Origin of the sequence: Dietzia sp. 179-F 9C3 NHS (assembly GCF_045369825.1) — a bacterium.
In the GTDB taxonomy this organism is placed as follows: domain Bacteria; phylum Actinomycetota; class Actinomycetes; order Mycobacteriales; family Mycobacteriaceae; genus Dietzia.
This window is the reverse complement of record NZ_JBIQES010000004.1, coordinates 185,640-241,460: the sequence shown is the minus strand read 5'-3', so window position 1 is coordinate 241,460 and position 55,821 is coordinate 185,640. Positions and strand designations below refer to the sequence as shown.

At 71.7% G+C, this 55,821-nt stretch carries 55 protein-coding genes and 3 tRNA genes (2 of these 58 running past the window's edge); 21 read left to right on the top strand and 37 right to left on the bottom strand.

Features of this window, described 5'->3' with window-relative positions; translation table 11 throughout:
• Together ACH0BZ_RS07395 and ACH0BZ_RS07390 are read left to right on the top strand one after the other, a co-directional pair.
• Nucleotides 1-477: the 3' portion of a hypothetical protein gene (locus ACH0BZ_RS07395; RefSeq protein ID WP_406897384.1), read on the top strand. It extends 153 nt beyond the left edge of the window; only the last 477 of its 630 coding nucleotides appear in the window; the start codon falls outside the window, past its left edge; it ends in the stop codon at nt 475-477.
• Between the two features lie 50 nt (nt 478-527).
• Nucleotides 528-1,094, top strand: coding sequence for a PGPGW domain-containing protein (locus ACH0BZ_RS07390; protein WP_406897382.1), 567 nt, complete (start codon nt 528-530; stop codon nt 1,092-1,094).
• Here the strand turns inward: ACH0BZ_RS07390 and ACH0BZ_RS07385 are convergent.
• A complete protein-coding gene (locus ACH0BZ_RS07385) occupies nt 1,081-3,492 on the bottom strand; it encodes a glycoside hydrolase family 65 protein (RefSeq protein WP_406897380.1) in 2,412 nt (803 codons plus the stop codon). The genes ACH0BZ_RS07390 and ACH0BZ_RS07385 overlap by 14 nt on opposite strands.
• A 283-nt stretch (nt 3,493-3,775) precedes the next feature.
• Here ACH0BZ_RS07385 and ACH0BZ_RS07380 point away from each other — a divergent pair, with 283 nt between their 5' ends.
• Nucleotides 3,776-4,234: a hypothetical protein gene (locus ACH0BZ_RS07380; protein ID WP_406897379.1), complete on the top strand. Its 459-nt coding sequence runs from the start codon at nt 3,776-3,778 to the stop codon at nt 4,232-4,234.
• Here ACH0BZ_RS07380 and ACH0BZ_RS07375 read toward each other — a convergent pair.
• Nucleotides 4,189-5,172 carry an ADP-ribosylglycohydrolase family protein gene (locus ACH0BZ_RS07375; RefSeq protein ID WP_406897378.1) on the bottom strand — a complete coding sequence of 328 codons (984 nt, stop codon included), beginning with the start codon at nt 5,170-5,172 and terminating at the stop codon, nt 4,189-4,191. The genes ACH0BZ_RS07380 and ACH0BZ_RS07375 overlap by 46 nt on opposite strands.
• Before the next feature lie 271 nt (nt 5,173-5,443).
• Here ACH0BZ_RS07375 and ACH0BZ_RS07370 point away from each other — a divergent pair, with 271 nt between their 5' ends.
• Nucleotides 5,444-6,280: a tyrosine-type recombinase/integrase gene (locus tag ACH0BZ_RS07370; RefSeq protein ID WP_406897377.1), complete on the top strand. Its 837-nt coding sequence runs from the start codon at nt 5,444-5,446 to the stop codon at nt 6,278-6,280.
• Here ACH0BZ_RS07370 and ACH0BZ_RS07365 read toward each other — a convergent pair.
• From ACH0BZ_RS07365 to ACH0BZ_RS07265, 21 genes are all read right to left on the bottom strand, one after another.
• Nucleotides 6,277-6,699 (bottom strand): hypothetical protein, encoded by a 423-nt coding sequence (locus ACH0BZ_RS07365; protein WP_406897376.1) that lies wholly within the window; start codon nt 6,697-6,699, stop codon nt 6,277-6,279. The two genes, ACH0BZ_RS07370 and ACH0BZ_RS07365, sit on opposite strands and share 4 nt — an antisense overlap.
• Nucleotides 6,700-6,711: 12 nt before the next feature.
• Nucleotides 6,712-7,002 carry a hypothetical protein gene (locus ACH0BZ_RS07360; protein ID WP_406897374.1) on the bottom strand — a complete coding sequence of 97 codons (291 nt, stop codon included), beginning with the start codon at nt 7,000-7,002 and terminating at the stop codon, nt 6,712-6,714.
• 4 nt (nt 7,003-7,006) lie between these two features.
• Complete coding sequence (locus ACH0BZ_RS07355; RefSeq protein ID WP_406897372.1) at nt 7,007-8,413, bottom strand: hypothetical protein; 1,407 nt, start codon at nt 8,411-8,413, stop codon at nt 7,007-7,009.
• A complete protein-coding gene (locus tag ACH0BZ_RS07350) occupies nt 8,410-10,422 on the bottom strand; it encodes a hypothetical protein (RefSeq protein WP_406897371.1) in 2,013 nt (670 codons plus the stop codon). The genes ACH0BZ_RS07355 and ACH0BZ_RS07350 overlap by 4 nt, the downstream gene beginning before the upstream one ends.
• A gap of 153 nt (nt 10,423-10,575) precedes the next feature.
• On the bottom strand, nt 10,576-10,857 hold the full coding sequence (locus ACH0BZ_RS07345; protein WP_406897370.1) for a hypothetical protein: 282 nt from the start codon (nt 10,855-10,857) through the stop codon (nt 10,576-10,578).
• A gap of 21 nt (nt 10,858-10,878) precedes the next feature.
• Nucleotides 10,879-11,256 carry an HK97 gp10 family phage protein gene (locus tag ACH0BZ_RS07340; RefSeq protein WP_406897368.1) on the bottom strand — a complete coding sequence of 126 codons (378 nt, stop codon included), beginning with the start codon at nt 11,254-11,256 and terminating at the stop codon, nt 10,879-10,881.
• A 4-nt stretch (nt 11,257-11,260) separates the two neighbouring features.
• Nucleotides 11,261-11,680, bottom strand: a complete 420-nt coding sequence (locus tag ACH0BZ_RS07335) for a hypothetical protein (RefSeq protein WP_406897367.1) — start codon at nt 11,678-11,680, stop codon at nt 11,261-11,263.
• Nucleotides 11,681-11,692: 12 nt separating this feature from the next.
• The gene (locus ACH0BZ_RS07330; protein WP_406897365.1) at nt 11,693-12,043 is read right to left on the bottom strand and encodes a hypothetical protein; all 351 of its coding nucleotides are present in this window, start codon (nt 12,041-12,043) and stop codon (nt 11,693-11,695) included.
• The gene (locus ACH0BZ_RS07325; RefSeq protein ID WP_406897364.1) at nt 12,040-12,387 is read right to left on the bottom strand and encodes a hypothetical protein; all 348 of its coding nucleotides are present in this window, start codon (nt 12,385-12,387) and stop codon (nt 12,040-12,042) included. The genes ACH0BZ_RS07330 and ACH0BZ_RS07325 overlap by 4 nt, the downstream gene beginning before the upstream one ends.
• Nucleotides 12,388-12,389: 2 nt before the next feature.
• Nucleotides 12,390-14,018, bottom strand: a complete 1,629-nt coding sequence (locus tag ACH0BZ_RS07320; protein ID WP_406897363.1) for a hypothetical protein — start codon at nt 14,016-14,018, stop codon at nt 12,390-12,392.
• The gene (locus ACH0BZ_RS07315) at nt 14,015-14,320 is read right to left on the bottom strand and encodes a hypothetical protein (protein ID WP_406897362.1); all 306 of its coding nucleotides are present in this window, start codon (nt 14,318-14,320) and stop codon (nt 14,015-14,017) included. The genes ACH0BZ_RS07320 and ACH0BZ_RS07315 overlap by 4 nt, the downstream gene beginning before the upstream one ends.
• A 197-nt stretch (nt 14,321-14,517) precedes the next feature.
• Complete coding sequence (locus ACH0BZ_RS07310) at nt 14,518-15,243, bottom strand: N-acetylmuramoyl-L-alanine amidase (RefSeq protein ID WP_406897361.1); 726 nt, start codon at nt 15,241-15,243, stop codon at nt 14,518-14,520.
• A complete protein-coding gene (locus ACH0BZ_RS07305; protein WP_406897360.1) occupies nt 15,240-16,346 on the bottom strand; it encodes a phage portal protein in 1,107 nt (368 codons plus the stop codon). Before ACH0BZ_RS07305 ends, ACH0BZ_RS07310 begins: the two co-directional genes overlap by 4 nt.
• Nucleotides 16,347-16,553: 207 nt before the next feature.
• A complete protein-coding gene (locus ACH0BZ_RS07300; RefSeq protein ID WP_406897359.1) occupies nt 16,554-17,978 on the bottom strand; it encodes a terminase large subunit domain-containing protein in 1,425 nt (474 codons plus the stop codon).
• Nucleotides 17,920-18,300: a hypothetical protein gene (locus ACH0BZ_RS07295; protein ID WP_406897357.1), complete on the bottom strand. Its 381-nt coding sequence runs from the start codon at nt 18,298-18,300 to the stop codon at nt 17,920-17,922. Before ACH0BZ_RS07295 ends, ACH0BZ_RS07300 begins: the two co-directional genes overlap by 59 nt.
• 147 nt (nt 18,301-18,447) lie before the next feature.
• Complete coding sequence (locus ACH0BZ_RS07290) at nt 18,448-18,726, bottom strand: HNH endonuclease (protein ID WP_406897355.1); 279 nt, start codon at nt 18,724-18,726, stop codon at nt 18,448-18,450.
• Nucleotides 18,723-19,034 carry a WhiB family transcriptional regulator gene (locus tag ACH0BZ_RS07285; protein ID WP_406897353.1) on the bottom strand — a complete coding sequence of 104 codons (312 nt, stop codon included), beginning with the start codon at nt 19,032-19,034 and terminating at the stop codon, nt 18,723-18,725. The genes ACH0BZ_RS07290 and ACH0BZ_RS07285 overlap by 4 nt, the downstream gene beginning before the upstream one ends.
• Complete coding sequence (locus tag ACH0BZ_RS07280; protein WP_406897352.1) at nt 19,031-19,267, bottom strand: hypothetical protein; 237 nt, start codon at nt 19,265-19,267, stop codon at nt 19,031-19,033. Before ACH0BZ_RS07280 ends, ACH0BZ_RS07285 begins: the two co-directional genes overlap by 4 nt.
• Nucleotides 19,264-19,467 (bottom strand): hypothetical protein, encoded by a 204-nt coding sequence (locus ACH0BZ_RS07275; protein ID WP_406897351.1) that lies wholly within the window; start codon nt 19,465-19,467, stop codon nt 19,264-19,266. Before ACH0BZ_RS07275 ends, ACH0BZ_RS07280 begins: the two co-directional genes overlap by 4 nt.
• Before the next feature lie 554 nt (nt 19,468-20,021).
• Nucleotides 20,022-20,195: a hypothetical protein gene (locus tag ACH0BZ_RS07270; protein WP_406897350.1), complete on the bottom strand. Its 174-nt coding sequence runs from the start codon at nt 20,193-20,195 to the stop codon at nt 20,022-20,024.
• Nucleotides 20,192-20,371, bottom strand: coding sequence for a helix-turn-helix domain-containing protein (locus ACH0BZ_RS07265; protein WP_406897349.1), 180 nt, complete (start codon nt 20,369-20,371; stop codon nt 20,192-20,194). The genes ACH0BZ_RS07270 and ACH0BZ_RS07265 overlap by 4 nt, the downstream gene beginning before the upstream one ends.
• A gap of 88 nt (nt 20,372-20,459) precedes the next feature.
• On the opposite strand from ACH0BZ_RS07265, the gene ACH0BZ_RS07260 reads away from it, so the two are divergent.
• A complete protein-coding gene (locus tag ACH0BZ_RS07260) occupies nt 20,460-20,780 on the top strand; it encodes a helix-turn-helix domain-containing protein (RefSeq protein ID WP_406897348.1) in 321 nt (106 codons plus the stop codon).
• On the opposite strand, the gene ACH0BZ_RS07255 is transcribed toward ACH0BZ_RS07260, so the two are convergent.
• Nucleotides 20,746-20,818: transfer RNA gene (locus tag ACH0BZ_RS07255), tRNA-Arg, on the bottom strand. The genes ACH0BZ_RS07260 and ACH0BZ_RS07255 overlap by 35 nt on opposite strands.
• Before the next feature lie 48 nt (nt 20,819-20,866).
• Nucleotides 20,867-20,958, bottom strand: a tRNA-Ser gene (locus tag ACH0BZ_RS07250).
• 115 nt (nt 20,959-21,073) lie between these two features.
• Here ACH0BZ_RS07250 and ACH0BZ_RS07245 point away from each other — a divergent pair.
• Entirely contained in the window at nt 21,074-22,132 is a 1,059-nt protein-coding gene (locus tag ACH0BZ_RS07245; protein WP_406897347.1) for a pyridoxal phosphate-dependent aminotransferase, read from the top strand.
• Nucleotides 22,133-22,169: 37 nt separating this feature from the next.
• Nucleotides 22,170-24,038 carry a bifunctional metallophosphatase/5'-nucleotidase gene (locus tag ACH0BZ_RS07240; protein ID WP_406897346.1) on the top strand — a complete coding sequence of 623 codons (1,869 nt, stop codon included), beginning with the start codon at nt 22,170-22,172 and terminating at the stop codon, nt 24,036-24,038.
• A gap of 26 nt (nt 24,039-24,064) precedes the next feature.
• Here the strand turns inward: ACH0BZ_RS07240 and ACH0BZ_RS07235 are convergent.
• Nucleotides 24,065-24,150 (bottom strand) — tRNA-Ser (locus tag ACH0BZ_RS07235).
• Between the two features lie 140 nt (nt 24,151-24,290).
• Here ACH0BZ_RS07235 and ACH0BZ_RS07230 point away from each other — a divergent pair.
• The 3 genes from ACH0BZ_RS07230 to ACH0BZ_RS07220 all read left to right on the top strand — a co-directional run bounded on the left by ACH0BZ_RS07230 (nt 24,291) and on the right by ACH0BZ_RS07220 (nt 27,301).
• Nucleotides 24,291-24,590 (top strand): hypothetical protein, encoded by a 300-nt coding sequence (locus ACH0BZ_RS07230; RefSeq protein WP_406897345.1) that lies wholly within the window; start codon nt 24,291-24,293, stop codon nt 24,588-24,590.
• Nucleotides 24,591-24,799: 209 nt separating this feature from the next.
• The gene (locus ACH0BZ_RS07225; RefSeq protein WP_406897343.1) at nt 24,800-25,897 is read left to right on the top strand and encodes a type I restriction enzyme HsdR N-terminal domain-containing protein; all 1,098 of its coding nucleotides are present in this window, start codon (nt 24,800-24,802) and stop codon (nt 25,895-25,897) included.
• Between the two features lie 363 nt (nt 25,898-26,260).
• Nucleotides 26,261-27,301, top strand: a complete 1,041-nt coding sequence (locus tag ACH0BZ_RS07220) for an NAD(P)H-quinone oxidoreductase (protein WP_406897341.1) — start codon at nt 26,261-26,263, stop codon at nt 27,299-27,301.
• Here the strand turns inward: ACH0BZ_RS07220 and ACH0BZ_RS07215 are convergent.
• The 4 genes from ACH0BZ_RS07215 to ACH0BZ_RS07200 all read right to left on the bottom strand — a co-directional run bounded on the left by ACH0BZ_RS07215 (nt 27,288) and on the right by ACH0BZ_RS07200 (nt 30,373).
• Entirely contained in the window at nt 27,288-27,413 is a 126-nt protein-coding gene (locus ACH0BZ_RS07215; protein WP_406897340.1) for a hypothetical protein, read from the bottom strand. The genes ACH0BZ_RS07220 and ACH0BZ_RS07215 overlap by 14 nt on opposite strands.
• A gap of 193 nt (nt 27,414-27,606) precedes the next feature.
• Nucleotides 27,607-28,842, bottom strand: a complete 1,236-nt coding sequence (locus ACH0BZ_RS07210) for a polysaccharide pyruvyl transferase family protein (RefSeq protein WP_406897338.1) — start codon at nt 28,840-28,842, stop codon at nt 27,607-27,609.
• Nucleotides 28,839-29,414 (bottom strand): PadR family transcriptional regulator, encoded by a 576-nt coding sequence (locus tag ACH0BZ_RS07205; protein WP_406897336.1) that lies wholly within the window; start codon nt 29,412-29,414, stop codon nt 28,839-28,841. Before ACH0BZ_RS07205 ends, ACH0BZ_RS07210 begins: the two co-directional genes overlap by 4 nt.
• Complete coding sequence (locus tag ACH0BZ_RS07200; RefSeq protein ID WP_406897335.1) at nt 29,405-30,373, bottom strand: NAD(P)H-dependent flavin oxidoreductase; 969 nt, start codon at nt 30,371-30,373, stop codon at nt 29,405-29,407. The genes ACH0BZ_RS07205 and ACH0BZ_RS07200 overlap by 10 nt, the downstream gene beginning before the upstream one ends.
• Nucleotides 30,374-30,580: 207 nt before the next feature.
• Here ACH0BZ_RS07200 and ACH0BZ_RS07195 point away from each other — a divergent pair, with 207 nt between their 5' ends.
• From ACH0BZ_RS07195 to ACH0BZ_RS07180, 4 genes are all read left to right on the top strand, one after another.
• Nucleotides 30,581-31,414 carry an ABC transporter permease gene (locus ACH0BZ_RS07195; protein WP_406897407.1) on the top strand — a complete coding sequence of 278 codons (834 nt, stop codon included), beginning with the start codon at nt 30,581-30,583 and terminating at the stop codon, nt 31,412-31,414.
• A 44-nt stretch (nt 31,415-31,458) separates the two neighbouring features.
• Complete coding sequence (locus tag ACH0BZ_RS07190) at nt 31,459-32,247, top strand: ABC transporter ATP-binding protein (protein WP_406897405.1); 789 nt, start codon at nt 31,459-31,461, stop codon at nt 32,245-32,247.
• A 67-nt stretch (nt 32,248-32,314) separates the two neighbouring features.
• Nucleotides 32,315-33,229, top strand: coding sequence for a glycosyltransferase (locus ACH0BZ_RS07185; protein WP_406897404.1), 915 nt, complete (start codon nt 32,315-32,317; stop codon nt 33,227-33,229).
• Nucleotides 33,230-33,269: 40 nt separating this feature from the next.
• Nucleotides 33,270-33,875: a TIGR03086 family metal-binding protein gene (locus ACH0BZ_RS07180; RefSeq protein ID WP_406897334.1), complete on the top strand. Its 606-nt coding sequence runs from the start codon at nt 33,270-33,272 to the stop codon at nt 33,873-33,875.
• Between the two features lie 441 nt (nt 33,876-34,316).
• On the opposite strand, the gene ACH0BZ_RS07175 is transcribed toward ACH0BZ_RS07180, so the two are convergent.
• From ACH0BZ_RS07175 to ACH0BZ_RS07155, 5 genes are all read right to left on the bottom strand, one after another.
• On the bottom strand, nt 34,317-35,309 hold the full coding sequence (locus ACH0BZ_RS07175) for a hypothetical protein (protein WP_406897332.1): 993 nt from the start codon (nt 35,307-35,309) through the stop codon (nt 34,317-34,319).
• 130 nt (nt 35,310-35,439) lie between these two features.
• Nucleotides 35,440-37,311 carry a glycosyltransferase gene (locus ACH0BZ_RS07170; RefSeq protein ID WP_406897331.1) on the bottom strand — a complete coding sequence of 624 codons (1,872 nt, stop codon included), beginning with the start codon at nt 37,309-37,311 and terminating at the stop codon, nt 35,440-35,442.
• Between the two features lie 77 nt (nt 37,312-37,388).
• Nucleotides 37,389-37,817: a GtrA family protein gene (locus ACH0BZ_RS07165; protein WP_406897329.1), complete on the bottom strand. Its 429-nt coding sequence runs from the start codon at nt 37,815-37,817 to the stop codon at nt 37,389-37,391.
• Between the two features lie 99 nt (nt 37,818-37,916).
• Nucleotides 37,917-38,441 carry a GtrA family protein gene (locus tag ACH0BZ_RS07160; RefSeq protein WP_406897328.1) on the bottom strand — a complete coding sequence of 175 codons (525 nt, stop codon included), beginning with the start codon at nt 38,439-38,441 and terminating at the stop codon, nt 37,917-37,919.
• A 62-nt stretch (nt 38,442-38,503) separates the two neighbouring features.
• Nucleotides 38,504-39,697: an alpha/beta hydrolase gene (locus ACH0BZ_RS07155; RefSeq protein ID WP_406897327.1), complete on the bottom strand. Its 1,194-nt coding sequence runs from the start codon at nt 39,695-39,697 to the stop codon at nt 38,504-38,506.
• Between the two features lie 369 nt (nt 39,698-40,066).
• Here ACH0BZ_RS07155 and ACH0BZ_RS07150 point away from each other — a divergent pair, with 369 nt between their 5' ends.
• The 7 genes from ACH0BZ_RS07150 (at nt 40,067) to ACH0BZ_RS07120 (ending at nt 52,919) form a co-directional block, all read left to right on the top strand.
• A complete protein-coding gene (locus tag ACH0BZ_RS07150; protein WP_406897326.1) occupies nt 40,067-40,255 on the top strand; it encodes a hypothetical protein in 189 nt (62 codons plus the stop codon).
• A gap of 283 nt (nt 40,256-40,538) precedes the next feature.
• A complete protein-coding gene (locus tag ACH0BZ_RS07145; protein WP_406897325.1) occupies nt 40,539-41,954 on the top strand; it encodes a lipase family protein in 1,416 nt (471 codons plus the stop codon).
• Nucleotides 41,955-42,025: 71 nt separating this feature from the next.
• Nucleotides 42,026-43,384, top strand: coding sequence for an FAD-binding protein (locus tag ACH0BZ_RS07140; RefSeq protein ID WP_406897402.1), 1,359 nt, complete (start codon nt 42,026-42,028; stop codon nt 43,382-43,384).
• Nucleotides 43,385-43,427: 43 nt separating this feature from the next.
• Nucleotides 43,428-44,198: a decaprenylphospho-beta-D-erythro-pentofuranosid-2-ulose 2-reductase gene (locus tag ACH0BZ_RS07135; protein ID WP_406897324.1), complete on the top strand. Its 771-nt coding sequence runs from the start codon at nt 43,428-43,430 to the stop codon at nt 44,196-44,198.
• Between the two features lie 7 nt (nt 44,199-44,205).
• Nucleotides 44,206-46,176, top strand: coding sequence for an arabinofuranosyltransferase (locus tag ACH0BZ_RS07130; RefSeq protein ID WP_406897323.1), 1,971 nt, complete (start codon nt 44,206-44,208; stop codon nt 46,174-46,176).
• A 13-nt stretch (nt 46,177-46,189) separates the two neighbouring features.
• Complete coding sequence (locus ACH0BZ_RS07125) at nt 46,190-49,540, top strand: arabinosyltransferase domain-containing protein (RefSeq protein WP_406897322.1); 3,351 nt, start codon at nt 46,190-46,192, stop codon at nt 49,538-49,540.
• A 22-nt stretch (nt 49,541-49,562) separates the two neighbouring features.
• Nucleotides 49,563-52,919, top strand: coding sequence for an arabinosyltransferase domain-containing protein (locus ACH0BZ_RS07120; protein ID WP_406897321.1), 3,357 nt, complete (start codon nt 49,563-49,565; stop codon nt 52,917-52,919).
• A gap of 20 nt (nt 52,920-52,939) precedes the next feature.
• Here the strand turns inward: ACH0BZ_RS07120 and ACH0BZ_RS07115 are convergent, their stop codons facing one another.
• Both ACH0BZ_RS07115 and pks13 read right to left on the bottom strand, forming a co-directional pair.
• Entirely contained in the window at nt 52,940-54,493 is a 1,554-nt protein-coding gene (locus tag ACH0BZ_RS07115; protein WP_406897320.1) for an acyl-CoA carboxylase subunit beta, read from the bottom strand.
• Nucleotides 54,490-55,821, bottom strand: the 3' portion of a protein-coding gene (pks13, locus tag ACH0BZ_RS07110) for a polyketide synthase Pks13 (RefSeq protein ID WP_406897319.1). Its footprint extends 3,663 nt past the window's final position; the window shows 1,332 of its 4,995 coding nt (coding positions 3,664-4,995); its start codon lies off the right edge, out of view; the stop codon is at nt 54,490-54,492. Before pks13 ends, ACH0BZ_RS07115 begins: the two co-directional genes overlap by 4 nt.

Here is a 55,821-nt window from a genome sequence, read left to right as displayed (position 1 = left end):
TCCCTCGTGCGCCCCGGCGACGGCCGGGCCCTGCTCACCGGCTGGCACCACGAGTTCTCCCTCACCGAGGGCAGTGGCCGGGCCGGCGAGGCGGGCACCGACCTCGTGGGCGACGCCCCGGGCTGGTGGCGCCGCGGCGTCGAGCACGCCCGCGCCCGCGACGCCTACCTCGGCTTCCTCTACGGCTGGGACGGATCCACGTGGTGGCGGCTCGACCAGCCCACCGACGACGGGTTCGACCCGGAGATCTTCCCCGTCACCCCGCACGCGCTGCGGGAGATCATCGACGAGCTGGCCGACGACACGCTCCTCGAGGCCCCCGACCCGGAGGCCGTGGACGCGCTCCTCGCCGCCGGGGCCGGGCTCACCGCCGACCACCTGGCCGCCGTACTGCGCTCCGCGGACGGCTGGCCCGAGGTCGACACCGCGGCCGGGGTGCGGGCCGCCCGCGCCTACCGCACCCCCGTGTCCGCCTGAGGCCCGGGTAGGGGCTCCCCGAGCGCGCCGGTTTCTGCCACCATGGTCCCGTGGGAAGACTCGGCGCCGCCGCCGCCAAACGCCTCGCCCTGGAGATCCTGGGCTGGACGTTGGTCGTGCTCGGGATCGCCGCCCTCTTCCTCCCGGGCCCCGGCCTGCTGACGCTCTTCGCCGGCATGGTGCTGCTCTCCCAGCAGTACCCGTGGTTCGAGAAGCGGGTGGACCCCGTCAAGCGTCTCGCCATGGAGGGCGCGTCCAAGGGCGTGCAGACGTGGCCGCGCGTCACCGGCTCGCTCCTGGGCATCGCCGGTCTCGCCGGGGCGGGCGTCCTGTGGGGCGAGCACCCGCCGTCGCCCGCGTGGTGGCCCTTCGACCCCGAGTGGTGGTTCCCCGGGGGCTGGGGCACCGGCGTCAGTTTCCTCCTCTCGGCGGCAATCGGCCTGGGCCTGCTCATCTACTCGATCAACCGCTTCCACGGCCGGCCGTACGACCACGCGCTCGAGCAGCGGCGGGAGCGTGTCCGGCACGCGCGGATCCGCCTCGAGAAGGAGGAACGCCGGCTCGCGCAGGAGCAGCACGGGCCGGCGTCCGGGCAGCCGGGGCTCACGCCAGGCTGAACGTCTCCGTGGCCCCCACCTCGAGCATCCGCTCCTCGCCGCGCACCCGGATCCGCACCGGGCCGGCGTCGATCACGCCGTCGCGGTGCTCCACCGCCACGTGGTCCCGCATCACGGTCACCCGCAGCGGCGAGCGCAGGTAGGTCATGCTGTAGCTCACGCCGTCGATGCCGCTCGGCAGGTTGGGGTCGAACTGCAGGGCCCCGTCGCACACGCGCATCCCGGCGTAGAATCGCTGCAGCAGGTCCACGGTGCCGGACATGACGCCCATGTGGATACCCTCGCGGGTCGTGCCGCCCTGGATGTCGTTGACGTCGCTGCCCAGCGCCACCTTGAACCGCTCCCACGAGCTGTCGGGGTCGAAGCGGGCGAAGACGCCGGCGTGGGTGATGAACGACAGGGTCGACCCGTGCGAGGTGCGGTGGTCGTAGTACTCGACGTTGCGCTTCGCGGCGTCGGCGGGGAACTCGTAGCCGAGCCGGTCGAACACCTCGCGGAGCTCGTCGTCCGGGAAGAGGAAGAACAGCATCACGACGTCGGCCTGCTTGGCCAGCTTGTAGCGGTCCGGGGTGTCGCCCTCGGCCTTGAGGATGCGGTCGAGTCGCTGGATGTTGCCGTACCGGGCGCGGTAGGCGTCCCAGTCCAGCTCCTCGAGGTCCTCGTAGCCCTCGAACTGGCTGATGATCCCGTCGGAGTGGAACGGGATGTACATCTTGCGGCTCATGTCCCTCCACCGCGCGATCTCCTCGTCGCGCAGCTCGAGCCTGGCCCGCACGGCGTTGGCGCGCGGCGCCGGGAGCAGGTCGAGCAGGTTCGCCGCGATGTCGCACATCCACGCCACGAACACGTTGGTGTACGCGTTGTTGTGGAGGCCGCCCTCGTCGGAGTCCGGGTACTTCTCGTGGTACTCGTCCGGGCCCATGACGCCGTGGATGACGTACCGGCCCCGCTCCTCGTCGAAGTGCGCGATCGACGCCCAGAACCGCGCGATGCCCAGCATGAGCTCGGCGCCCCGGTACTCGAGGAACATCGTGTCCTCGGTGACGGTGAGGTACTGCCAGATGTTGTAGAAGATCGCGGCGCTCACGTGCCGCTGATTGTGCGAGAGGTCCTCGTGCCACTGGCCCGAGACCGGGTTGAGGTGCAGCGTCTGCGTCTGCTCCGTGCCCAGCGAGCCACTCTGCCAGGGGAACATGAAGCCGTCGTAGCCCTCCGCCCGCGCGGCCGCCCGCGCCTCCGACAGCCGGCGGTAGCGGTACATGAGCAGGCCGCGGGTGACGTCCGGCATGCGGAACGTGAGGAACGGGTAGACGAACATCTCGTCCCAGAACACGTGACCGCGGTAGGCCTCGCCGTTGATCCCGCGGGCGGGGACACCCGCGTCGAGGTCCGCCGTGTTGTGCGAGCACACCTGGAGGATGTGGCTGATGTGCACGCGGATGAGGTGCTGCGCCTCCGCGTCGCCGTACACCTCGACGTCACAGGCCTGCCACAGGCGCTTCCACGACGCGGCGTTGTGCTCGAGCGCCGAGTCGAACATCCGCGCCCGGGCCACCGACCGGTGGGCCCGGACGAGGGTGTCTCCGGTCGCCGGGTCGCGCGAGGTGAAGATCGTGACGGCCTTCTCGATGCTGGTCGGCTCGCCCTGCGTGAGGTCCAGGTGCAGGGTCTGCTGGATGTAGTCGTCGTCCCGGTAGTCGTCGCGGAAGACGTCCGTGTGGCGGCCGCCCTGGAAGACCAGGGTCCGCGCGGCGACGCTGATGAACACCTCGGACTGGCGCGTGCGGGTCTTGAGGCCGATCACCTCGGGCTCGAACATCTCCGTGCGCTCGGTGCGCAGGTGGTGCTGGGCCAGGGCGCGGTAGCGGGGCACGCCGTCGTTCTTCACCCCGCCGTCGATCGCCGTGACGACCTCGGCCCGGCCCGACCAGTTGACCGGGGTGATGGTCCACTCGAGGTAGGCGTGGTGCAGGCTCGCCATGGAGACGAAGCGGCGGCTGAGCAGCTCGGTCTCGCGGCCGGTCTTGTCGCGGAACCGTAGGCGCCGGGTGAGCACCGCCGTCTGCAGGTCCAGCTCGTGGTGGTAGTCGAGCAGCTCGATCTCCGACATCCGGAGGACCTCGGCGCCGTCGATCCGCAGCTTCATGGGCAGCCAGTTGGGGAGGTTCACCAGGTCCTCGTTGTGGACCGGGACGCCGCCCATCATGGTGGCGGCGCTGTTGAAGACGCCGTGGATGTACGTGCCCGGGTAGTGGACGCCGTCGGCCTCCTCCCACTCGGCCGCGCCGCGGGTGCACATGTAACCGTTGCCGGTCGAGGTGAGGGTCTCGCGCAACCCTTCGTCGTCGGGGTCGAACCCCGTGTAGGCGAGTGTGGTGTCGGCGGTCTGCTCGGTCATGTCGTCCTTCTCGGATCCGGTGGCTGGGCGTCTCGCACCTCCGACACTATCCATCCGGGACGACCTCGTCCGCGTCCCGCGTGGTCCGGCCGGCCGCCACCAGGAAGACGCGACGTCGCCCCGGCCGATATGGCCCCGATCACAACAGGAACCGTCCGAATTCGTTACATCGGCCAAACCCGGAGTTCACATTCGCGGAGTATGATCTGGGTCACAGTCAGGGCGGTCCCGGTCCGCGCCGCGGGCCCCGCCGTCGGCTGGTGTGACGGAAGAGGGGTGTGCCATGACCGTCCAGCTCATCGAGATCACCGATGACGTCGCCGATCGGTTCCACGTCCTCACCGAGCCCGCGCCGTGCCAGATCGGGGACGCGCGGATGATCATCGTGGACCTGCTCGGCACCGAGCCCTCGTGGCCACTGGCGGTGCTGGTGGACCACGTGTGCACGGCCTACGCGCCGGACGGCGAGCGGCTTCAGGTGGACCTGCGGTGCCGGGAGGGCCTGGCCGACGACGACCTGCGTGACGAACCCGCGCTCCGGCGGGTGCGGTGGGTCCGCGCCACCCGGCAGGCGCTGCGCGAGCTCACCGACGCCGGCGAGGTGCGGTGGAGCCTGCCCTCGGACGATCCCGACGAGGTGGACCACCCCGAGGTCGAGGTGCTCATGTCCGGCCGCGAGCCGCGCGCGTTCCGGATCTACGTGGGTGAGCCGCTGCCCGACGGGTCGGTGTCGCTGGCGTAGGTCACCAGCTCGTCGCCGGTCAGCCCCGGGTAGCCGTGGCAGATCCGCCGCCACTCACCCGGGACCGCCGCGGCGCCCCAGCGTGCGCCGAGCAGCGCGCCGGCGATCGCGGCGACCGTGTCCGTGTCCATCCCGATACCGACCGCGGTGGCCAGCGCGGCCGGCAGGTGCCCGCCGGGGTCGCCGCCCGGTACGGGCGTGTGGTGGATGGACGACCACGCGGCCTGGAACGCCTCCACCACCCAGCCGTTGGCCGTGAACCGCTCGGGGGGCCCCTCCTCTGCGGCGTCGATGACGCCCGCCCAGTACGTGCGCGCCCCGGACTCGAGCAACTCCAGCCCGCCGCGGAGGTCGAACTCCGCGTGCCGGACGGCGTGGTCGATCGCCAGGCACCACAGGGCGCAGGCCTGGCCGGCGACCGGGTCGAAGTGGGTCAGCGCGCTCACCGCGTGGGCGGCTTCGGCGATGGCGGGCCGGTCACCGAGGTGCGCTAGCGCCACGGGTGCCGTCCGCATGAGCGAGCCGTTGCCGGCGGAGCGGCCCCCGCTGCGCTCGTGGTGCCGGGCGGTGGCCTCGGCGAGCCGCGCCGGCGTGGGTTCGGGGCCCGCGTCCCGCAGCACCGCCCGCGTCTGCACGCCGACGTCCGGCGGCCCCGAGTCCAGCCAGGCGCGGAAGTTCCGGGCGATCGCTGTGAGCGCCGCCTCCGAGCGCAGGTCGGCCCCGGTCGCGGCGACCTCGGCAACGCACCACGTCATGGCCGTGTCGTCGGTCCACTCCCCCGGCGCGAAGTCCCCGAGACCGCCGCCGATCATCCGCGGCCCCTCCGGGCCCAGTGGCGCGCTGCCGAACTCGTAGCCGGCTCCGAGCGCGTCCCCCACGGCCGCGCCGAGAAGCGCCCCCGCGGCGCGGTCGTGCCACCTCGACGTCGTTCCCGTCATCTCCCCGCCTCCCTGATCTCGCGCTGCCGCGCCCGCCTCGCCGCCGCTGCACGTACGGTGCGCACACGAGTACACCCCGCCACCGGAGTCTCGGCCGGTGGCGGGGTGTACTGCGTTCTGTGCGCCCGAAGGGACTCGAACCCCTAACCTCTTGTTCCGGCCGGTCGGACCGGCCGACCAGCGGCGCGGGCCGCGTGGTACGCCTGCCGGTTAGTGAGCCTAGAGTGGCCCCCGTGATTCCCCGCCGGGTGGGATAGGTAAGGCTTACCTCATGGCCACGGTTCCTGTTCCGGCCGCGTGGGTGGCGGCCGTCGAGTTGTTTCTTCTCGCGCTCACGGCGGGCGGATCGCCGGCGACCACCAGGGCGACGCGCCGGGCGCACTTGCATCGCATGGGCCGACTTCTCGGCGGGTCCCCGTGGGAAGTCGAGCCGGCGCGACTGGTCGAGGTGTGCGGCCGACAGGACTGGGCCGTCGAGACACGGCGCGCGGTGCGCTCGACGCTGCGGGCGTTCTATGCCTGGGGCGTGGCGGCCGGCCACGTCGAGGCCAGCCCCGCCGAGGCGCTGCCGAGGGTGCGGCCGGCCACGCCTCGGCCCCGGCCGGCGTCGGAGGCGGCTTATCAGGCGGCCCTGTCGGCGGCGCGGTCGCCGCGTGATCGGCTCATGCTCAGACTTGCGGCCGAGGCCGGTCTACGTCGCGCCGAGGTCGCCGGCCTACACACCCGGGACGTGGTCGAGGACCTCGACGGGTACAGCCTGCACGTGGTCGGTAAAGGCGGGCGGGCGCGGGTGGTGCCGCTGTCGCGGTCGCTCGCGCTGGACGTGCGCGCGTTCGCCCATGACGGCGGCGGGCGCGGGTTCCTGTTCCCCGGCGCGGCCGGCGGTCACCTGTCGCCGAGGTGGGTCGGTAAGGTCGTCCGGGACCTGTTACCGGACGGGGTGACGATGCACCAACTACGGCACCGGTTCGCCACCCGGGCGTATGCCCATGACCGGGACACGTTCGTGGTCCAGGCGCTACTCGGCCACGCCTCGGCGGACACCACGCGCCGGTATGTGGCGGTTCCGGCGGCCGGTCTGCGGGCCACCGTCGAGGCCGTCGCCTAGGCCTTGACGATCGACCATTCACCGATGCACGTGGCAGAGAGTGCCCACGCCTTGAACAGGATCACGGCCCCGGCGTCGAGGTGACCGGACCAGGTCGCCTCGGAGACGGGGCTGGTACGCGGACCGCTGGCCAGGCGCCCTCCCGGCTGTTCGATGATTGCCTCTAGCTTTCCGCTGCCGGTTGCGGTTCGGGTGACGGTGTGCGTGATCGTGAACGTTCCCGACTCGGTGATGGTGTGCGTGTCCAGTTCGGCATATGAGAATCCGGGGGCCAGCGGTCCCCACGTCCCGGTCGCGGGGTAGTCCGACGGGGCGGTGGTCGGCCAGACCTTAGTGGCGGTGCCGTCGGCGTCGGTGATGTAGACCGCGCTCGCGGCCTGGGCGCCGATATAGACGGCGGTGGCGTCGGACAGGTTCACGGGGGTGTCTCCTTACGGGACGATGACGTAAAGCGTGTTCGGGGCGGGGGTGCCGGGCAGGGCGGTGACGGCCTGCATGGCGGTGATTCCGCCGGCGTTGGCGACGGCGCCGACCTCGGCGGCGGTCAGGGTGACGGCGCCGGTGGCGCCGTTGACGGAGGTGACCACCTGGGCGCCACTGCCGCCGGAGGCGATCGCGGCCTCGGTGGCCTCGGCCAGGGCGCGGACCGTGTTGGCGCCGTCGGCGATCGGGTCACCGGGCACCGGGTAGGGCAGGCCGTACAGAGAAGTCGATCCGGGCATGGGGTTACTCCTGGGGTGGTGCGACGGGCAGGGACCACGTTCCGGCGCCGAGGTCGGCCCATGTGATTGACGGGATGAAGTAGCGGCCGGCAGATGGATCGGCGCCCCACCGTAGATCGGTCGCCGGTAGGTGATTCCACCGGGTTTTGAATCCGACGGCCTGGGCGCCACGGGTGCGCCGTAGTTTCAGTTTGTGGCGCCACCTGCCCCGCGTGAACTGTAGGTCGCCCCCCTGTATGACGTGGGTGAGACTGAACCCGGTGGCACGGGTCCAGGGGCTACCGGTGAGGGCTATCGGTTGCGGTTCCTCCCATGTGCGGAGGATCGCGGCGGCCTGCGTCCACGAGGCGAACCCCCGGTCGGGCGTGGTGCTCACCTCGACGGGCGGGTGGTGCGGTCCCCGGCCCTCGGCCATGCCTCGCCGCTGTAGTTCGTCGGCGACCTCGGAGGCGGGGCCGACACCGGCCAGCCATGTCCGGTATTCGACAACGCGCGCGGGGTCGCCGGCGCCGGCGGCCGGATCGGATCGGATCGTCTCGACGTTGGTGTTCTGTTCGCCGTACCGGACCGACCACTGGTTGACCTGGTCGGTTGCTTGCGAGTCCATGTCGGCGGCGGTGGTTCGGGCCACTTGGCATCCGTCCAGGGTGGTCCCGGTCCACACCTGCCCGTCAAGGGTCTGGTTAGTGTCGATCGCGCGGATGGTGGTGGCGCCGTCGCCGAGGTCCATGAGGACGGCAGAAGTTCCGGCGGCGGGAACGGTCTGAATCAGATGAATCCCGGGGCCGTCCGGGACGAACTGGTGGTGATCGCCGGTAGTGGCGGCCATAGCGGCCAGGAACCCGTCCTGGTCGCCGGTGTAGGTGCTGGCATACAGCGGCATGGTGTCGAAATTGGACCACGTGCGCCAGGTCAACCCGATACCGGCCTGCGTCGTGCGGTACCGGACCGATGCCAGGCGGGCGCTATAGGTCTGGGCGGCCATGTTCAATGTCATCGGCCGGGTGCGTAATAGTATGCGCTGGTCGGTGGCGATGAGGTGGAGCATCCATCCGGTGACGTGACCGCGCGATGTTTCCATCGTCCGCTCGGTCACACTGATGTTGGTGATGAATCCCAGGAACAGGGTGGTCCGACCGGTGGGCGGGTTGATTTCCACAGAGAACCGTTTGCGGTATATCGACCCGTCCCGGATATACGGGATGACCACGCCGCCGGGGTCGAACAGGGTAGCCGAGGCCACGGCCGGCGGCGGTGTCTCCCATATACTGCTGCGTCCCCACCGGATCAGCACCGAGTCCAGCATCGTCCCCCGGTCGCCGTCGAGAACGGGCCGGCCGAGGTGGTCCACGGCGTCACAAGTCTGGGCGATCCCATCGATACGGATGGTGGGGGTAGGGTTGATCGTCACCGACGTCCCCCCTGCGCGCCGACCAGACCGCGCGTTCGGTCGGTGTACTCGATGACGTCCCTAATCTGGTCGGCGACGGCGACCGGGTCGAGGGCGCCGTTCACGGTGACGTTGTAGGTCACCGGCGAGGTCTGGGCGCGGCCGGCGGTGGACGGCGAGATGGTGCCGAGCCAGGTCGGGCCGGCGGCGGCGAACAGTACACCGGGCGGGGTGGCGGCGGCGCCGGTGAACTCGGGGTCGGCGGCGCCGGCGGACAGTCGACCGAACAGGCCACCGTCGAACACGTTGTCCCACGACGCGGCGGCCCGTGCCCACTCGATCATCCGCTGTAAGGCGCGGATCGCGGTCTGGACCGCGCGGGTCACGGCCTCGATCCACGACAGGGCCACGTCCATCCCGCCAGCGATCGCGTCGCCGGCCAGGGCGCCAGCGCGGCCGAGTAGGCCGGCCGGCTGTTCGGCCAGACCGAACGCGGAGGCCACCCCGCCGATGACGCCGCGGACCGCGCCGAGGTAGGCGGTCACGGTCTCGGCGGCGATCAGGGCGACCCGGCCCCACACCTCGGCGGCGGCGGCGGCGCGGTTGAATAGGTCGATGATCGGCCCGCCGGTGATGTTCGCGCGGTCGAGTTGGTCGGCGAGGGCGGCCACGGCCCACGCGGCCGAGTTCGCCGACGACGTCCAGGCGGCGCCCCACTCGGGCACGGTCGAGGTCTGGTTCTTGATGTGTTCGCCGACGGCGGCGGCGTTCCAGGCCAACCATCCGAGGTCGCCGGCGGCGCCGGTGAACACGCCGTCCCACGCGGTGCGGGCGGTGTCGGCGGCCTCGGTGGACTTGTCGCGGACGTCGTCCAAGTCGCCGCCGATCGACCCGGCGGCCAGCCCGAAGGCGATAGACGCGGCGCCAGCGGCGCCGGCCAGGGCGCCGGAGATGATCGCGGCCTCGATGCCGGCGGCCGTGGCCAGGCCGGCCAGCGAGGTGCCGGAGGCGGTCGCGGAGGTCGCCCACGCGGCGCTAGTCCCGGTCGCGGCGGTGGCGTGCGCGGTGGCGACGGTGCCGGCCGACGCGGCGGCGGTGGCGGCCTGCCCGAACCCGAACAGGGCGCCGAGGGTTTTCACCCCTGCGGAGACAGTTTTATAGAGTGCGATGCCCCACGAGATCGTCTTGATGGTGCCGATGATGCCACCGGCGACGATCAGCCATTTCTCGACGGCCTCCTTGTTCTCGGTGACCCACCGGGCCGCGTCGGCGAGGTGTTCGGCCAGGTCTGCCAACAACGGCAACAGGGCCATGCCGAGTTCGGCCTTAGCGTTCTCCCACTCGGCGGTCAATATCGCATACGATCCCGATGCGGTCTCGGCCTCGCGCGCGAACTGTCCCGACGAGTCGGCGGACTGTTCCATAATCATCGACCAGATCGCCTGTTGTTCGGCGGACTTCAGGGCGGCGCCCTCCAGGTCGCCGAGCCCCTGGGCGGCTAATCTGGCGTTGACGTCCGACTTGCGGATCGCTATCCCGTACTTCTCGATGGGGTCGAACTCGCCACGGAACGCGGCCGACAGGGCGTCAACGGCGTCGGCGGTCGACCCGCCGAACGTGGCGGCCAGGTCGGCGGCGCGGCCGATCAGGTCATCGGTCTTTCCGGCGAGTTCGTCCATCGGAACGCCGAGGTTCTTGAACTGGGCGCCGATCCGGGCCGCAAACTCGTTGTACTGTGTTTCGGACAGGCCGACCGACCGGGCCGACTGGTCGGCGAACTCGGCGACGTTGCTGGCATAGTCCTTGAACACGGACTCGACACCGCCGACGGCCTGTTCAGCCTGGGCGGCCGACTTGGCGGCCATGACACCGAGGCCGACGAGCGCGGCGCCGCCGGCGGTGGCGGCCCGGTCCACTGTCCCCCACGCTTTTTCGATCGCCTCGGTTTTCTTGGAAACCTTGTCGAACTCGGTGTTAGCCTTGCGTGCGTCGGAGATGATGTCGATTTTGAGGATCGCGGTCCGGGCCACGGGGTCACCGTCCTCTCATGTGGTCGGCCCGCTCGATTAACAGGGCCTGCATCGTCTCGATCATCTGCCAGTCATAGAACTCGGCCGGGGCGACGCCGGCCAGCGTGTGCGGTGCCATGCCCCATGACAGGGCGATCCCGGCGAGCGTGCGTTCTACGCTGCCGGCGGGGTAGGGTCCTCGGTCTCGGTGATGGTCTCGACCTCGGTGATCCGGGTGATGAGGTCCAGCATCGTCGTGTCGTCGGTGCGGTCGAGGACACCGGTGCGGATCAGGGCGCGGGTGGCGCCGTACGTCGAGAAAGCGATGTAGTCGTCACCGATCGCCTCGACGCCGAGGGTGGGGCGTGCCCACGTGAGGTAGCCGAACTGGTCAACGGGGCGCACGGTCACCGCGTGCTTCTCGCCGTTGTCAAGTGTCACGTTCAGGTCGGTCATGGTGATGTGTCTCCTGGTGGGTTAGGCGCCGGCGACCTGGTCTAGGGTGCGGTCTACGGCGGTCAGGTAGATCGCCGACCACGCCGGTTCGGTGGCCTGGGCGGCGTCGGTGAGGAACGGCTGGGCGGTGATATTGCGGGCCGGCCAGCCCCAGTGAATCGGCCCGCCGTACGGGACCGACTTGTAGCCGGCGCGGACGACGGCCCGGGTCTTGGTGCCCGATGGTCGGATGGTGCCGGCCAGGGTCCCCGATACGCGCGGGGCGGTGGCGCGCGCGCGGTCGGCTACGAGTTTCGCGGCGGCGGCGTGCGCGTCGGTCAGGGCTTGAAGGTCGGCGCCGGCCTGCCGGAGCGTGCGCCGGAGGCGGGCGCCGCCGTCGACCTTGACGGCCTGGGCCACGGGACTACTCGCCGGCCGACGCGGTCGACCAGGACGGGGTCGGGGTGCCGACGATGGTCCACTCGACGTCGTGGGTGTTGCGCTTCTTGACCTCGCCGCCGATCGGCAGGGGGCGGACGGTGACGTTTCCGGACACCGATGCGCCGTTGGTGGTGTTCGGGGTGTAGACGAACGGCACCGTCTTCCCCATGTTCTCCCACGAGTAGGCGGTCAGGCCGGAGGCCTTCAGGTCGTCCTGTAGGAACGTCGCCGACAGGGTGAAGGTGGTGGACTCCTCCCCGCCGACGGTGTCCCCACAGAGAACGTTGATGGGGTCCTCGGCGGTGGTGTTCGGGGTGATGGTCATGGACGTGGCCTGACAGGCGACGTCCTCCCCGCCGACGGTCAGGGTTCCGGGGCCGATGGTGATGAACGATGCGGGCATGGTGTGCCTTCCTCAGCAGTAGGTGACGGTGGTGGTGTAGCGGTACGCCGGCAAGGGTCCACCGGTGGACAGGGTCACGGCCTGGTCCAGGGCGACCGTCGTGCCGGGGTCGGGGCCGGCGGCGGTCATGGCCTTGTCCAACATTTCGGTCAGGTGGTCGTGGGCGGGGCGGGTGCCGGTGTCGGGGGCGATCAAGTACAGGTCGACCTCGATGCTGGACCCGCCGAGGGTGTCGCCGGGGTCGAGGGTGCGCGGCGACACCCATGCGCACGGGGGCCGGAGGTTGCGCGGTTCCAGGTCGGCGTCGACGCCGGCCTCATACAGGCGGGCGACCAGGGCGGTCAGGGCGTCTAGGTGGTTCATCCGATCCTCGGTGGGGTGTAGGTGCCGAGTCCTAGCAACATGGCGACGTCGGGGTCGTTGCGCTGGACGTAGACCGGGCCGAGGTCGCCGGCGGCCTCGACGCCCGCGGGGCTGTTGCGGCGCCGGATCAGGCGGCCGGCCAGCATGACCAGCCCGCGCGTCACCGATGCCGGATACCCGCCGGCCGGCGGGTCGCCGCGCCACCCGACGATTAGGGCGTTGACGGCGTCGCAGACCTGGGCGAGGGTGGCGGCCGATTCCTCCAGCGGGCCGAGCCACGCCTGCACAGCGGCGGGGGTCGCCAGGCCGAGGGCGTCGGGGTCGGTGGGCGCGGGGCTGGTCATGGTCAGGCGCCGAACTTGACGTTGACGAGTCCCTTGTCGGACGTGAGCAACTCGGAGTGATAGCCGAACACGGCGCCGTCGCGGCCACCGTGGGAAACATGCTCAGCCAGCACTCGGATCGGTACCGATCCGAGTTCGGAGAACTGGACGGCCTGCCGGGCGCCGACGGTGACCGCGCCGGGGGCGACGAACTCGGAGGCGACCCACCGGGTCGGGTCGATGCCGAGGACGTTGAGGAACTCGGGCGAGTCCAGTTGCGAGAAGTCCAGCAGGCTCAGCATGTCCTCGGGGTTGACCAGGACGAACGAGGCGGCGGTTCCCCGGGTGTCGATCTTGATACGCTGGGCGCCGATCGCGGCGGCGCGGAGCATGTCGGGGGCCGGGGTGGCGGATGAGCCGATACCGGTGACCTCGCGGGCGTTGCTGGTGATGAAGTCGGCCACGATTTCGTCGGTGACCCGCTTGTACGATTCGCCGAGTTTACGGAACCAGGCGTCGATGATCGCGGTCTGTCCAAAGTCCCAGTGAATCCGGTCGATGTCGGCGCCGAACGCGAGTCGCTTGGCCTCGGCGGTGACCTTCTCGAAGGCGACCGACCCGGTCGGAATCTCAGCCTTATCGCCGGCGTATTCGGCGATTTCGGGCGTGGTGGTCCACTTCCATCCGACGACGGTCGGGCTGGTGAGTTGAGTCTGGGTGACCAGCGGGACCACGGTGCGCTCATAGTCGGAGCCGTCCCACAGTTCGCCGAGCCACTTGGCGTTCTGGGTGTCCATCGTGGCGGTCTGGGTAATGTCGGCCAGGGCGGCGAACACGGTCTGATCGGTGCGGCCCGATCGGGCGGCGATCAGGGTGTCCACGACGCCGGCGAACGACAGGGCGGCCGGACGGGCGGCCATGTGCGTCAGGCCGGCCGGAGCGGCGGCGGGCCGGCGCGAGGCGGCCACGGCGGCCGGCGTGGCCTCGGCGGCCGGCGTGGCCTCGGCGGCGGCGTCGACCTCGGCCAGGCCGTCGGCGCCGAACGAGGCCTCGACGGCGGCGCGGGCGTCGTCGGCGTCACGGCCGGCGGCGATCAGGGAGCGGTACAGGGAAAGAGCATCCATAGCGGGGGTTCCTTCTGTGCGGGTGGTGCGGGCGGTGGCGTGGACTTCGATGACGCGGGCGTCATCGAAGGCGGGGACGTCGACCAGGGCGACGGCGTCCAGGTAGGCGTCGGTGATGGTGTGACCGGAGAACTGGACCTCGGACAACTCGACCGATACGGCGTCCCGGGTGCGTTCGAGGGCGTGGGACAGGGCACGGTCGGCCAGGTCCCCCGATCCGATTTTGAAGGTGCAGACCAGGCCGGCGTCGGTGTGTTCGGCGGCGACCAGGTGGCCTACAGATGTAGCACCCGGCTTGTTGCGGTGGTCGGTGAGTAGTTTGACGCGGGCCAGGTCCTCGGGCAGGCGCGGCGATCCCGGGGTGACGTCATAGTTACCCTGGGTGAGCCGTCCTCGACGGCCGTAGGGCAGGGCGAGGACGGTCAGTGTTCGGGACCGGGCCGAGGCCTCGATATCGGCGGTGTCCCCGGCGGTGGTGACGGTGACCGTGTCGCCGGCGACGGCCGGCGCGGTCGCCAGGACGGTCACCCCTTGCGGTGCTTTCCCCCTGCCGTCGGGTCGGCGGCCAGCCACGGGAGCCACTCGGCCAGCCACGCCTCGGCGCGCGGGTTCGCCGCGATCCGGGTGAGGGCGGCCGTCACGGCTAGGGACCCGGCGACCCACGGAATCGTCCGGTCGAGGTTCAACTCGCCGACGATCACGGGCCATAGTGGCACCAGCCCCCACGCGGCGGCGATCGTGGTTCGGAGCGTGGTCCGCCACGGCCGTTGTGTCTGCGTGGGCTGGTCGTCGGCCGGCGGGGTGGCGGGTAGGTGTAGGGGGTTGCTCATGCGAGTTCCTAGAGCGTTCGGCGGCGGTGACGATATCGGCGGCCCACACCGCGACGGCCAGGAACACGGCCGAGGCGCCGAGGACGACGCCGGCGACCAGGGCGAGGGCGGCGGTCATCGTCGGGCCTCGCGGTGTTCTGCGGAGACGACGCCGACCATGCTGGTGATGGTGGCGGCGATCACGAGAAGTGAGAACATCACTGGTCTGTCCTTTCCTCGATGCGGGCCAGTCGGGCGCCGAGGTCGGCCAGATAGTCGACCGGTGTCATGTGGTCGAGTTGCGGCCAGCCGGGGAACTCGCCGGGGTTCGGGGACCCGGTTAGCTGTTCGGTGAGGTCGTCCAGTTGGTGCGACTGCCGGGGGGTGAGTCCCATGTCGGTGTCCTCGGGGTCGGGGTCGGTGGTCAGGTGCTGGTACCAGTCAACGGCGGCGGCCATGAGGGCGGCGTGGTACTTGCCCCCCGGCGCCAGGTGGTAGGGGCACGAGGTGGCGGCGTAGTCGCGGTGAAACGTCACGTTACGGCCGGCGACCGGGGCGCCGAGGCCGTAGACTCGGCAGATCGCGCCGACCAGGCGGCCGGCCTCGGTCACGGCCGTGTCGGTGATCGGCCAGTCGGCAAGCTCGCCGCCGGAGTTAGACACCTCGACGCCGATAGAGCGACGGTTCACCACCTGATCGGCGGCGTGCCACGCGGTGTCCCGGTCCCACACCAACTGTCCGATGCGGCCGCCGGATTCGACCTGGTAGTGGGCCGACGCAGCGCGGGAGTATTGCCACAGTTCCCACACCGATTCCACGGTGTTGATGCCGGCGTTGTGGTGGACCACTACCTCGGAGATGGACGCGCCGGCGCGGCCGGCGGTGTAGCGGTGCGCGCCGACGAGTTTGACCACGTCGGCGTCGAGGGTCGCCCATGACTTCATCGGTCCACCTTCAGGTCCAGGGCGCCGCCGTCGGCGGGCGGCGGGGTGTGATCGTCGGGGGTCGATACGGTCGTCCCGACCGGGGTGACGTACCCGCCGAGGTCGAAGCGGACAGAGACGCCGGCGGCGACGACGTCGTCCATGCCCAGGCGCGCGGTCACCGCCGACATGAACGGGGCCAGGCCGTAGTCCAGGAACTCGGCGTTCCGGGACTGGACGGTCTGGTACGTCAGGGACGACGACGGGCCGGTGGCGTCGATCATGGCGGCCGGGATACCGATCGCGCGGGCGACGTCGACGGCGGCGGCGTTGCGGCCCTCGATCAACAGGTGTTCGGACGCGGCGCCGTGCTCGCGGAGTTCGATCGCGTGGTTGGTGTAGGCCACACCGCCGTTCTTGCCCCGGCGGGCCGCGGCCCACCGGGCGATCATGCGGTCGATTTCCTCATCCGACATGGGCGCGGTCGAGGTCTGGTGAAGTTCCAGGTTGGCCATTGGTGTCTCGGCGGCCGTGTCGGCGGCGCGGGCCAGGCGGTCGGCGTGACGCACGGCCCGGTCACCGTAGGAGAGCAGCCCTTCATCGAGGCCGGGGAACAGTAGGACGGTGTCGGGGTCGGCCGGGTCGCCGTCGAGCAGTATGTGACCGTCGGCGTCGAACGTCCACCGGGCGCGTGGGATACGTTCGGCGGCGGACACCTTGCCCGTGTCGGCGTACCGGCGCACGGCCCACAGTGACCAGCCGTAGAACAACAGGTCATCTATGGTCCAGAGTAGGCGGTGGTACGGCGACAGGGTCCCGTCGGAGCGGGTCAGGAACGGCGGCTGTTCGGCCAGCGGCTCGCCGTCCCGGTCGATGGCCACCAGTGGGAATCGCGGGATCGTGGTACAGATCAGGCGGCGGGAGCGGGCGACGGCCGGCACTTTCATGGCGGCCTCGCGGGTCATCGGCAGGCGGTCGGCGTCGAACAGATCGCCGGCGACGATCGGCTGTAGGTGGTTGGGCCTAGACCACGGCGAGGCCAGGGACACCGGCGCCGGCGTGGTCGTCGTCGCCAGCAGGTCGGGCAGGCGTGCCGCCGTGCGTAAGGTCTGGAAGATTCCCACGGACACCACTATCCGGGGACCGTCGACGTTTTCCGGCCACGGCGGCGGCGGCGCGTGCCTTGCTCGCGGCGTGGACGTCGCCGTGGGTGCGGGTCAGGTGGCCGGCGGCGACGGTCCACGCGGCCGGCCGGGTGGCGCAGAGTTCGCGCCAGGACGGGCACGCGGAGCATGTGACCACCAGCGAGTGAGCGGTGGTGTCGATGTCGATCATGCGAACCTCATTTCGGGGGCGGCCTGGGCGGCCGGTCGGTGGGCCAGGGCGTAGACCGCGTTAGATGCGGCTTCGAGGACGGCGATCGGGCCGGGTGACCCGCGTCGACTGAAGGCGAGGCCGTCGCCGATCCGGCGCATGGTGACGATGTCCAGGGCGGCGTCGAGGGCGGGGTGGTGCACGATGCCCACCAGCGGGTCGGGGTGCCCGTTCTGGTCGGTGTGCCGGAGGCGGTCGAGTAGGTCGGTGTCGGCGGTGGTGCGGTCGCGGCCGGCGAACGGCATGAGGTCCACCTCGGCCCGGTCGAGGGCGTCGTGGAGGGTCGAGGACGGGCCGGTCGGGTCGATGACCAGGCCGTGCGCCGACCAGCGGCCGACCAGTTCGGTCAGGCGGGGGGCGGCCCACGCGGTGCCGGGCCGGTGTTCGATCACCTCGACAACAGGCCGGCCGTCGACCTCGGCGGCGGCGACGATCGCGGTTTCGGTGCGGTCGAGGTCCACGGCGGCGCCGAACGCCAGCGGCACGGCGTGCCGGTCGAACTCGCCGGGGTGGTCGGCGGCGGCCAGGGCGGCCGGATCGACCAGCCGTTCACGGGCGCCGGTGGCGCGGTTTCCGTAGGCGCGGGCGAACTGGGCCGCAGTCATGCCGGTCTGGGCGCGGGCCAGGGCGGCCCGGTCCATCGTGTGCCCGTAGGCCGGATGCCAGGCGGCGACCGTGTCGAGGTCGTCGGGGTCGGCGTCGTCGGGTATCCCGTAGTCGATCAGGGCGACGCCGTCGCCGGCCCGGCCCCGGGCGACGTAGTTGTGGAACCATGCCGATTCGGCGGTCCCCCGGGTCGAGACGATGAGTGTCTGCGCGCCGGGCCGGGTCGCCTGCGTCGGAATGATCGCCTGTACCAGGAAGTCCCCCTCGTACTCGGTGAACGCCCACGCCTCATCGAGGACGACGAGGTCGGACTGTTCACCGTGTAGGGCGTCCTCGGTCGGCGGGAACGGGCGCACGGCCGACCCGTTGGCGAAGATCAGCCCCTCGGAGCCGTTGGTGCGCTTGACGGTCACCAGGGACCGGAGCGGCGAGGCTTGCACGGCGTCGACCAGCTCTAGCCACCGTTTACGGGCGTCTTGCCCGGTCTGGGCGGTGTACCAGATTTTACGGCGCGGCCCGGTCAGGGCGCGGTGGACCATGACGGCGCCGGCCATCGTGGTTTTCCCCGACTGCCTCGGGACCGACACGGCGACCGTCGCATGGGCATACAGGTTGCGGCCGTCTACGGCGCCGATCAGGTCGGCCGCCGAGGACTGCCACGGCATGAACGGGGTGCCGAGCAACTCGCCGGTTCGGGCGATCGCCGGGCCGAACGTCCTACCTATCGAGGTCGTGAGGAACCTGGGCGGGGCCGTCGGCGGGGGTGGCGAGGTCACGGAGCACCCCCTCGATCGCATCGTCCACGGCCGACGCGCGGACCGACGGGGACAGTCGCAGAGATTCCAGCACCTCGCGGGTCGGGCCGATCAACTGGGCCACGGGATAGACCGATTTCCCCGGCGACCCGATCGCCTCGGCCCGGTCCAGGGCGGCGGCGCCGGCCAGGGCGACCGACATGAGGGCACGGTCGATCGGTTCTAGCATCCGGGCCGATTCCCCGGCGGTGAAGGCCTCGATGAAGGCGCGCTCATGCCGGCCGGTGTCCTGGGCCGGCAAGTCGAACAGCCCCCCGTCCTCGGGCGGGTGCGGATCGGTCATGGTGGGGTCCTATCTGGTCGGATCAGGGGGGTGGGGGGTGGGGGGACGGGCCGACCCCCCGGCTGTTCGTCGTGGGGGGGAGAAAAGGGGGCGCGGGGCTTCCTGTGGGGGCGGCCACCAAAGAAACGCGGGGCCGGGCGGCGACCGTCACCACCTTCTCGGCGCCGCGCGCGCGCCGCTCGCGCCGCGCGCGCCGCCGATCCCTCGACGTTCTCGCCACGCCTCGACCGATTCCTTGCCACGCGACGAGTTGCACGCCGCGTGCGCGGGCCGGAGGTTATCGAGGGTGTCGGGACCGCCGAGGGCGCGGGGGACGACGTGGTCGGCGGTCGTGGCGCCCGGGGCGCCGCATAGGTGGCAGGTGTCCCCGTGGGTCGCCAGAGTCAGGATTCGGAGTGTCTGCGACTTCCGGCCACCCCAACTCATGCCGACACGCTCAGCGGGCGGTCGGGCCGGTCTACGGCACGGGCACGGGCGGAGGCGACAATGGCGACGAGTTCATGCCGGTCGGCGGTGCGGGTCCTTTGTCCGTTCGCGCGGAGCCACACGCCGGCGCGGACGACGGCGTACGCGCTAGTCTCCAGCCCCTCGACGGCGCACTCGGTCAGGACGGGACAGCCGGCGCACGCGGCACGCGCGGCGGCGCGTCGCTTGTTGTCGGCCACGGCCTCGACGCGCTCGATGAACGCGAGGTCGCCGGCGCACTTGGCGCGCTCATGCCACGACGGGATCACAGCGCACCCCCGGCCGGATAGTTCACCCGGGACTTGATGCGGTCCAGGTCCTCGCCGACGAGCATCACGAGGTCGTGGAGCTGGAGCGCGCGCGTCTTGGTCATCGGGTCGAGGTGGTCCCACAACGCGGTCGATAGGGACAACGATTCGGTGAAGTCGGTCAGGGCGACCCGGAGTGTGCCGAGGCGGAGCAGGGACACGGCCAGTTCGTCGGCGTGCGCGGGCCGGGTCATCGGGTCACCTCCAGGGCGGCGGGCCGGCGGGAGCACAGCGCGCGGAGTTTGTCGGGGTCGGTCGCGGCCAGGGCGTGGTACGCGCGCCACGTCAGGAAGTTCGGTTTAGGTCCGAACTCGGCAGTCAGGCGGCGGGTCCGATCGTTGGTCCCCATCGGGTTGGACTTCTTACGCTGTGTTCGATTCCGTCGGGTGGTCATCGAGGTGTCCTGTCTCTTGGTGGTGGGTCACCGGGTGGTGGGTCGCGGTGGGTGGTTCTCTCCCGGAGCGGCCCTAGGTCACCCGGCTTTCGCCGATAAGTTCCTCCCACGCTCGCCGTCACCAGCACCTCTAGCCCCCTCGCGATGAGGGAGCGTGTCGGTATTCCATCGGTCGTCGCGCTTGCCAGCGTTCGGATCGATGCGGACGGGCTAGGCGTCCTGGTCCCGGGGGACAATGTGGGCATTTGTACTAGCCTGCGGTTGGTTAACGTCGAACTCGCAACATAACGACGGTGGGACGTTCGCGACTGGTGGCCGCGTCGTCCCGGTGGTGCGCTAGATCAGGTCTGCCTCACCCCCGTGTCGTCGGGTACTGGGCAGGTCGAGGGTGGTCTGGATAGACACGAGCCCCTCGGCGGCCCACTGGGCGCACTCGGCGCACAGTGGGTCGGCGACGGGCACGTGGCCGGCCTGAAACGGGACACCGCACTCGCGGCACGACACCGGCGAGGCCGGCCTCGAAACGGGGTGGGCGGGGTTGGTCCAGTCGAGGCTCACGAGTTGGCCACCGGGACGAGGGTCACGCGGACCCCGGCGCGGAGCGCGCCGCCGGCCCACTGGTGACGAGCGCGGGCGGCACGGTCGCCGTCGCACACGTCCTCGATTGACACGGCATCGGCGCGCCGGCCATGCAGCGTCACGACGGCCCGGACCTCGGGGGCGGTCATGCGGTCCTCCTGGACTCGGCGAGGGCGCGGACGGCCTCGGGGTCGAACAGGAACGCGCCACGCGGGCCGGGTGCCTGGACGGCGGCGGCGAGCTTGCCGGCGCGGACCATGCGAGAGACGTGCCACTTGGACACGCCGAGTAGCTCGGCGGCCTCGGCAGAGTTGAGCAGTTCCATGAGGAACAGATTAGGCGTATGCCTAAGACATGTCTAGCGAACACGCGCTTTTGAATTGCACGCTTGTTGTTTCTTGCCCCTGACCTGCATGCGGCCTAACGTTGGACATATGACGAGCGCGTACGAAGTGGGCAGAATCCCGGCAATTGACCTCCCGGTGCGGCTTCTGGTGGCTCGGCAGACTGCCGGCCTCACACAGACAGAGCTAGCCAAGCTGATCGGATCGGCACGGCAGACGGTCCAGAACTACGAGGCGGGCAAGTCGCCTCGGCGAGCCACGGTGATGGCCTGGGCGATGGCCACGGGCGTCAACGCAACGTGGCTACTGACGGGGGAAGCCCCACCGTCTGATGACGATGGGGCTTCCGGTGTAGTGCGCCCGAAGGGACTCGAACCCCTAACCTCTTGATCCGTAGTCAAGTGCTCTATCCATTGAGCTACGGGCGCATATTCATTTGTCGTGCCAGATCATCCGGTGTCCCGGCTGCTCCGACATGGCGGAGGCGAGAGGATTTGAACCTCCGGTCCCCTTGTAGGAGGACAACTCATTAGCAGTGAGTCCCATTCGGCCGCTCTGGCACGCCTCCTGGAGGCTCTGCTGAGCCAACGAGGGATAACAGTACACACCGGGCGCGGGCCCGCGCAAAACGACCGGACACCTCGCCGTCATCCCCTCGCCCCCGCTCGCCCTACGCTGTACCCATGTCCCCCGACGTGCGCAGCGACCTCGACGCCATCCCCGCCTACGTCCCCGGCGCCTCCGTGCCGGGCGCGGTCAAGTTGGCCTCCAACGAGACCACCGCCGGGCCGCTGCCGAGCGTGGCCGAGGCGATCACGAAGGCCGCGACGGGCGCGAACCGGTATCCCGACATCACGGCGCACGCGCTGGTCGAGCGACTGGCCGGGCACCTGGGGGTCGACCCCGGCAACGTCACAGCCGGCTGCGGCTCGGTGGCGCTGTGCCAGCAGCTCGTCCAGGCCCTGTGCGCGCCGGGCGACGAGGTGATCTTCGGCTGGCGCTCCTTCGAGGCGTACCCGATCATCTCCCGCATCGCCCACGCCGTGCCGGTCCAGGTCCCCAACCGGCCCGACGGTGCGCTGGACCTCGACGCGATCGCCGGTGTCGTGACCGACCGCACCCGCCTGATCTTCGTGTGCACCCCCAACAACCCCACCGGCCCGGCGGTCTCCCGCGCGGACCTCCACGCGTTCCTCGACCGGGTACCCGAGCGGGTCACGGTGGCGCTCGACGAGGCCTACTACGAGTACGTGCGCGGCGACGACCCCGTGGACGGTGTGGCCGAGGCGACGACCAGACCCAACGTGGTGTCCCTGCGGACCTTCTCCAAGGCGTACGGCCTGGCCGGGATCCGGGTGGGCTACCTCGTCGGCCCGACCGAGCTCGTGGTGCCGGTGGCCAAGATGGTGGTGCCGTTCTCGGTGAGCTCGCTCGCCCAGGCGGCGGGCATCGCGTGCCTGGACGCGGGGGACGAGTTGCGCGCCCGGACGGACGCGGTGGTGGCGGAACGGACGCGCGTCCGGGACGCCCTGGTCGAGGCCGGATACGCCGTGCCGGATTCGCAGGCAAACTTCGTATGGCTGCCGCTCGGCGCCGACGCCGCGTCCTTCGACGTCCACTGCCGTGAGCACCTCGTGATCCCGCGCTGCTTCGCCGGCGACGGCGTGCGGGTGACGATCGGCGACCCGGACGAGAACGACCGCTTCCTCGCCGCGGCGCGCTCATTCGTAACCGGAACGTGACCATCCCGGCGGGGTCCCGTGACCTCGTGACGGCACCATGGCCGACAGCCCGGCGGACGTGCCCGCGTACCCGCACGCCACCGCCACCCGCCGTACCGCGGCGGACCACCATCTCCTGAGGAGACGGATGCAGCAACCGAGCCCGCACCCCGATGCGGGCCCGGTGAGCGCCGATGTGGACACAGGCAACACCGCGGCGGGTGTCCGACTCCGGACCCCGTCGCCGAGCCGGACGCTGATCGCCACGCTGGCGCTCCTGGCGGTCGGCGTCCTGTTCCTGGCCACCGCCGTGGCGCCCGGCGCCGACGCACGCCCCGGCCCCTCGCGGAGCTGGAGCCCCGCGGCCAAGACCGAGACCGTCCGCATCCTGGGGATCGGCGAGTTCTCCGGCGCACTCGACCGCCCCGTCGGCTTCCAGGGCGAGCTGCGCGACGGTTCCGGCAACGTCCGCCCCGCCGGGGGCGGCGCCCACCTCGCCGCGACCATCGGCAAGCTGCGCGACCAGGCCGACAACTCGCTGCTCCTGGCCACCGGCGACGCGATCGGCGGCACGACCCCGGAGGCCGCGCTACTCGACGACCGGCCCACCGTGCAGTTCTTCAACCGCCTCGGCGTCGACGGCGTGGGCGTGGGCAAGCGCGAGCTGGAGAAGGGCGGCACGCACCTCCGGTCGCTCGTCACCCCCGGCTGCCGGACCGACGAGGACTGCCGCACCGACCCGCCCCTGCCCCCGTTCCACGGCGCGACGTTCCCCTTCCTCGCCACCAACGCCGCCCCCGCCCCCGACGCGGCACCCACCTTCCCGTACTCCGTCCACCGGGTCGGCGAGGTCCGCGTGGGGGTCGTGGCCCTCACCCCGCCCCGGACCGGTGACGACGACGCCATGCAGCTCTCGGACCCGATGCGCGCCCTCGACGAGGCCGTGGAGGCACTGCGCTTCCTCGGCGTCGAGACGATCGTCGGCCTGGTCCACGCCCATCCCGTCCACGGCAACCTCGACCCCGGCGCCTGCCCCGAGGAACTGGGAGACCTCGACGTGACCCGCGACCTCAACCCGGCCGTGGACGCCCTCATCGTGGGCGCCTCCGGCGGGCCGGCGACCTGCCGGTTCCTCGACGCGGAGAACGACGAGCGCATGGTGGTGGCGCCCGCCTCGCACGGGCGGTCCGTGACGGTCGTGGACCTCGCCGTGGACCCCGCCACCGGAGACGTGGTGCGGCCCCTGACCGCAGCGTTCAACCAGACGGTCAACCTCGACATCGCGCCGGACGCCGACACGGTCGAGTTCATCCGCCAGGCCAAGGCGGCCGCCGCGCCTGCCGGCCGAAAGGTGCTGGGCACCGCCGCCACCGAGATCCCGCGCGCCATGAACGCCCACGGCGAGTCCCCGCTGGCCGACGTGATCGCCGACGGCCAGCTCGCCGCGGCCCGCGACCGGGGCGCCGACCTCGCCCTGTCCAACCCCGACTCGCTGCGCACCGACCTGCCCGCCGGCCCCCTCGACTACGCCACGCTGCACACCGTCCAGCCCTACGGCGACCGCCTCTACCTGGTGACACTGACCGGCGAGGAACTCCACCGGGCCTTCGACCACTTCGCCGACGACATCGGCGACAACGGCCCGGCCGTCTCCGCCAACGTGCGCTACACGGTGGACACGCGGCGCCCGGCCGGATCCCGGGTCACCGAACTGCACGTCGACGGCGAGCCGGTCGATCCCGCCCGCGAGTACACCGTTGTGGCCAACGAGTTCCTTACCTCCCCCGAGTTCGGCGGCTCCCCGCTGGCCTCCCTCGACACGCGTCGCGAGGCCGACCTCACGGACATCGAGGCCCTCATCCGGTACGTCTCCCAGGAGGGGCCGATCCACGCCCCCGAGCCGGGGCGCGTGCGGGTTCTCCGCTGACGCGCGGCCCCGCGAGCGGGGGTCGGCGGAGGTGGAGGGATTTGAACCCCCGGTCCGGGTTAGGGACGCTCGCTTTCAAGGCGAGTGCATTCGGCCGCTCTGCCACACCTCCCCGGCCCCGCGGCAGCGCCCGAGGCCGGATCCAATCGTAGTTCACGAGCCCGGCCGGACCCGAGTCGCGCACGACGTCACCCGCAACACGCCCGGGCGCGTGGTTCCACGTGAAACCGCTCCCGAGTCTCTGTGCGTAGGATGCGACGGGCGACGACCTCGGGATACGTCGAGCAGATGCACGCCGGCACCCGCCTCCACCGCCCGCTCATCGTGGGCACCGGAGTCCTCGTCGTGTGCGTTCCTCGACCGTTCGGCCGACGATCCGGCGTCGACCGTCACGACCACGACGTCTCCAACATCAAGGTGACCACCAGCGCGGGGACGGTCGAGGACGGCCGCCAGACCGGGTGCACGCCCTCCCGGACGGCGGCCGACGGCGCCGGAAGCCTGCACCTAGCCGAGGCGCCCGACCAGGAGCGCCGCCCGGCGAAGATGTGATCGACGGGACGACGGCAGTCAACCGCGCGGAGCTACTGCAGGCCAAGCGCCTGTACCCGCCCCCCGCCCGGCGCGCCCGACATATGCTTCGGAGACTGAGGTTCCGGCAAGGTAGCCGACAAACAGCGACATACTCGGAATCTTCAGAGAAATTGTCGGCGCACCTGATACAAATTGACGTAGCAGTGCCCACCGAAATCGGAGTTGCCATGTCTGCCATCGAAGAATCCGTCCGTCAACTTGCCGCAAAAGTTCGGGACCTAAAGTCGCATATCAACACAGAAGAGGCAACGAAGACCGCATTCATCGCACCATTTATTCAGGACGTACTTGGTTACGATATCTTCGATCCACGCGAAGTTATTCCGGAGTACGTTGCAGACATCGGAAAGAAAAAGGGCGAGAAGGTTGACTACGCCATCAAGAAGGGCGACGACTTCCGGTTTCTTATCGAATGCAAAACCGTCGGCTCGCCCCTCAGCTTGGACCACGCTACGCAGCTAATCCGATACTTCAACGTGACCGACACCGAGTTTGCGATACTCACGAATGGAGAGATCTACCACTTTTACGCCCAGCTCGATGCCGCGAACCGAATGGACGAAAAGCCATTCATGACGCTGGACCTCGCAAACATCGACGCCCGGATATTCCCCCATCTAGAGAAGTGCACCAAGGGAAAGTTCGACGCGGAGACCATCATCGAGTCGGCTGAGCAACTAAAGTACATCGCCGAAGTCAAGAAAGTAATGGCGAGCGAATTCAAGGAGCCGTCAGACGATTGGGTCCGCTATTTCGCCGCTCGGGTGACTACACGGCGCCTGACTGCCCCCGTGATTGACTCCTTCCGGGAAATCGTTGCAACTTCCGGCTCGCAGTTCATGAAGGACGAAGCAAATCGACGCCTCAAGAGCGCACAAGATCTAGACGAGGGCAGGTCACCTGAACAGATTCCCCCGCCAGCGGACGACGCTGCAAACCTCGCCAAGGCCCTTCCTGCTGATGACGGAATCGAAACCACCGACGAAGAGGTGGAAGCTGTCCAGGTAATCAAGGCGATCGCACGCCAGGCAGTACCAGTCTCAAGGGTGTCGATGCGAGATGCCAAGTCGTACTGCGCTGTCCTCTTCGACGACAATAACCGAAAGCCAATCGTCCGCCTGTACTTCAATACAGAAAACTGGAGAATCGGAGTTTTCGACAAAGACAAAAAGGAAGCCGTCCATGCGATCTCATCTGTTGACAGCATCTACGACCACGCTGATGCCATATTGGATCGCATCAAGGCGCTAGCTACCGAGCAATAGAACGAGCCGAATAGTACGATCAGGCCGCCCTGCCAACCGACTCGGTACCCATGCTGCAACCTCGTACGCAGTCCGTTGTGCCTTAGGGCACCAACTCAATGCGCTGGCAAAATGAGTGGAGGACATACCCTGGACCCTGAGGGGAGGACCCTTTTCTCGAGCATATTTGCGACTCACGAGGGATTCGCAGCCAGGGCGCTCAGCTACTGGATCAGCCATGCCAACTGTGCGCCATGGGGCTAGGCAGCCGCGTGTGTGACATGCGCAGAACACTGCGTCGGATTCGGCACCTGAAAAGGCGCGCCTTTTTAGCACTCCGCGCACCAGCTGCCCCGGACGGCAACCGCGACTACCGTCTAGGGCATGAAGGCGATCCGGTACGACGACGGCCCCGAGACCCTGCACCTGGCCGAGGTGCCCGACCCGGAACCGGGCCCCGGCGAGGTCGTGATCGACGTGGCCGCGACCGCGGTCAACCGCGCCGACCTCCTGCAGACCAAGGGCCTGTACCCGCCGCCGCCCGGCGCGTCCGACATCCTGGGCCTGGAGTGCTCGGGCCGGATCTCGGCGGTCGGCGAGGGCGTCGAGGGCCCGGCCGCGGGCGACGAGGTGTGCGCGCTGCTCGCCGGCGGCGGCTACGCGGAGAAGGTGGCCGTCCCGGTCGGCCAGGTCATGCCCGTCCCAGAGGGCGTGTCGCTCACCGAGGCGGCCTCTCTGCCCGAGGTGGCGTGCACGGTGTGGTCCAACCTCGCCATGACCGGCGGGCTCGGTAGCGGTGTCCTGGCCGCCACCGCCCGCTGGGGCGAGACGGAACTGGGCGCCCCGCGCGTCCTGATCCACGGCGGCGCGGGCGGCATCGGCTCGCACGCGATCCAGGTGTGCCGGGCGCTCGGCGCGCGCGTCGCCACCACCGCCGGCGGCCCGGAGAAGGTGCAGCGGTGCCGCGACCTGGGCGCCGACCTGGCGATCGACTACCGAAGCGAGGACTTCGTGGAGAAGGTCACCGACTGGACCTCGGGCGACGAGCGGGGCCGCGGCGTCGACCTGGTCCTCGACGTGATGGGCGCCAAGTACCTCGAGCGCAACGTCGCCTCGCTCGCCCCGGACGGCCGGGTCGTGGTGATCGGCCTGCAGGGTGGGGTCAAGGGCGAGCTCAACCTGGGCGCTCTCCTCCCGCGCCGCGGCGGGATCCTCGCCACCAACCTGCGCGCGCGACCGGTCGACGGCCCCGGCGGCAAGGCCGGCATCTGTTCCGAGGTGGTGGAGCGGGTGTGGCCCATGGTCGCGGCGGGGGATGTGACGACGATGGTCTCGCGCGAGATGCCGCTGGCGGACGCGGCGGAGGCACTCGCGCTGCTCGGATCGGGCGACAGCTACGGGAAGATCCTGCTCACCGTGTCCTGACCCCCGGCGGCGTGCACTCGGCGTCGAGGGTCACCCGCACCTCGTCGGCGACCTGCCGGTACGCGGTGCCGTTGACGGGGAGCGTGCCGTCGAGGCGGAAGCCGCCCGTCACCAATTCGACGGTGGCAGCGCGGTAGCTGATCGTGGGGTGCTTCTTCTCCCCCAGCGACTTGAGGGCCGGCGCCGGAGACCCGGCCGCTGACGCCGGTGTACAGTCGCAGGTCGCCCTCGGTGTCGGAGAGTGTCCACCTGCTCGCGCTCATACCCCAACGGTATCGCCGCGCGGGCCCGCGTGCCGCCGGAAATCAGTTCGGGCGGTAGAGGCGGGCGGCGAGCTGCTCGGCCGCCTCCACCCGGCGGGCCACCTCGCCTGCGCCGACACCCCCGTCGGCGGGGAGCGCCGGGGCCGCGTCGCCGGGGCCGGTGAGGGTCCACGCCGAGCCGGCGTCCCGGACGGAGGCATGCTTGGCGCCGTAGTAGTCCGGGTCAACCGCCACGGCCGCGCCCGAGGCGCCGGCCGCGGCGGCCAGCAGGTGCGGGTGGAAGCGCGTGGAGAGCCACGCCTGTCCCGGCCGGGCCGGCAGCCCGGTCCGCCACAGTTCATCGAACGGCACGAAGCGGGACGCGGCGAGCCCGAGCTCGGCGCCGAGCGGGGAGGCGACGAGCCGGTCCCACACCACGCGGTCCGCGCCGGGGATGCCCTCGATCACCGTCATCCGCTCCCCTGGCACCGCCCAGCCGCGCAGCGTCTCGCCGGCCAGGGCGGTGACGGCGTCGACGTCGCCGAGGTCCGACTGCAGACACAGCACCACGTCCCGGGCCACGTCCGGGTCGTCCCGGTAGAGATCGCCCGGGCGGGCCCACTCCGAGAGCGCGAGCCAGGCGTCGTCGCCCACCAGGTCCACGCCGTCGGCCCGGCCCGCGTCCGCCAGCGCCGCGCGCGAGGCCGCATCCCTCGTCGTCACACTTTCGACCCCGTCCAGCGCCTCGGCCAGCATCGCGCCGTCGCCCACGGGCACCAGGCCCTGGCCCGTGGCCACGGCGCGGGCCCCGCCGAGCCGGGCCGCCTCCGACGCCGCCGCGAGCACCCCCAGGTGGTGCGGCCAGTGTGCGTTGACGAACCCGCCGCCGATCACGTGCACCACCGAGGCGCCGAGCAGCGTCTCGACGCCCGCCGCCAGCGCGGGGCGCGTCCCCGGGTCGGCGAGCGCCCGCCGCACGAGGTCCACCGCGGCCCGGCCCGGGTCCTCGGCGCCGGAGCACTCGGCCACGAGCCGCCACACGGTGTCGGTGAACACCACGTCGGCGTTGGCGCCGCGGTGCAGCAGCGCGGCCTGGCCCGGGGTGTGGCAGTCCACCACCACGCGGGTACGGGGGCGCAGCCGCTCCAGCACCCGCAGCCACGTGCGCAGGAGCAGCTCGTCTCCGTAATTCGGATGGCCCGCGGGGGCGAGGAGGTAGACGACGTCGCCGTCCAGGAGGTCGCCACGGATCCGGCCGAGGACGCCGGTCGCGCGGTCGAGGGGCCGTCGTCGGGTCATCTGTCCAGCATGTCATCACCGCCCCGGGGCGGAAGGCCTTCCAGCGACGCGAGGGTCTGGTCACACCACTCGATCCACGCCTGCTCCACCTCGATCCCCAGAACGAGCACCCGGTGCTGGAGAACGGCGTGGGCATCGTCGGGGGCGATGCCGGCGAAGTCCCGCTGCTCGATCTCGCGATACCGGCGCAGCATCTCCAGCCGCCGCTCACGGTGATGGACGAGCGCCTGCCGGACCTCGCCCGCGCCCCCGGTAGCGGCGGCCGCCCGGACCCGGACCGCGATCGTCGACCGCATGGGTTCGGGATCGTCGACCTCGCTGATCCATTCCTGCAGCGAGTCCGAACCCTCGGCGGTGACCTCGAACCTGCGCGGCTGCCCACGACCGACCGGCCCCTCGCTCGGCAGTTCGCGGATCAGCCCGTCGTCACACAACCTGCCCAGTTCCCGGTAGATCTGCTGGTGGGTGGCGGGCCAGAAGTAGCCGATCGACCTGTCGAACCGCCGGGCCAGCTCGATTCCGCTACCCGCGCGTTCGGTCAGCGAGGTGAGGATCGCGAACTTCAGCGACATCCGGTCAGCGCCACGCCGGCCTGCTCGTACTCGGCCCGGAGCCGCTCGACCAGCTCGAGCGTGGACACGACCTCCTTGACCGCCCCCACGCCCTGGCCGGCCCCCCAGATGTCGCGCCAGGCCTTCGAGTCGGAGCCGCCCCCGGACCCGAAGTCCATGGCGGACGGGTCCGACTCGGCGAGGTCGTCCGGGTCCAGGCCGGCGGCCACGATGCTGCCCCGCAGGTAGTTGCCGTGGACGCCGGTGAAGAGGTTGCTGTAGACGATGTCGGCGGCGGAGCTGTCGACGATCATCTGCTTGTAGCCCACCATCGCCCGGGACTCCTCGGTGGCGAGGAACGCCGAGCCGACGTAGGCCAGGTCGGCGCCCGCGGCCCGCGCGGCGAGGACGGAGCGGCCGTGGGCGATCGCGCCGGAGAGCAGCAGCGGCCCGTCGAACCACTCTCGGATCTCCTGGACCAGCGCGAACGGCGACTGGGTCCCCGCGTGGCCGCCGGCGCCGGCGGCCACGGCGATCAGGCCGTCGGCGCCCTTGCTGATCGCCTTGCGGGCGAACGCGTCGTTGATCACGTCGTGCAGGACGATCCCGCCATACGAGTGGACCGCCTCGTTGACCTCCTCTCGCGCGCCCAGCGAGGTGATGACGATGGGTACCTCGTGCTCGACGACCGTCGCCAGGTCCTGCTCGAGCCGGTCGTTGGAACGGTGGACGATGAGGTTCACCGCGAACGGGGCCACATAGCGGTCCGGGTTGGCCTCGGCGAACGCGGCGTTGCTCTCGGAGATCTGCCGCAGCCACTCCCCCAATGCCGCCTGGGGGCGGGCGTTGAGCGAGGGGAACGCGCCGATCACGCCGGCCTGACACTGGGCCGCCACGAGTTCGGGGCCGGAGTAGATGAACATCGGCGAGCCCACCACGGGCACTGCCAGGGGGCCGGAGAGAACGGGGGGGAGAGCCATCGGTCGTCCTTTCGCCAGCACGGTGCTGGTTCTGTCGTGTCGAGGGTGACGGTACGCCTGCGACACCCTATATGCAACAAGTTGCACAGAGGGTGTCCGGCCGGCCTCTAGTACGCTGCCCTCGTGCAGGACCAGTCCCCTTCCGACAGTGCGGGAACAGACCCGGCGGGAACCGACCCCTCGTCGGCCACCCTCCCCGACGAGAGCGTGCGCGCCGAGATCGTCAACGACTCGCAGACCTTCGGTCGCGCCGTCGGCGACCTGCGCCAGGGGCTGCACCAGCGCGAGCTCTGGCTCTCGCTCGGCTGGCAGGACATCAAGCAGCGCTACCGGCGCTCCACGCTCGGCCCGCTGTGGATCACCATCGCCACCGGCGTCATGGCCGCCGCGCTCGGACTGCTCTACTCGATCCTCTTCCAGATCCCGCTCGCCGACTTCCTGCCGCATGTGACGGTGGGGCTGATCCTCTGGGGCTTCCTCTCCGGCTGCATCAAGGACGGCGCCGAGGTCTTCATCGCCAACGAGGGCCTGATCAAGCAGCTGCCCAGCGCGCTCAGCGTGCACGTCTACCGGCTGGTGTGGCGGCAGTTCCTCTTCCTGTGCCACAACCTCGTGATCTGGGTGGCGCTCATGGTGATCTACCCACGGCCGCTGGGCTGGGACCTGCTGCTGGCTATCCCCGGGCTGGCGTTGATCATCGTCAACGGCGTGTGGGTGGCGATGCTCTTCGGCATCCTCGCGACCCGCTTCCGCGACATCGCCCCGCTGCTCGACTCGCTCGTGCAGCTGCTGTTCTACATGACGCCCATCGTGTGGACCACGGCCACGCTCAAGCAGCAGGGCGGCCAGGTCGCCGAGCGGGCCCGGATCGCCGAGCTCAACCCGCTGTTCCACTACCTGGAGATCGTGCGCGCGCCCATGATCGGCCAGCCGATCGCCGCGTACCACTGGTGGATCGTCCTGGGCTGCACCGCGGTCGGCCTCGCGTTGGCCTTCCTCGCCCTGCGCACGTTCCGCGCCCGAGTCCCCTACTGGGTGTAAGAAGGAGGACCGACGTGACCCGAGCAGCCCCCACCCCCGGCGGCGTGTCCATCGACTGCGTGGACGCGTGCGTGGACTTCCCGATCTTCGACGCCAAGTCGCGCTCGCTCAAGAAGGCGGTGCTCGGCTCGGCCGGCGGCGTGATCGGGCGGAACGCGTCCAACGTCGTCGTCGTGGAGGCCCTCAAGGACATCACCCTGTCGCTGCGCGAGGGCGACCGCATCGGCCTGGTCGGGCACAACGGCGCCGGCAAGTCCACGCTGCTGCGCCTGCTGTCCGGCATCTACGAGCCCACCCGCGGCGCCGCCCGGATCCGCGGCCGCGTCGCGCCGGTGTTCGACCTGGGAGTGGGAATGGACCCGGAGATCTCGGGCTACGAGAACATCATCATCCGTGGCCTGTTCCTGGGACAGACGCGCAAGCAGATGAAGACCAAGATCGAGGAGATCGCCGACTTCACCGAGCTCGGCGACTACCTCGACATGCCGCTGCGCACCTACTCGACCGGCATGCGTGTGCGACTCGCGATGGGCGTGGTGACCTCGATCGACCCGGAGATCCTGCTGCTCGACGAGGGCATCGGCGCCGTGGATGCGGAGTTCATGAAGAAGGCGCGGGTCAAGCTCGCCGACCTGGTCTCGCGGTCCGGCATCCTCGTCTTTGCCTCCCACTCCAACGACTTCCTCGCCCAGCTCTGCGACTCGGCCATGTGGATCGACCACGGCCGCATCCGCCAGCGCGGCGGCATCGAGGAGGTCGTGACCGCCTACGAGGGTCCCGAGGCCGGAGAGGCGGTCCGCAAGGCCATGGAGCGGATGCGGCGTGAAGGGTAACCGGGCCGGTACGGCCGGGGCCGGAGCGGCCGGGAGTGACGACGAGGTCCGCGATCCCCGGACGGTGATCGCGGTGGTGGTGACCCACCGGCGCCTCGAGCAGCTGCGCGCGTCGCTGGCCGTGGTCAGTGGCCAGAGCCGCCCGGTCGATCACCTCGTGGTGGTGGACAACGCCGACGAGCCGGCGGTCCGCGAGCTCGTCGAGTCCCAGCCCGTCGAGGCCACCTACCTGGGCTCCAAGCACAACCTCGGCGGCGCCGGCGGCTTCGCGCTGGGCATGCTCCACGCGCTGGCGCTGGGCGCCGACCTCGTGTGGTGCGCCGACGACGACGGCCGCCCCGAGGGCCCCGAGGTCCTGGAGACCCTGCTCGCCTGCCTGGACCGGCACGGCCTGGACGAGGTCTCGCCGGTGGTGTGCGACCTCGACGACCCCGACCGCCTGGCCTTCCCCCTGCGCCGCGGGCTCGTGTGGCGGCGGTACCGGAGCGAGCTGTTCACCGACAGCTCCGGCGCCGCCGAGCGCGGATCGACCGCCGGCACCGACGACCTCCTGCCCGGGATCGCCTCGCTGTTCAACGGCGCGCTGTTCACCGCCGACTGCCTGGACCGCGTGGGCGTGCCGGACCTGCGGCTGTTCATCCGCGGCGACGAGGTCGAGGTTCACCGCCGGCTCGTGCGCTCCGGGGTGCGGTTCGGCACCTGCCTGACCACCGCCTACCTGCACCCGCAGGGCTCCGACGAGTTCAAGCCCATCCTCGGCGGGCGGATGCACACGCAGTACCCGGACGACCCGGTCAAGCGGCATTTCACCTACCGCAACCGCGGCTACGTGCTCACCCAGCCGGGCAACCGGAAGCTCATCCCGCAGGAGCTCGTGCGCTTCGGCTGGTACTTTCTCGTGACGCGCCGCGACCCTGCCGGGTTCCGTGAGTGGCTGCGGCTGCAGCGCCTCGGCGCGGGCGAGCGCTTCGTCAAGCCCTGAGTACTCGACGCGCGTCCGCGGCAGGCGCATCATGGGTGCCATGACCGACTGGATCGCCCTGCAGGCCCGCGCCGTCGACCTCTACGACGGGGTGCTGCCGGCCGTCACCGACTGGGATGCGCCCAGCCCGTGTAGCGAGTGGACCGCCCGCGAGGTGCTGGCCCACGTGGTGGACGAGCAGCTGTGGGTGCCGGGCCTGCTCGCCGGCGGCACGGTGGACGAGGTAGCCGACGACCTCGAGGACCGGCTGCGCCGCCTCCGCGAGGCCACCGGGCCGGAGCTCGTCGAGGAGTGGGCGGCGCTGCGCGAGCCCGTGGCGGCGGCGTGGACGGGGACGCCCGCCGACGACGAGGTGCACCTGTCCTACGGCCGGGCACCCGCCCGCCACTATCTGGGCCAGCAGACCTTCGACCTCGCCGTGCACGCCTGGGACCTCGCCGCCTCGCAGGGCCTGGACCTGCACTGGGACGACGAGCTGGCCCGCGCCGTCCTGGACTTCGTGGGCGACGACCTCGCCGAGAACCCCGCGCCCGACCTCTTCGACCCGCCGGTGCCCGGCTTCGACGATCCCGGCACCCCGCCACGCGACGCCGCCCTCGCCCGCACCGGCCGCGACCCCCGCTGGACCGCCGACCGGCCCCGCTGAGCCGCCGCGCGGGAGCACCGGGCTCCGGTGTACCGGTGTGCCGGTGTCGCCCCTCTGGGAATTCGCTCACTCGCGCACCACGCTCGCGGACACCGGACGCCCCACACGTCTCGTGGGTCTCGCCGACCTCACCGAACCCGGCGGAAAACCCTCACGCTTCCTGCCGGCACCGTCGATGTGAGCGAATCAGCCGCCCAGACCTGCGCGACACGTCGGGGCCGGAAGGTTTCGCGCAGGGCTGCGCGCCGTTTTCGCTCACTGGGCGGGGTGGCGCAGGCTGATTCTCGGGGCGCGGCGCCCCGAAGGCCGACACTGCCGCGCGACACCCGAGCGGGTGCCCTGCGCGAGTGAGCGAAACCCCGGAGCCTTGCGACGACGGGTCGCCGGGGCGGAGGCGGCGGACCGGCAGAGCGACGGACCGGCCAGAGCGGCGAGCCGTCGTCACGCCGGCCGGGCCCACCATCCGAGGGGGTCGGCCGTCGCGTCCGCGATCAGCGGTCCGAGGACGTCTGTGGCCGGCCAGCGCGCCCGCAGCGCCGCCGACACCGAGCTCGCGTCCGATCCGGGGGCAGGACCCGGGGTGGGCTCCGCCTCGGGGTCGGTCCGCACCACATGGATCGTCCATCCGGCCCGGCGGAGCGCCGCCCACGTGCGGCCGTCCCGGGCGCGCTCGTCGACCGACTCCCGGCCGCTGCGCACCTCCACCGCGACCCGGGCATCGGGATCGGCGAGCGAGGGGACGGCTCTCCGCCGGCGGATCTCGACCTCGTGACCGTGCACGAACCCCCGGTGACCGGCCGCGTGCAGGACCAGCCGGGCGCGGGCCTCGTCCGGCGAGCCGGCACGCGGCTCGAGGTCACGCAGCACCTCGGCCAGCGCGCCGGAACCCGATCCGGACGGATGGGCCGTCGCGGCGCGGAGCAGCCCCTCGAGCCCGGGGTCGGCCGCGCACATCCGGTCGAACGCCACCACCGCGTCCTCGTGCGGCAGGTCCGCCGTGAGGTCCCGGCAAGTCCGCAGGGGCGTGGTGACGCGCAGCCCGTCCACCTCGGTGACCGCCGAGGGCGGCAGCGCACCGTACCGGTAGACGCGGCCGGGGACCGCCCTGCGGGTGGCCGGCAGCCAGATCTCCGGCGGCGCGTCCCCGGGTGCGGAGTCGTCGCCCCACAGCAACGCCGCGCTGCGTCCGCGGAGTACGCCCTCCGGCCAGGACCGGGCCAGGGCGACCGCGCGCAGGCGGAGGTCGTCGGGCTGGTCCGCGCGCCGGTACATGCCGTGCCACATCCGGATATAGCCATCGCGGGCCCGCCGGCCCGGCACGACCGCGGCGAGCTCCGCGGAGGTCAGGGGGCCGCGCGGGAAGCGCGTCCCCGAGGCGGCGGAGGTCGGGATCGGGCGGGGTGCTGACGGAACCGGGCGCGAGGGTGCGTTCATGCCCACACTCTGCGGCACGCGGTCCGCCGCTCCCCCGGGTCCGGGCCCGTATCCGGGACCGCCTGTGGATGCGCCCGGGGCTGTGGACAACGTACGGGGCGGCACGCCCCGTCCACGGAGCGGCGCGCGGTCAGATCCCGTAGAGCCGCGCCCAGTTCTCCCGCGAGGTCAGCTCCGGCTGTGCGGCCCGCCACCGCTCCTGCACGGCGGGCGTCTCGCGGACGAACCGCGCGAGCAACGCTGCCAGCCGCTTCTTGAGCTCGGTCGCCCGGGCGGGATCGACCTTGCGGTGGTGCACGCCGGTCTGCGAGGCGTCGGTGACGTAGGCCTCGTCGAAGAGCGAGACGTGCCACCAGGCGGCGTCCTCGTACGGGATCGCCACCACGCCGCGCCGCTGCCGCCCGAGCTTCTGGACGAGTAGACGCTTGGCCAGCACCTGGTCCTCGCGGTCCTCCCGCGGGATGCCCACCTTGCGCTCCACGCCGATGCCGGCGGGCAGCGCGTCCACGGGAAGCTTGACGGTCTCCGGGTAGGCCGACCGTTCCTCGCGGATCGCCGCGAGTGCCGCCTGCCCGCCGTCGGCGACGCCGTGCGCCCCGTCGGGCCCGTCGAGGAACGCCTCGATGCCACGCATCCGGGTGGCGGCGAGGCCGTACTGCATGGCCGCGATCGCCCGCAGCACGCTGCGCGCGAGGTTCCCGGCCATGTCGCGCGGCGCGATCCCCTGACGGATCGCGGCGGTCGTCAGCGCGTTGCGCTGGGAGAAGAACTGGCCGAAGTCGTCGCCGTCCTTCCAGTAGAAGTCGGCGTGCCACACCGCGGCCCCCTGCAGGGTGCACGTGGGCATCCCGGCCTGGCGACAGCGCAGGCCGTACTCGATGTCGTCCCACTGGAAGAAGAACGGCATGGGCAGGCCGACCCGCTCCACCGCCTCGCCGGGGATCACGCAGGACCACCAGGCGTTGTACTCGGCGTCGATCCGCCGCTCCTGCTTCTCCTCCACCACCGACTGGTCGCGCAAGGCCAGTTCGTCGGAGTCGAGCCCGCCCATGAGTTGAGCGAGGTCAGTCCGCTCGCCGGACACGAGCAGGTAGTCCGGGTTGAACAGGTACAGCATCTGCGCGCCCACGAGCATCGGCTCCCGGGTGGCGGCGGCAAAGGCGAACAGGCGCAGGACGGTCTCGGGCTCCACACGGACGTCGTCGTCCATGAGCAGCACGTCCACCGGCCCGGGGGCCTCCGGCGTCGTGGCCTCGTACAGGCCGCGGCTGAACCCGCCGGCGCCGCCGAGATTGGGCTGGCGCAGATAGTGCAGCCGGTCCCCGAACTCCTCGGCGGCGTGCGCGAACTGCTCGCGGGTCTCGACGAGGTCGGTGCCCTGGTCGGTCACGTAGAGGTCGTCGATGAGGTCCGCGACCAGCGGGTCGGAGGCCAGCGAGTCGACGGTGGCCGCACAGTCGTCGGCCCGGTTGAACGTGCAGATGGCCACGGCGGCGCGACGGACCGACCTCGTCGTCGTGGTTCCCCATTCCACCTCCGACACGGTGGCCGGGGCGTCCACGGCATGGAACTCGAGCCACAACGCGCCGCCGTCGGTGTAGGTGTCCACCGGCACGTGGAGAACGGCCATGCCCTCACCGTGGTGGTGGACCACGTCCACGGTCCGCACGTGCGAGCCGATGTCTGAGGCGCGGACCAGGACGTCCACCTGGCCCTCGGACTCCAGGGTCACGCGGATCGTGAGCTCGGTGACCGCGGTCCAGCGCTGCCAGTACGAGGCCTCGAAGCGGCCAAAGTAGGTGTTGGTGTCGGCCACCGCGCCGGCCTCGAGGTGGAGCTCGGAGCGGGTGCGGCGCACCACGCCGCGCAGGATCCGCGCGTACAGGTCGTCGTTCACCCACTTGCGCGGCCCCGAGAACAGGGTGCGCTGCAGCAGCAGGCCCCGCTCGACGGCCTCGCTGCCGGCGGGGTCGGCGGCTGCGGTCACGGTGGTGGCGTCCATGTGGCGGGTGCACTCCTGACGTCGGCGCGGGGTTCGTCGGTGGCCGGGCCGGTCAGGGCCCGTCGGTGCCGTCCAGGCTAGTCGCCCCGCTCCGACGGATGACGTCGGAACACCAGGGTGTCGTAGGCCCAGTAGCGGAACACCACCGCCACGATCTGCCCGATCAGCGTGCCCGACACGTTGTCGGCCAGCGGGCTGTCCAGGCCGAGGACATACCGGGAGAATCCGAGGCACGCGAGTTGAAGGCCGATCGCCGCGACGTTGACCACGGTGTAGAGCACCAGGTGGCGCGCATGGCCGTCGTCACGCCGTCCCGTGAACACCCAGTACCGGTTGCCCACGTAGGTCACGGCGGTGGCCACGGCGATCGCGATGATCTTGGCGGTCAATGGGTGCGAGAACAGGATCCCGTGCCCGTCGAGGGTCCGCCAGGACCAGCCGTGCCACTCGAAGAACACGAGCAGGTTGTAGGTGGCCGCATCCACCGCGAAGCCGACGAGGCCCACGACGAGGAAGGCCGCGACGTTCCGTTCCGTCCGGCGCCGCGGCCGCCTTCAAGTACTGGTGGGTGATGTGGTGAGGGCGCGTCCCGGTGCCCTGCCGCCTCACCGCACCCGGAAGATCACGGTCCGCTGTACGACGAAGTTGGTGACGGTGGCGACGCCCTGGGCGATGACGTAGCCGACCGTCGTGGCCCAGAAGTGGCTCCAGCCCATGCCGTCGAACCACGGCACGAGCACCATGAACAGGCCCCACTGGACGCCGAACATCACCGCGTACAGGCACATCGTGGCCACGAACCGGGCCCGCGACGGCTCGGCGTTGAACGTCCACCGGCGGTTGAGCGCGTAGGCGGTGAGCGTGCCGGCCACGAAGGACAGCGCCTTGGCCGGGCCGTAGTGCATCCCGAACGCCATGAACAACTGGAGCAGCCCGTAGTCGACGATCGCCGACAGGACGCCCGTGAGGAAGAACCGGACGACCTGGGTCTTGAGGTCGGTCGGGTGCGCCGCGTCGGAGACCCGGTGGGCGTCGAGCGGGTCCAGCGCGTGGGCGATCGAGTCGGCCACGGACTCGCGGCCGGGCCCGTGCCCGGCGGGGTCCGTGGACTCGGTGCGGTGGTCGGTCACCCGCCCCAGGGTAGAGGGCCCGCCGGGGAGCGGGACCCCGCCACCCCGGCGCCGCCCCGTGCTCAGGCGCCCAGGCGCGGCAGCAGCGTGTCGAGCATCGGCTGGACGCCCTGCCCGAACGAGCCCCAGTTGTGCAGGCCGGTCGGGAAGTAGTCGATCCGGGCGTCCACCCCCACCTGGTCGAGGCGGCGGTCCAGCTTGACGGTGCAGGCGTGGACAGCCTGCTCGAGGCCGGCGCCCTGGACGAAGCGGAGCATGTCGCCGTTGTGCTGGGCCCACTCGTTGGGGCCGGGGACGCCGGTCGCGGTGGAGAAGTACAGGGTCTTGCCGCTCAGCTTCTCGGCGTGCCGGATCACGTCGTGCTCGGCGTAACCCGGCGCCCCGCGCTCGCCCCACAGGTTGCCGAGCTGGCCGCCGCGGGACTCGACGGTGACCTTGGTGAGCAGGAAGCCGATGTCGTCGGCCGCCGAGTAGCACCCGCCGAGGCTGCCCACGGCCTCGTACTTCTCGGGGTGCCGGACGGCGAGGGCCGCGGCCGCGCCGCCGCCCATCGACAGCCCGGCGATGCCGGTCTTCAGGGCGACGCCGAGCTCGGCGTCGAGTGCCTCCGGAAGCTCCTTTGTCATGAAGGTCTCCCACTTGTTGCGGCCGAGGACCGGGTCGTCGTTGAGCCAGTCGGCGTAGAGGGAGGCGTCCGCGCCCTGGACCATGACGAGGTCCACGTTCCGGTCGGCCACCTTGGTGCCGATGTCGCCGGGCAGGAGCCAGCCGCTCGGGGTGGGGGCGTCCACGCCGTCGAGCAGGTAGAGACGCGGCTTGGGGCCGCTCTCGTTACCGGAGCGGATCACCTCGACCGGCACGATGCGGTTCATCTGCACGGAGGAGACCCACAGGCGGGTGAAGCGCGCGTCGGGCACGAGCGGATCGCTCTCCCGGCGGACGACCTTTACCTCGGTGACCGGCGGGTTCTCCTGCGGCAGCGCCGGCTCGGCCGCGGTGTTCTGCGACCCGGTGCCCAGCGGGGGCATCACGCCCAGCGCAGCGAGGGACTGGGACTCCGTGGAGCCGGCGGAGCCGACGTGCCCCGATCCGGCGGCGGCGCTCGAGGGGTCGACGCTGCCGCCCCCAGCAGAGTTGACCATCCCCACATCGGAGCCGGCGGACTGGGCGACAGCGACCGGGACGGAGACGGCCCCCGTGGCCGCGACGAGGGCGGCCACGACGAGGGACGACAGGCGGTGCGGACGATGCGACATCTGGGTGCCTCTTTCGGATCGGCGGGGCGCCGCCTGGTGGGTGTCGGGCGGTGATACTACGGGTCCACCGCCCGTTTGGACAGCCGATACGTCTCGCCGGCTTGCCCGGCCATCCCCGGTCTGGCATCCTCTCCCCATCGCGCGCACACCAGCGCGCATCTGGTCGAACAGACAACGGCACATCCGCCGAGTGCGTTCGATTCCCGCGGGGACGATCCGCCCCGGCCACCCCATCTGCACCTCGGCACGAGTACACCGTCCGTGCCACCAGCCCGGGTGAGCCGCCGCCCGACCCCGCACCGCACACCGCAGGACCGCCGGTTACCGCCGCCGTGGCGTACCGGTCGGTAACCCCTTACTACCCGGAGAATGACCATGTCGCAGTACCGAAACTCCGCCCTGAACACCGCTCCGACCGGCTTCTCGTACACGCCTACCGGCCGCGCCGTCCCGTCCACGGCGCCGATGCGCACGCCCGCCCCCCGGCCGGCGGCGCAGTCGTGCACGCCCACCGGCCGCCTCGTCCTGTCGACGCCGGCCGTCCGCCGCGCGGCCTGAAGTCCCTCGCCGCGCGATCCGCGGCGGTCTCGCCCGCTCCCGGGGCTCCCCGGGGGCGCCCCGGCCTCGCTTCGTGCCCATATCCGTACGAATGTCAGCGGATCCACCGCACGAACGCCCCTTACGCGTACGAAGCGTCGGCGGGGCTGAAGAGGCGACAGCAGCAGCGGCGGCGGGGCTGCAGAGCAGCGACGGCGGCGGGGCCGCAGGGACGAAAGGGGCAGTAGGGGCTGCCGGTGCCGAGACGGGCCCAGCGGGACGGTGGCCGCGCTAGCGTACGGCCATGCGGTCGCCTCGCCCCCGACGTCCCGCCGCGAGAGTTCTCGGCGCAGCTCTGGTCTCGACCTGCGCGCTGCTCGGCGTCCCCGGCGCGGCCGCGCAGCCGGCGCCGGGATCGGGGCCGGCGGGATCCGCGGCGCTGCCCGACCCGTTCGCGGCGCTGCGCCCGGCCCCACCCGAGCAGCGCACCCCGGAGCGGTACGGTCCCAGCCCGTCGTCGGACCCGTGGTATTCCGCGCCGCCGGCGGTGGACCCGGCGACGCCGCGCGGCACGATCCTCGCCACGCGCCGCATCGACATCCCGTGGTTCAACGTGCGCGACCTCGGGCGCGCCCACCAGGTGTTGGTGCAGAGTTCGGACTCCCACGACCGGCCGCAGCAGATCGTCTCGACGATCATCGAGCCCGGCACGCCCTGGACCGGGCCGGGGCCCCGGCCGCTGGTGGCGTACAACGTGACGATCGACTCGCTCGGGCTCGAGTGCATGCCCTCGTACAAGCTGCGCCACGAGTTCAACCTCGAGATGCCGCCGTTCCTACAGATCCTCGCCGACCGCGGGTACGGGCTCGTGCTCACCGACTTCGAGGGCCCCAGGGCCGCCTACGCCGCGGGCCGCGCCAACGGCCGCGCGGTCCTCGACGGGATCCGCGCCGCCCGCGCCTTCGCCCCCGACCCCGGCGCTCCACCCCTGTTCGCCGATTCGCGGGTCGTGCAGGTGGGCTACTCGGGCGGCGGGATCGCCACCGGCTGGGCCGCGCAGATGCAGCCCGTGTACGCCCCCGAGCTCACCGGCGTCCTGCAGGGATCGTCCATCGGCGGCGTCCCGGCCGACTACGCCGACCTCGTGGACACCATGGACGGCACCCTCGCGTCCGGCCTCTACCGGGCCGCGGTGTTCGGGATCGCCCGCGAGTACCCGGAGCTCTACCCCCTGCTCAACGACACCGGCGACGTGGTGGCCCACCTCATGCGCGACGCGTGCGCGGACGTCAACACCGCACTCGGGCTCGTCACCGCCCCGCTCTCGGCGCTCACCGACGTGGACCCGCGCCGCGACCCCACAGTGCTGCGCGTGATGGCACACAACCGGCTGGGCCGCCCGGACCCGGACAACGGCGGCGACCCGCGCGAGGTACCGACCGGCCCGGTCCAGGTGTGGCACGGTGACGCGAGCGTCCCGATCGGCCCCGGCCCGGGGTCCTCGCGCGGCCCCGGCGACGTCTTCGTCCCCGAGTGGACCGCGCACCGCCTGGTCGACGAGTGGTGCGAGGCGGGCGCGGACGTCGAGTACACGCCGGTCGCGGGCGAGCACGTCACCGCCGCCTACACCGCCATCGGCCCCGCGCTGGACTGGGTGGACGCCCGCGCCCGCGGCGTGCCGTTCACCGCCGGCTGCCGGGCGGTAACCTCGAGGCCGTGAGCACCCCGCAGAACACCGCCCTGGACACCGAGCTCAAGCGCCTCACGGGCTGGGGCCGCACCGCCCCGGCGATGAGCCACGTGCTCACGCCGCGCTCGGTGGAGGAGATCTCCGCGGCGGTGGCCGCGGTCAACGACGCCAACGCGGGCGGCCCCGCCCACCTGCGCCGCGGCGTCGTGGCGCGCGGGCTCGGCCGCTCCTACGGGGACTCGGCCCAGAACTCGGGCGGGCTCGTGCTGGACCTGACCCGCTTCAACCGTATCCACGTGCTCGACGCCGAGTCGGCGGTCGCCGTGGTGGACGCGGGCGTCAACCTGGACCAGCTCATGCGGGCCGCGCTGCCGTTCGGCCTGTGGGTGCCGGTCCTGCCCGGCACGCGCCAGGTCACCGTGGGCGGGGCGATCGGGCACGACATCCACGGCAAGAACCACCATTCGGCCGGCTCGTTCGGCAACCACGTCACCCGCATGGAGCTGCTCGTCGCGGACGGCCGCGTGCTCACCCTCGAGCCCGGCGGCACGGCCGACGACCCGGAGGGCCGGCTGTTCTGGGCCACCGTCGGCGGCAACGGCCTCACCGGCGTGATCCTCAAGGTGTGGATCGCCATGACCCGCACCGAGACGGCGTATTTCCTGGCCGACGACGACCAGACCTCGACCCTCGACGAGACCATCGCGCTGCACACCGACGGTTCGGAGTCGAAATACACGTACTCCTCGGCGTGGTTCGACGCGATCAGCGCGCCGCCCAAGCTCGGCCGCGCGGCCGTCTCCCGCGGCTCGCTGGCCACCCTGGACCAGCTCTCCGAGCACGCGCCGGAGCTGGCCAAGGACCCGCTGCGGATGGACGCCAAGCCGTTGCTGACGTTCCCGGACGTCTTCCCCAACGGCCTGGCCAACAAGTACTCGTTCAGCCTGGTGGGCGAGGCGTACTACCGGCTGGGCGGGACGCGGCGCGACCAGATCAAGACGTTGCCGCAGTTCTACCACATGCTCGACCTGTTCTCGGAGTGGAACCGGGCCATGGGACCTGCGGGTTTCCTGCAGTACCAGTTCATCGTCCCGCCCGGCGAGGTCGAGGGCTTCAAGGAGATCATCGGCGACATCCAGCGCTCGGGGCACTACTCCTTCCTCAACGTGTTCAAGCTCTTCGGCCCCGGCAACCAGGCGCCGCTGAGCTTCCCCATGGAGGGCTGGAACGTCTGCGTGGACTTCCCCATCAACAGCCGCCTCAACTCCTTTGTCAACGCCCTCGACGCCAAGGTGATGTCGATGGGCGGCCGCCTCTACACCGCCAAGGACTCCCGCGTCCCGGCCGAGCGCTTCCACGCCATGTACCCGGAGATCGACTCGTGGATCGCCACCCGGCGCGAGGTCGACCCGAACGGGGTCTTCGTCTCCGACATGGGCCGCCGCCTCGAACTCGTGTAGCGGCTCCGCGCTGGCGTCGGTGCTCCCCGCTAGGATCGCACCCATGATCAATGCCGTCGGCGTGCCCCAGACCCTGCTCCTGCTCGGCGGGACCTCCGAGATCGGCCTGGCCATCTGTGAGGAGTACCTCCAGCAGGGCCCGATGCGGGTGATCCTGGCCTGCCTGCCCGGCGACCCGGGGGTCGAGGACGCCCGGGCCCAGATGACGGCGGCGGGGGCGACCGCCGTGGAGGTGGTCGACTTCGACGCCGCCGCCACCGACACCCACCCCGCCGCGCTGCAGCAGTGCTTCGCGGCCGGGGCGGGCGGCGACGTCGACGTGGCGATCGTCGCCTTCGGCCTGCTCGGCGAGAACGAGGAGCTCTGGTCCGACCAGCGCAAGGCCGTCCAGATCGCGCAGATCAACTACACCGGCGCCGTGTCGGTGGGCGTGCTGCTCGCGGAGAAGATGAAGGCGCAGGGCTACGGCCGGATCATCGCCATGAGCTCGGCCGCCGGCCTGCGCGCCCGCCGCTCCAACTTCGTCTACGGCTCCACCAAGGCCGGGCTCGACTCCTTCTACACCGGCCTGGGCTACGCGCTGTCCGAGCACGGCGTGGACGTGCTGGTGATCCGCCCCGGACAGGTCCGGACCCGCATGTCGGCGCACGTCAAGGAGGCGCCGCTCACGGTCAACAAGGACGAGGTGGCGCGCATCGCCGTCAAGAACTCCGGCCGCGACAAGGGCGCCGTGTTCGCCCCCGCCGCGTTCGGCGGCGTCATGGCCGTCCTCACCCACGTCCCGCGCCCGATCTTCCGCAAGCTCCCCTTCTGAGACCGCGGTGACGCTCAGGGGGACCGGCCTGGCGGCCGCCGCGACTCTGCTCGCCGCGGCCGTCACCGCCGTCGTGCTCGGGGCGTTCTCGCTGGTCTCCTTTCCCGCCTACGGCAACTCCAACGTCCTGCAGGCGCTCACCGTGGTGGGCCAGGCCGCGGCGCTCGCGCTCGTCGTGGCGGCCGTCCTGCTGGCCCGCGCGGGCGAGCGGCCCGGCGGCCGGGCGGCGCTGGTCCGCCTGGGCAAGCTCGCGGCCCCCACCGGCTCGGCGCTGCTCGTGGCGGCCACGCTCGGGATCCCGCTCGCGGCCAGCCGCCTGTACCTGCACGGCGTGAGCGTGGACCAGGAGTTCCGCACGCAGTTCCTCACCCGGTCCACCACCTCGCTCGGCCTGCCCGACATGGCGTACGCGGACCTGCCGTCCTACTACCCGTCGGGCTGGTTCTGGCTGGGCGGGCGGTTCGCCAACCTGACCGGCACGGAGGGCTGGGCGGCGTACAAGCCGTGGTCGATCCTCTCGCTGGCGGTGGCGGCCGCGCTGCTGACGGTGCTGTGGACCCGGCTGCTGCGCACCGACCTCGGCGCGGTGGTGGGCGTGGTCTCGACGGCCGTGGTGCTGGCGCACGCGAGCCCGGAGCCGTACGGCGCCGTCGTCGCCCTGTTCCTTCCCCCGGCCCTCGTCCTGGCCTGGCACGCCGTCGCGCCCACCTCCCGCCGGGGCGGCCGCTGGGCCACCGTCGCCACCACGCTGTTCCTCGGCGCCTCGGCCTGCACGTACACCCTCTACACCGGTCTGGCCGCGGCCACGGTCGTGCTCATGGCGGCGGTCGCGACGGCCGCCGCGTGGTGGGCCGCGCGGCGGCGGCCCGGCACCGACGCGGCCGCGGCGCGCCCGTACCCGCTGTGGCTGCCGGCGGCGCGGCTCGCGGTGATCGGGGTCGGCTCGATCGCGATCGCCCTGCTCGTGTGGGCGCCCTACCTGCTCGCCGCGCTCGGCGGCACCCCCGCCGACTCCGGCACCGCGCTGCACTACCTGCCCGACGCGGGCGCCCGCCTGCCGCTACCCATGGCCGCGGGCGGGCTCACCGGCTGGCTCTGCCTGGCCGGCCTGGTGTGGATCGTGACCCGCGCGTGGACCTCGCGGCGCGCGCAGGCCCTGGGACTCGGCGTGGCCGCCGTCTACCTGTGGTGCCTGGCCTCGATGGCGGTGACGGCGCTGGGGACGACCCTGCTCGGCTTCCGCACCGAGCCCGTGCTCGTGCTGTTCCTCGCCGTGGCCGGCGTCCTCGCGCTCACCGACCTCGCCGCCCTCGCCGTCCGCGCGGCCGGCCGGGAGACCGCCGACGGGGGACGCCGCGAGCGGCCCGCCGCCGAGGCCGCCGACCGTCGCCGCCGGGCCGGCGCCGTGGTGGGCGTGCTCGCCGCGGTGGCCGCCCTCACCCACGCGCAGGGGATCCCCGAGCACCTGCACACCGAGATCCGGCTGGCCTACACGGACACCGACGGGGCGGGCGAGCGTGCCGACCGCTACCCGCCCGGTCCGGAGTCCCACTACGCGGAGGTGGACCGGGTCATCCGGGAGGCGTTCCCGGGGCGAGAGCGGACCGACCTCGTCGTCGCGAGCACCGCCGACGCCTTCCTCGCCTACCACCCCTACCTGGCCTACCAGGCCGTCACCTCCCACTACGCCAACCCTCTGGGCCGCTACGCCGAGCGCAACGAGGCGATGATCGGCTGGGAGGAGGCCGAGGACCCCGACGCGCTGTACGCCCTGCTCACCGGCACCGACTGGCGCGGCCCGGACGCGATCGTCACCCGCCCCGCCGGGGCCGGCTACTCGCTGCGCCTGGCCGAGGACACCTTCCCCAACGATCCCAACGTCCGCCGCTTCGGCGTCACCATCCCCGCCGAGGCCGTGGACGGCCCCCACTTCCGGGTCCACGAGGTGGGTCCCTTCGCCGTGATCGTGGTGCGATGAGGTGACGGAGGAGGTGACGACGACGAGGGAGCGCCCCCGGGACGACGAGCAGCCACTCGGACTGCACCCCTACGAGGGCATGGCGCGCGACCGCCTCATGGCGATGGTCACCGGTTTCCTCGGCGCGTTCCTCGCCGTCCTCTCCGGGTTCCTCCCCGTTCACCAGGACACCTCCGAGATCCACTGGACCCCCGGCGAGGACTACACCTCCGTCACCGCGCCGCTCGTCTCCGGCCGGCCGCTCGACCTCACCATCACCGCGCCCTGCGACGCGCTCGCGAAGGTCGACGACGGCACCCGGGTGTTCTCCACCCTCCCGGAGGGTGCGCCCGGACGGGTCTCCGACGGGCTCGTCGTGCAGCGCTCCCGCACCGCCACCGACACCCCCGTCCTCGAGGTGGTGGTCCGCAACCTCACCCTGCTCTCGGTGCCCGTCTCCCAGCTCCGCGACCCGGCCTGCGAGACCCTGCGCGTCCGGGCCGAGACCGGGATCCTCGTCGCCGAGCTCACCGGGATGGACGCCGGCCCCGACACCCGCGCCGCCGTCCCGGGCACCATGCGCCCGCAGGTCACCGGCGTCTACACCGACCTCACCACCGCCACCGCCCCGGACGGCATGGCCGCGGCGACCGTCGACGTGACCGTGGACGCCCGGTACTCCTCCAGCCCGACGCTGCTCAAGATCGTGCTCATGGTGATCGGCGTGATCGCCACCGTCGCCTCGGTGTTCTACCTCCACCGCCTCGACGCGATCGACGGCCGCCGCGACCGGCGGTTCGTCCCCCGCTCGTGGACACGCCTGTCCCCCGTTGACGGCGTGGTGATCGCCGTCCTCGGCTTCTGGCACCTCGTGGGCGCCAACACCTCCGACGACGGCTACCTGCTCACCATGGCCCGCGCCGCCGGGCCCAGCGGCTACATGGCCAACTACTACCGCTGGCTCGGCTCCCCCGAGTCGCCGGTGGGCTGGTACTACGAGATCCTCCGGGTCTTTGCCGAGGTGTCCACGGCCAGCCCGTGGATGCGGCTGCCCACCCTGGCGTGCGGCATCCTCGCCTGGCTCATCATCAGCCGCGAGGTGGTGCCGCGCCTGGGCCGATTGGCCCGCCGCTGGTACCGGCCGCGCTGGACCGGCGCCGCCCTCTTCCTCGCCTTCTGGATGGCGTTCAACAACGGCCTGCGCCCCGAGCCCGTGATCGCGCTCGGCGCCCTGCTCACGTGGTCGCTCGTCGAGCGGGCCATCGCCACCCGGCGCCTCGTGCCCGGTGTCGCCGCGATCGGCGTGGCCGCGTTCTCCCTCGGCGCCGGCCCCACCGGCCTCATGTGCGTGGCCGCGCTCGCCGCCGGCTCCCGCGAGTACCTCCGCAGCCTCCGCCGCCGCGCCCGCGTGATCGGCTGGGCGCCGATCCTCGGCCCCGTGCTCGCGGTGGGCCTCGCGCTGCTCTACACGGTGTTCGCCGACCAGACCGTGTCCGCGGTCCTCGAGGCGACCCGCATCCGCACCGAGCTGGGGCCCAGCCTGCCCTGGTACGGAGAGAAGGACCGCTGGGTGGCGCTGTTCGGGGTGTCCGCCGACGGCGGCGTGGCGCGCCGCTTCCCCGTCCTGCTCATGCTCATGTGCCTGGCGCTCGTGATCGCCGTGATGCTGCGGCGTGGCAACGTCCCCGGCGCGGCCGCCGGCCCCTCACGCCGACTCGTCGGCGTGATCGCCGGCTCGCTGCTCCTCCTGGTGTTCACCCCCACCAAGTGGACCCACCACTTCGGCGTGTTCGCCGGCCTCGCCGGGGCGCTCGCCGTCCTCGCCGTGATCGCCCTGCGGTCGAGCTCGGTCTCCCTGAGCCGGAGCCGCTGGCTCGTCGGCGCCGCCCTGTGCCTGGTCGTGGGCCTGTCCACCGCCACCGACAACACGTGGTGGTACGTCTCCGACTACGGCATCCCCTTCTCGTCCTCCTTCCCGGCGATCGGCGGCGTCCAGGTCAACTACGCCGCCTTCATCGCCGCCCTGGTCTGCGTCCTCGTCGCCGGCCTCATCCACACCGGGCTCCTGCCCGACTCCCCCGGCGAGATCGTCACCCGGCGGCTCGGCCGCGTCCTGCCGTTCCTGCGCCGCGCCCCCGACACCCCCGCGTCCCGCGCTGCCCGCGCCAACGGCACCCGGGCGTGCACCGGCAGCGGGCCCGGCATCGACGCCGCCCCGCTCACCGCGGTGGCGTTCGCCCTCGTCGTCTTTGAGCTCGCCTCCGCCGTCACCGCCGTCTTCGTCCAGTCCCCCGCCTACTCGGTGGGCCGGTCCAACATCCGCGCCCTCACCGGGGAGCCGTGCGCGCTCGCCGACGCGGTCCTCGTGGAAGAGGACTCCAACGACGGCGTACTCGAGGCCCTCGGCGCCGGACCCGACGTCTCCCTCGGCGCCGGCGGGGTCAGCGGGTTCGCGCCCAACGGCCTGCCCGACTCGATCACCGTGGCCAGCACCGAGTCCGCCGGCTCCCTCGCCCAGTCCGAGCTCGGGGAGCGCGAGCCCGGCGACGGCGTCGACGCCGGCACCACCGGCGGCCGCGGCGCCGTCACCGTCAACGGTTCCACCGTCGCCCTGCCCTTCGGCCTCGACCCCGACACCACCCCGGTCCTCGGCTCCTACCGTCGCGGCCCGCAGGTCGCCGCCGAGCTCACCTCCGCCTGGTACGAGCTGCCCGGCCGCAGCGCCAACCGGCCGCTGCTCGTCATGGCGGCCGCCGGCCGCATCGGCGGAGGCAACGTCACCATCGAGTACGGTCGCCCCGGCCGCGTCGGCGCCTCCGGCCCCACCGACTTCGAGGTGATGGGCTCCATGACCCCCATCGACATCGGCCCCGCCCCCGCCTGGCGCAACCTCCGGATCCCGCTCGAGCAGATCCCCGAGGAGGCCGAGGTCGTGCGCGTGGTGGCCACCGACGGCAACCTCGACCCCGACTGGTGGCTGGCCGTGACCCCGCCGCGCAACCCGCGCCTGCGGACGCTCGACGAGGTGGTGGGGCACACCGACCCCGTCCTCATCGACTGGGTGGTGGGCCTGGCGTTCCCCTGCCAGCGGCCGTTCGTCCACAACGGGGGCGTGGCCGAGGTGCCGCGCTACCGGATCCTCGCCGACCGCGAGTCCTCCTCCGCCGCCAACTGGTGGCAGAGCGCCGGCGGTGGCGGCCCGCTGCTGTGGACCACCCAGACCGTCGAGCCCGTCACCGTCCCCGCCTACCTCGACCACGACTGGTCCCGCGACTGGGGCTCACTCCAGCGGTTCGAGCCCCTGGACCCCGACGCCGTGCCCGCCGAGATCGTCCACGGCAGCACGACGCGCTGGGGCTGGACGGGTCCGGGCCCGATGTACTGAGCGTCCCCTAGAATCGGGGGTCGTGTCAGCCTCTCCCGCCGCGAACGGCCCCGCCGACGACCGGGCCCCGGCCCCCGCTCCCGGCCCGGCGTCCACCGATCCCCGGGTCGCGCGACTCCGCGTCGTCGCGATCGTCTCGGGCCTCATCGGCGCCCTGTGCTTCCTCGCCCTGCCGTTCCTGCCGGTCTCCCAGACCACCGCCACCGTGCACTGGCCGCAGAACGGGTCCGTCGAGTCCGTCTCCGCGCCGCTCATGGCCCACTCGCCGCAGAGCGTCACCGCCACCCTGCCGTGCGCCCTGGTCGGCGACCTGCCGGAGGACGGCGGGATCCTGCTCTCCACCGTCCCGGCCGGCGGCGAGGAGGCAGGCGAACGCGGCCTCTTCGTCCGCGCGTCCGCTCAGACCGTGGACGTGGTGACCCGTGGCAGGGTCATCGCCTCGATGCCGCGCGACGAGGTCGCGGGCGGCGCCTGCTCGCAGATCACCGTCATGGCCGGACCGACGCACGTCGAGGCCGACTTCGTGGGCATGGACGACGCGGCCCGGCTCGTCGAGTCCCCCACCCTGCGCCCCATGGTCGTGGGCCTGTACTCCGACCTGCCGACGGACACCGCCCCGGACGGGATCGACGTGGCCGTGGAGGTGGACTCGCGCTTCACCACCGAGCCCACCGTCCTCAAGTGGATCGCGATCGTCCTGGGACTCGTGGCCACCGCGGTGGCCCTGTGGGCCCTGCACGGGCTCGACCAGACCGACGGCCGCCGCGACCGCCGCTTCCTGCCCCGCGCCTGGTTCCGGCTCCGCGCCCCGGATGTCGCGGTGATCGGCACGCTCGGGATCTGGCACCTCGTCGGCGGCAACACCTCGGACGACGGCTACATCCTGTCCATGGCCCGCGCCGCCGACCCCGCGGGCTACATGGCCAACTACTACCGCTGGTACGGCGTCCCCGAATCGCCCTTCGGGTCCCCGTACTACGACCTGCTCACCCTGTTCTCGCACGTCTCCACCGCCAGCCCGTGGATGCGGCTGCCCGCGCTCATCGCCGCCATCCTGTGCTGGCTCGTCATCAGTCGCGAGGTCCTGCCCCGGCTCGGCCGCGCCGCCCGCACCACGCCGGTCGTCGTGTGGAGCTCCGCCGCCGTCTTCCTCGCCTTCTGGATGGCATACAACAACGGCCTGCGCCCCGAGCCCGTCATCGCCCTCGGCGCCCTGCTCACGTGGACCTCGGTCGAACGCGCCATCGCCACCCGGCGCATCCTGCCCTTCGCCGTCGCCGTCATCATCGCGTCGTTCTCGCTGGCCACCGGGCCCACCGGCCTCATGGCCGTCGCCGCCCTCGTCATGGGCCTGCGGCCCATGGTGCGCACCGTGGTGGTGCGCGGCCGCCGCATCGGCTCCCACCTCGCCCTGCTGGCCCCGGTCCTCGCCGCCGGCACCATGGTGCTCATCAGCGTCTTCGGCGTGCAGTCGCTCGCCTCCGTCCTCGAGGCCATCCGCGTCCGCGGCGAGATCGGCCCCAACCACAGCTGGTTCGAGGAGTTCATCCGGTACTACTACCTGATGCAGCCCACGGTCGACGGCGGCCTGCCCCGCCGCCTGCCCGTCCTGCTCGTGTTGCTCTGCCTGGTCGTGGTGATCGCCATCGTGCTCCGCCGCGGCAAGGTCCCCGGCGCCGCCGTCGGCCCGACCTGGCGTCTCGTGGGCGTGGTCGTGGGCACCGCCTTCTTCATGATGTTCTCGCCCACCAAGTGGACCCACCACTTCGGCGTCTACGCCGGCATCGGCGGCGCCATCGCCGCGCTCGGCGCCCTCGCGATCGCCGCCTCCGCGGTCCGCACCGCGCGCAACCGCACGGTGTTCCTCGGGATCACCCTCATGGTGCTCGCCCTGGGCTTCGCCGGGCCCAACGGCTGGTGGTACGTCTCGAGCTTCGGCATCCCCTGGTGGGACAAGGCGCCCAGCGTGCGGGGCATCGAAGCCTCCGGCGTCCTGCTCCTCCTCGCCGTCATCACCTTCGCCTACGCCGGCTGGCAGCACCTCCGGCAGGACTACATCGGGTCCACCGCGCCCCGCACCTCTGAGGGGCGCCGCCGGATACGCACCCTGGCCGCCGCGCCCATCGCCGTGGTGGCCGGCCTGCTCGTCGTGGTCAACGTGGCCTCCTTCGCCAAGGGCCTCACCAAGCAGTACCCGGCCTACACCATCGCCGAGGGCAACCTCTCCGCGATCGCCGGCGACCCCTGCATGCTCGCCGACGAGGTCCTCGTGGAGCCCGACGCCAACGCCGGCATGCTCGTCCCGCTCGGCTCCGAGCCCGGCCCAGACGGCGCCGTGCCGGCCGAGGAGCTCGCCGCCGCGATCGAGGCCGGGGAGAACACCGGGTTCAGCCCCAACGGCGTGGCCCCGGACCTGTCCGCCGACGCCGTCGTCACCGATGCCGGCGCCGCCAACACCACCACCGAGCCCGGGGGCGGCCCGTCCGTGAACACCGGCGAGAGCGCCGGAACCTCAGGCGGCCAGGGTGCCCGCGGCGTCAACGACTCCACCGTCGCCCTCCCCTTCGGCCTCGATCCCGCCACCACGCCGGTCCTCGGCTCCCACGCCTCGCCCGGCGAGGCCCGGCTCGAGACCGGCTGGTACCGCCTGCCCGAGAACCGCGAGGACCACCCGCTGCTCGTCGTGTCCGCCGCCGGCCGCATCGGCCGCTTCGACTCCGACGGCCTGTACCGCTACGGCCAGGACGTCACCGTGGAGTTCGGGCGCTCGGGCGGCGACGGTGCCACCGCCGAGCTCGTCGGCGAGCCGGTCGTGCCGTTCGACATCGGCCCCGCCCCCTCGTGGCGCAACCTGCGGGTGGACATGGACGACGTCCCCGCCGACGCCGACGTCATGCGCGTCATCGTCCGCGACGGCGACCTCACCCCCGACCAGTGGGCGGCCATCACCCCACCGCGCGCGCCCGAACTGCAGACCGTCCAAGAGATGATCGGCTCGGACGTGCCCGTGCTCGTCGACTGGGCCGTGAGCCTGCAGTTCCCGTGCCAGCGCCCGTTCGAGCACCACGCCGGCGTGGCCGAGCCGCCCCGGTACCGGATCCTGCCCGACCGCGCGCTGGCCGTGAGCTCCACGGACACCTGGCAGTCCTACGAGGGCGGCGGCCCGCTCGGCTGGATCGAGACCGGACAGCGCGCCCGCACGATCCCCTCGTACTTGACCGACGACTGGAACCGCGACTGGGGCTCGATCGAGGCGTACACGCCCCTGGGCACCTACCAGCGCACGCCGGTCAGGCCCGCCGAGGTCACGACCGAGACCCGAAGCCGCTGGGGCTGGTGGAGCCCCCAGGGCCCGATCTTCGTGACCAACCCGAGGTGAGGTGGGCCGCGCCCGCCCTGCTACATCGGCATGATCGGGTGCTTGCGCGGGGACTCGGTACGGGTCTTGTCCTTGAGCTGCGCGAGCGCCTTGCGGAGCATGAGGCGGGTCTCGGACGGCTCGATCACCGCGTCGATGTAGCCGCGCTCGGCGGCCGTGTACGGCGTGGCGATGAACTCGTTGTACATGTCGATGAGCTGCTGGCGGAGCTTGGGCCCCTCGACCGGGCCGGCCTCCTCGATCTGTCGGCGCTGCAGCAGGTCGACGGCCCCCTCGGCGCCCATGACGGCGATGCGGGCGGTGGGCCAGGCGAAGTTGAGGTCGCCGCCGAGGTTCTTGGAGCCCATCACGGCGTAGGCGCCGCCGTAGGCCTTGCGGACGACGAACGTCACCTTGGGCACGGAGGCCGCGGCCACCGCGTAGCCCATCTTGGCGCCGCGGTGGATGATGCCGAGCTTCTCCTGCTGCACGCCCGGCAGGTAGCCGGGGGTGTCCACCACGTAGACGATCGGTATGGAGTAGGCGTCGCAGATCAGCATGAACCGCGTCGCCTTCTCGGAGGCGTCGATGTCGAGCGCGCCGGACAGGTGTAGCGGCTGGTTGGCCACGACGCCCACGGCCTCGCCGTCGACGCGCGCGAAGCCGGTGATGATGTTGGGCGCGAACTGGCCGGAGGTCTCGATGAACTCGCCGTCATCGAACATCCGCACGAGGATGTCGTGCATGTCGTAGGCGGCGTTGTCCGAGTCCGGAATGATCTCGTCGAGCACGAGGTCGGACTCGGTGCGCTCGGGCTCGAGGCCCGGGTTGATTCGCGGGGGCTTCTCGCTGGCGGAGGAGGGCAGGAAGCTGAGCAGCTGGCGCACGTAGGCGAAGGCATCGTGCTCGCTCACGGCCACGTGGTTGACGTTGCCGTTCTTGGCCTGCTGCAGGGCGGAGCCGAGCTCGTCCATCGTGATGTCCTCGCCGGTGACCTTCTTGATCACGTCGGGCCCGGTGATGAACATGTACGCCTGGTCTTGCACGGCCACCACGAAGTCGGTGGTCACGGGCGCGTAGACGGCGCCGCCGGCGCACTTGCCCAGCATGATCGAGATCTGCGGTACGAGCCCGGAGGCCGGGTACTGGCGGCGCCCGATCTCCGAGTAGTACGCGAGCGAGGTGACGGCGTCCTGGACGCGGGCGCCGCCCGAGTCGTTGATGCCGATGATCGGGCAGCCGATCTTGATGGCCAGGTCCATGATCGCGCAGACCTTCTTGCCGAAGCCCTCGCCGACCGAGCCGCCGAACACCGTGTTGTCGTGCGCGTACACGCAGACCGGGCGGCCCTCGATGGTGCCGCGACCGGTCACCACGCCGTCGCCGAACGGGTTGTCGGCGTTGCCGGGCGCCTTGGCGAGCTGGCCCATCTCCACGAAGCTGCCGGCGTCGAGGAGCTCGGCGATGCGCACCCGCGGCGGGGTGCCGCCGGCGGCGGCGCGCTTGGCCTTGGCCCGCTCGCTGCCCGGGTCCTGCGACTGTTCGAGCTTGACCCGCAGGTCGGCCAGTTTCTCGGCGGTGGTCTTGTTGCTCACGCGCCCGCTCCCTTCCGTCCCGCGTCGATCTCGGCGAGCCGACGCGCCAGATGCTTACCGACCGTACCGACCTCGGGCTCGTCCACCACAGCCAGGTGGTCCCCGCGCAGCTGCACGATCTCCAGGTCGTCGACGATCGCGGCCCAGCCGCCGTCGGGATCGACGTGCGCGTACCGGGGCTCGAGCTCGATCGCGCCGTCGTGCATGCGCTCGGCGCGGTAGAGGACGAACGGCACCGCCGCGCCGACGGACGCCCACGCCCCCAGGTCCACGCTCTGCAGTATCCGGTTGTCCACGAAGCTGGCCCGCTGGTGCTCGATCACCCCGCCACCCATGGCGTTGGCCTCCGAGCCCAGGCCCTCGAGCAGCATGGCCAGGACGCCGTCCTCGCCGTGCTCGGCGAGGAACTCGCGCGGCACCTCCACGTCGAGCCCGTAGGTCTTCTCGGCGAACTCCGAGTACCGCTTCCAGCGCTGCTCGGCCTCGTCGAGGGTGTCCGGGACGGGCTCGGACGGCTGCACGGTGTCGAGCAGCACGACCAGCGCCACCTCGTCGCCGGCGGCCCGCAGCTGGCGCGCCACCTCGACGGCGAGCGCGCCGCCGAAGGACCAGCCGCCCAGCGCGACGGGCCGGCCGGCGGCGAGCTCGCGAATCCGCGCCAGGTAGCCGGCGGCCCGCTCGGCGAGCGGCCCCTCGGTGCGCTCGACGCCGTAGACGGGCGTGTCGGCGCCGAGGCGCTCGACGAGCGGCTCGTACACGAGCGACGACCCGCCGGCGGCATGGAAGAGGAACAGCGGGGTGGCCACGTCCGACCCCTCGCGCAGTACGCGCACGTCGCCCTCGACGGCCGCCTCGGTGAACGGCCGCAGCAGGTCGGCCACGTCGGCGATGGACGTGCACCCGCTGAGCTGGGTGGCGGTGACGTCGCCGCCGCTGCGCTCGGACAGGCGGACGGCCAGCGCCTCGCGCTGCGCGTCGTCGATCTCCGGCAGCGCGCCGAGCACTCCCGGTGCCGCGGTGCCGGTGACCACGGCCCAGGCGCCAAAGGCGAGCCGCTCCGTGTCGTCGCGGGGGGCGATGTGGATGTCCGGCGACGACGAGGTGTCCGTCGCGGCGCCGGATCCGGACGCGGCCCCGCCCCTCAGCGCCTCCACATCGACCGCGCCCTCTCCGGCGGCCTGCTTCTCGGCGAGCTCGCCGACGGCCTCGGGGTTCTCCACGGCAAAGGTCACCATCTCCACGACGTCGTCCAGCGACGCGTCGCGCATCGCCTGCAGTTCGAGCGGCGGGATGGAGAACTCGTGTTCGACGCGGTTCTTGATGCGCAC

Bases quoted from the DNA above. Each gene is read 5' to 3' on its own strand.
- ACH0BZ_RS07385 (WP_406897380.1), bottom strand. From the start codon at position 3,492: ATGACCGAGCAGACCGCCGACACCACACTCGCCTACACGGGGTTCGAC.
- ACH0BZ_RS07380 (WP_406897379.1), top strand. From the start codon at position 3,776: ATGACCGTCCAGCTCATCGAGATCACCGATGACGTCGCCGATCGGTTC.
- ACH0BZ_RS07375 (WP_406897378.1), bottom strand. From the start codon at position 5,172: ATGACGGGAACGACGTCGAGGTGGCACGACCGCGCCGCGGGGGCGCTT.
- ACH0BZ_RS07370 (WP_406897377.1), top strand. From the start codon at position 5,444: ATGGCCACGGTTCCTGTTCCGGCCGCGTGGGTGGCGGCCGTCGAGTTG.
- ACH0BZ_RS07360 (WP_406897374.1), bottom strand. From the start codon at position 7,002: ATGCCCGGATCGACTTCTCTGTACGGCCTGCCCTACCCGGTGCCCGGT.
- ACH0BZ_RS07345 (WP_406897370.1), bottom strand. From the start codon at position 10,857: ATGACCGACCTGAACGTGACACTTGACAACGGCGAGAAGCACGCGGTG.
- ACH0BZ_RS07335 (WP_406897367.1), bottom strand. From the start codon at position 11,680: ATGCCCGCATCGTTCATCACCATCGGCCCCGGAACCCTGACCGTCGGC.
- ACH0BZ_RS07330 (WP_406897365.1), bottom strand. From the start codon at position 12,043: ATGAACCACCTAGACGCCCTGACCGCCCTGGTCGCCCGCCTGTATGAG.
- ACH0BZ_RS07325 (WP_406897364.1), bottom strand. From the start codon at position 12,387: ATGACCAGCCCCGCGCCCACCGACCCCGACGCCCTCGGCCTGGCGACC.
- ACH0BZ_RS07315 (WP_406897362.1), bottom strand. From the start codon at position 14,320: ATGAGCAACCCCCTACACCTACCCGCCACCCCGCCGGCCGACGACCAG.
- ACH0BZ_RS07310 (WP_406897361.1), bottom strand. From the start codon at position 15,243: ATGAAGTCATGGGCGACCCTCGACGCCGACGTGGTCAAACTCGTCGGC.
- ACH0BZ_RS07295 (WP_406897357.1), bottom strand. From the start codon at position 18,300: ATGACCGATCCGCACCCGCCCGAGGACGGGGGGCTGTTCGACTTGCCG.
- ACH0BZ_RS07290 (WP_406897355.1), bottom strand. From the start codon at position 18,726: ATGAGTTGGGGTGGCCGGAAGTCGCAGACACTCCGAATCCTGACTCTG.
- ACH0BZ_RS07280 (WP_406897352.1), bottom strand. From the start codon at position 19,267: ATGACCCGGCCCGCGCACGCCGACGAACTGGCCGTGTCCCTGCTCCGC.
- ACH0BZ_RS07275 (WP_406897351.1), bottom strand. From the start codon at position 19,467: ATGACCACCCGACGGAATCGAACACAGCGTAAGAAGTCCAACCCGATG.
- ACH0BZ_RS07270 (WP_406897350.1), bottom strand. From the start codon at position 20,195: ATGACCGCCCCCGAGGTCCGGGCCGTCGTGACGCTGCATGGCCGGCGC.
- ACH0BZ_RS07265 (WP_406897349.1), bottom strand. From the start codon at position 20,371: ATGGAACTGCTCAACTCTGCCGAGGCCGCCGAGCTACTCGGCGTGTCC.
- ACH0BZ_RS07260 (WP_406897348.1), top strand. From the start codon at position 20,460: ATGCGGCCTAACGTTGGACATATGACGAGCGCGTACGAAGTGGGCAGA.
- ACH0BZ_RS07245 (WP_406897347.1), top strand. From the start codon at position 21,074: ATGTCCCCCGACGTGCGCAGCGACCTCGACGCCATCCCCGCCTACGTC.
- ACH0BZ_RS07240 (WP_406897346.1), top strand. From the start codon at position 22,170: ATGGCCGACAGCCCGGCGGACGTGCCCGCGTACCCGCACGCCACCGCC.
- ACH0BZ_RS07230 (WP_406897345.1), top strand. From the start codon at position 24,291: ATGCGACGGGCGACGACCTCGGGATACGTCGAGCAGATGCACGCCGGC.
- ACH0BZ_RS07225 (WP_406897343.1), top strand. From the start codon at position 24,800: ATGTCTGCCATCGAAGAATCCGTCCGTCAACTTGCCGCAAAAGTTCGG.
- ACH0BZ_RS07220 (WP_406897341.1), top strand. From the start codon at position 26,261: ATGAAGGCGATCCGGTACGACGACGGCCCCGAGACCCTGCACCTGGCC.
- ACH0BZ_RS07210 (WP_406897338.1), bottom strand. From the start codon at position 28,842: ATGACCCGACGACGGCCCCTCGACCGCGCGACCGGCGTCCTCGGCCGG.
- ACH0BZ_RS07205 (WP_406897336.1), bottom strand. From the start codon at position 29,414: ATGTCGCTGAAGTTCGCGATCCTCACCTCGCTGACCGAACGCGCGGGT.
- ACH0BZ_RS07200 (WP_406897335.1), bottom strand. From the start codon at position 30,373: ATGGCTCTCCCCCCCGTTCTCTCCGGCCCCCTGGCAGTGCCCGTGGTG.
- ACH0BZ_RS07180 (WP_406897334.1), top strand. From the start codon at position 33,270: ATGACCGACTGGATCGCCCTGCAGGCCCGCGCCGTCGACCTCTACGAC.
- ACH0BZ_RS07175 (WP_406897332.1), bottom strand. From the start codon at position 35,309: ATGAACGCACCCTCGCGCCCGGTTCCGTCAGCACCCCGCCCGATCCCG.
- ACH0BZ_RS07170 (WP_406897331.1), bottom strand. From the start codon at position 37,311: ATGGACGCCACCACCGTGACCGCAGCCGCCGACCCCGCCGGCAGCGAG.
- ACH0BZ_RS07155 (WP_406897327.1), bottom strand. From the start codon at position 39,697: ATGTCGCATCGTCCGCACCGCCTGTCGTCCCTCGTCGTGGCCGCCCTC.
- ACH0BZ_RS07150 (WP_406897326.1), top strand. From the start codon at position 40,067: ATGACCATGTCGCAGTACCGAAACTCCGCCCTGAACACCGCTCCGACC.
- ACH0BZ_RS07145 (WP_406897325.1), top strand. From the start codon at position 40,539: ATGCGGTCGCCTCGCCCCCGACGTCCCGCCGCGAGAGTTCTCGGCGCA.
- ACH0BZ_RS07140 (WP_406897402.1), top strand. From the start codon at position 42,026: ATGAGCCACGTGCTCACGCCGCGCTCGGTGGAGGAGATCTCCGCGGCG.
- ACH0BZ_RS07135 (WP_406897324.1), top strand. From the start codon at position 43,428: ATGATCAATGCCGTCGGCGTGCCCCAGACCCTGCTCCTGCTCGGCGGG.